The following is a 57,149-nucleotide window of genomic DNA, read 5'->3' on the forward strand; positions in this document are numbered from 1 at the left end:
AGCTCCTTGGCCCGGCGCAGCCGCGCGGGCGTGAGTGCGCCGGGGGGTTGCAGCGGCGCTTCGGGCGTCCCAGGGTACATGGCGACTCTCCTGTTCAATGCAGAAAGTCTCGCCCCCGGCACATGACGAAGTCCTGAGCCAAACCTGAATTGTTGTTAATTGTGCGCTGCTGGCCCTGGGCGTTTTGCCGATATCTTAAGATGCGTTTCGTATTCAGCTTCTGGCCGCTACCTGCGGCCGGCATTCAAGGCGACAGAGGCATGCAGGAAAAACCCGCCCACCGCACCGTGGCCATGGTGCTGTTCAACGATGTGCTACTGCTGGATGTCACCGGCCCCATGGATGCATTCGCCATCGCCAACCGGTTCTTGCCTGCAGCACGGCAATATCGGCTGCTGACCTTGGCCGAGGGGGGGCAAGCAGTGGTGCGCGGCTCATGCGGCCTGAAGGTGGTGGCAGACCAGCGCCTGGAAGACTTGCCGGAGGCCGTCGACCTGTTGCTGGTGCCGGGCGGCCCAGGGGCCTATGACACCGCCCTGCCAGGGATCGAGCGCTGGCTGCCCAAGGCCGCACGCCAGGCGAAGCGCTTCGGCGCCATCTGCACTGGGGTGTTCCTGCTGGGGCGGGCCGGGTTACTGAATGGCTATCGCTGTACCACCCACTGGAACTACGTGGAGCGCCTGGCACAGGCGTTCCCCGAGGCCAAGGTGGAGACCGAGCAGATCTACGTGATGGACCGCTGCCTGATCACCTCGGGCGGTATCACTGCTGGGATCGACCTGGCATTGGCGGTGGTCGCCGAGGACCATGGCAAGGCGCTGGCCCTGGAAGTGGCCAAGGTACTGCTGGTTGCCCGCCACCGTCAGGGCGGGCAGACACCCTACGGGCCGTTGCTGGCTGCGGTACCACGCGATGACTCGCCGATTGCCCGGGTACAGGCCTATATCGTCGACCACATCGAGCAGACGTTCACCGTGCAGAAAATGGCCGAACTGGTGGCCATGAGCGGGCGCAACTTTGCCCGGACGTTTCAGCGTGAGGTGGGCATTACGCCGCTGCAGTACCTGCAGAATGCGCGCATCGATCGCGCACGCAAGCTGCTCGAATGCGGTGACCTGCCGATGAAGGTGGTGGCGGCGCAGTGCGGGTTCGGCAGTGACCGACACATGCGCAAGGTATTCTTTGAGCGAATTGGCATGACGCCGGCGCAGTATCGGGCACAGTTTGGTGGCGGTGACCAGTCGGATTAGCGCTGCCTTCCTCGCGGGCGCGCCCGCTCCCACAGAGACAGCACAGGCCTTGAAGCCTGGGTAGGCGCCGTCATCGATTGTCACCCTGAACAGGACAATGTTTCTTCCCTTCAGATGATTGTCTGACCCCACCCCACCCCTCAGAATTGTCCGTCAAACTGTTCGAACGCTGCCCCGGCAGCTCATGGAGTACGAGCCAATGCCACACGAAGGCAGCCTTCTACAAACCGCGGTGATCTTCCTGCTTGCCGCCGTCCTCGCCGTCCCCCTGGCCAAGCGCCTGCAACTGGGTGCCGTGCTCGGCTACCTGCTCGCCGGTGTGGTCATCGGCCCGCAAGCACTTGGCCTGATCCGCGACACAGAAAGCGTGGCGCACATTTCCGAACTGGGCGTGGTCTTGCTGCTGTTCATCATCGGCCTGGAACTGTCGCCCAAACGCTTGTGGCTGATGCGCAAGTCGGTGTTTGGTGTCGGCACTGCCCAGGTGGTGCTGACCGGTGCAGTCATCGGCGCCATCGCCCTGTTCGGTTTCAGCCAGACGCTGCCAGCAGCCATCGTGCTCGGCCTGGGCCTGGCGCTTTCGTCCACTGCCCTTGGCCTGCAGAGCCTGGCCGAGAGCAAGCAGCTCAATGCACCGCACGGCCGTCTGGCGTTCGCCATCCTGTTGTTCCAGGACATCGCCGCGATCCCGCTGATCGCCTTGGTACCGCTGCTGGCCGCCAGTGGCCCGGACACCAGCCAAGGCGACAGCCTGCAACACGGCCTGAAGGTATTCGCCAGCATCGCCGTGGTGATCATCGGCGGTCGCTACCTGTTGCGCCCGGTGTTCCGCACCGTGGCTCGCACCGGCCTGCCGGAAGTGTCTACTGCCACCGCACTGCTGGTGGTGATCGGCACCGCCTGGCTGATGGAAGAAGCGGGTATCTCCATGGCCCTTGGCGCTTTCCTCGCCGGCCTGCTGCTGGCCGACTCGGAATACCGTCACGAGCTGGAATCGCAGATCGAACCCTTCAAGGGCCTGCTGCTGGGGCTGTTCTTCATCAGCGTGGGCATGGGCGCCAACCTGCGCCTGCTGCTGGAAATGCCACTGGTGGTGCTGGGCCTGACCCTGTTGCTGGTGGCCGTGAAGCTGCTGTTGCTGATAGGCGTCGGCCGCTGGGTCGGCGGCCTGAACAGCGCCAGCGCCCTGCGCCTGGGCATGGTGCTGGCGGCCGGTGGCGAGTTCGCCTTCGTGGTGTTCAAGCTGGGCAAGGACCAGGGCCTGTTCGACACCCAGACCTACGACCTGCTGCTGATGACCATTACCCTGTCGATGGCCATCACCCCGCTGCTGATGCTGGGTTGCGCCCGCGCCCTCAAACGCCCGCAACCGGCGCGTGAAGTGCCCGAGCAATACAAGCAGATCCAGACGGATACGCCGCGGGTGGTGATCGTCGGCATGGGCCGCATGGGCCAGATCGTCGCGCGCATCCTGCGGGCACAGAAGATCCCGTTCGTTGCCTTGGAAACCTCGGTGGACACCATCGAGATGACCCGTATGTTCGAACAGGTGCCGGTGTTCTACGGCGACCCGCTGCGCCCGGAGGTGTTGCATGCCGCCAAGGTGGGTGAAGCGGAGTACTTCATCATCACCATTGATGACCCTGAAGCCGCCATTCATACCGCCGCACGGGTGAAGCGTCTGTACCCTCACCTGAAGGTGCTGGCCCGGGCGCGCAACCGCCAGCATGTGCACAAACTGGCGGATGTGGGCGCCGAGCCGATTCGCGAGACGTTTTATTCCAGCCTGGAAATGACTCGCCGGGCACTGGTGGGGTTGGGCCTGAGCGATGAACAGGCGGCGGACCGCATTGCGCGGTTCACCCAGCATGACGAAGAGGTGCTGGAGGCCCAGGGGCAAGTGCGTGATGACCGGGCCAAGGTGATGCAGACGGCCAAGGAGGCGCGGGTGGAGTTGGAAAGGTTGTTTGATTCGGATGCGGATTGAGGCCTTTTGGCGCATGCCTTGAGGGTTGTAGTGCGTGTGAGATCGAGCGCCGCCCGCGCGGCGCTTCGCGGGTAAACCCGCGCCTACATTTGTTTCGGGCCAGTTATTCCTGTGGGATGCGCACGCGAGCCCCCAGGCGCACGCCTCGATATCGCGTCGTACAAACAAGGCGGTCGCGCGCGCCTGGCACAGGAGGGACTGGCCAGAAACAAACGTAGGAGCGGGTTTACCCGCGAAGCGCCGCGCGGGCGGCGCTCGATCTCATGGGCGCCCAAAAACTATCGCCAGGCACCTGGAAGCCATCCTGCAATGTCCTGACGATCACCTCGCCGCCATGACGCGAACACACAAAAACCATCACAAAATCGCCTAATTATCAGCTGGGTCCTACTTCCCCGCGAACCATTTCCTACGTTCACGCCAATCCCAAGGAATTATCCTACACACCGTGTCGACGCCCGTCTGATTGTCCGGGGAAAGCCAGCTCTCTAGGCTAACCAGGTCGCTGTCGGTTCAGCGATCGGGTGTGGAAACCCGGATGTGATGAAGGGCTGTCGTTATGGCAGTTGTGCGCGTGAGGCCGTTTGGCCTACCGGCTTGCCTTCTCCCCGGTTTTCCACCACGCGCACAACTGCCGCCTTCTGCGTGGAAACGGGTGGTTGCAGTTCAATCCTGGAGAAGGAATTGCCATGAAAAGAATCGTCCCCGATCCACCCCTCCCCAACACCACACAACGCTCTTTCAGCCGCTGCGATGCCGGCCATCCCCCATTGTTCACCGTAAACCCCGGCGTTTCCGCCCACGATGCCCTGGTGCATGTCGCCCAATACCTGCGCGGTGCCTACGACTGTGGCTACAAAGCCTTGGAGCATCTGGATGACACAGGCAAGAGCCTGTTCTGGAGCAACCTGAACGCACTCGAAATGGCAGAAGGGTTGGTTGAGGCATTGCTGGATGGGATTGAGTCACAGCCCATGAACTGAGTCGCCTGCACCGGCCCTTTCGCGGGCATGCCCGCTCCCACAGGTACTGCACTGGCGTTGAATCTTGCGCGATCCCTGTGGGAGCGGGCTTGCCCGCGAAGAGGCCGGTACAGCAAACAAAAAAAACCGGCTCCCTATAGAGAGAGCCGGCCTTTGTGCGCGTTGCTGATGGTTGATTACTTACCCGCAGTCAGCGCGTTATAGCTGGTCATCAGGTTGCGATAATCCGGAATGTGGTTGGAGCAAAGTGCAGCCAGCCCTTCGACATCGTTGCGCCAGTCGCGGTGCAGCTCGCAGGCCACGCCGAACCAGGTCATCAGTTGGGCACCCGCCTGGCTCATGCGGTCATGCGCGGCATCACGGGTCATCTCATTGAAGGTGCCGGAAGCATCGGTCACCACAAACACCTCAAATGCTTCCTCCAAGGCCGACAGCGCCGGGAACGCCACGCAAACCTCAGTCACAACACCTGCAATGATCAGCTGCTTCTTGCCGGTCGCCTTCACCGCCTTGACGAAGTCCTCGTTGTCCCAGGCGTTGATCTGGCCAGGGCGGGCAATGTACGGGGCATCTGGGAACAGGGCTTTCAGTTCCGGCACCAGCGGGCCGTTGGGGCCTTGCTCGAAGCTGGTGGTGAGGATGGTCGGCAGGTTGAAGAACTTGGCCAGGTCAGCCAGCGCCAGCACGTTGTTCTTGAACTTGTCCGGCTCGATATCGCGCACCAGCGACAGCAGGCCAGCCTGGTGGTCAACCAGCAGTACGGCAGCGTCGTCTTTGTTCAGGCGGTTGTAGGTGAATTTGCTCATGGTCTGTGCTCCCAAGGGTTATGAATTTTTCAGCAATCCGGGGTGTTTCGCGTTGATGGGCACAGATTAAAATCATCACCTTTGCGGCGGTAGTTAGCAGAATCTGGCTTTAGCGTTCTGATTTATGAACGATGGATTTGTAGGGGCTGTGCCGGCCTCTTCGCGGCTAAAGCCGCTCCTACAAGCGAAGAGGCCGGCACAGGCAACCAAATACCCGGAGACCGATCCTTGGAAGACCTCAACTCCCTCTACTACTTCACCCAGGTCGTCGAACATGGCGGCTTCGCCCCGGCCGGGCGGGCGCTGGACATGCCCAAGTCGAAGCTCAGCCGGCGAATCGCCGACCTTGAAGACCGCCTGGGTGTGCGGCTGTTGAACCGCACCAGCCGCCACTGCTCGCTGACCGAAATCGGCCAGGCCTATTACAACCGCTGCCTGGCCATGCGCGTGGAGGCCGAGGGCGCGGCGGAAATCATCGAGCGCAACCGCAGCGAACCGCGCGGCCTGGTGCGCATCAGTTGCCCGACCACCCTGCTCAACTCCTGGGTCGGGCCGATGCTGACCCGCTACATGCTCAAGTACCCGCAGGTGGAGCTGTTCATCGAAAGTACCAACCGCCGTGTCGACCTGTTGCACGAGGGCTTCGACATCGCCCTGCGGGTGCGCTTTCCGCCGCTGGAGAACACTGACATGGTGATGAAGGTGCTGAGCAACAGCACCCAGTGCCTGGTCGGTCAACCTCAATACCTGGCGCAACTGCCCAAAGGTTTTGATCCGCAGCTGCTGGGCACGCTACCCAGCGTGCATTGGGGCAGTGCCCAGCGCGAGTATCAGTGGGAACTGTTCCAGGGTGAGGACAACAGCCGCAGCATCGTCATCCCGCATACACCACGCATGGTGACTGATGACCTGTTTGCCTTGCGCCACTTCGTGGTAGCCGGAGTGGGGATTGCACACTTGCCGCGGGTGGCGGTGCGTGAGGACCTGGCGGCAGGACGCCTGGTTGAGCTGATCCCGGACTGGCACCCGCGTTGCGGCATCGTGCATGCGATCTTCCCATCGCGACGTGGGTTGCTGCCTTCGGTGCGAGCGCTGATCGATCATCTGGCTGAGGAGTTCGCCATCAGCGACATGGCTTGAGTGCCTGGCTGGCTGAGCCGGCCTCTTCGCGGGCCTGCCCGCGCCCACAGGTATTGCACAAGGCTCGGGGCCGGTGGTGGCCCTGTAGGAGCGGCCTTAGCCGCGAAAGGGCCGGTACAGGTAATGCAAATCCCCACCCAGCACACCCTTACAAGACCTTGGGTCTACGCTTCTTCCACACTCCCGGATCATCCCCCGGAGCCCCTCATGATCCGCGCCACTCACGGACCAGGCCGCGCCCTGCTCGCCACCCTCGCCCTCTGGCCGGCGCTGAGCCACGCCGAGGCGCCCGGCTGGTCGCTGCTCAGCCGCAACTATTTCCTGCACAGTGACTTCCGCTCGCCCTCCGGCAGCGGCCAGAACTACCGCCAGGAATGGGCCCAAGGCTTCATCGGCGAGGTCCGTTCCGGCTTCACCGAAGGCACTGTCGGCGTCGGCATCGATGCCCATGGCTTTCTTGGCCTCAAGCTCGACGGCGGCCGCGGCCATAGCGGCACCGGCCTGCTGCCACGCGACAGCGATGGCCGCGCCGAGTCCGAGTACTCCAGCGCCGGTGCCGCGCTCAAAATGCAGTTAGGCAACACCCAACTGCGCTATGGCGAGATGATGGTGGAAACCCCGGTGTTCGACACCGGTGACAAACGCCTGCACCCGGAATACGCCACCGGCTGGTGGGTGGAAAACACCGACCAGCCCGACTGGCGCCTGCAGGCCGGGCGTTTCACTGCCTTCAACAACCAGGACAACAGCTCCACCCACGACGACTTCAGCGGCTACGGCGCGACCACCCACAACCGGGCCATCAGCCTGGCCGGTGCCACCTTCGCACCCAACGGGCCGTTCGGCGCCGCAGTGTATGCCGGGCAGCTGGAAAACACCTGGCGCCAGGCCTACCTCAACCTGAACGTGGCCGAGGGCAACTGGCGCCTGGACGGCAACCTGTACAAAACCCGCGACACCGGCAACGCCAGCGCCGGGGCGATCGACACCCTCGCCTACAGCCTGCTGGCCAGGTACAGCTTCGGCGCCCAGGCGCTGAGCCTGGCCTACCAGAAGGTCGAGGGCGACACCCCGTTCGACTTCGTCGGCGGCGACGCCATCTACCTGGCCAACGCGATCAAGTACGCCGACTTCAACGGCCCTGGCGAGCACTCGTGGCAACTGCGCTATGACCTGAACTTCGCCACCCTCGGCGCACCTGGCCTGAGCCTGATGGGCCGCTATGTCAGCGGCCGCGGCATCGACGGCAGCCATGCGCCGGCGAGCGGCGCCTATGTGAACCAGTACGGCGACGGCGGCAAGCACTGGGAACGCGACATCGACCTGAAATACGTGGTGCAGTCGGGGGCTGCCAAGGACCTGAGCCTGTCGTTCTCCCACGTCAGCCACCGCGCCAACCAGGCCCAGGCGGGCAATGATATCGACCGCATCTACCTGATCATCGAATACCCACTCAAAGGCAGCTTCTGACATGAGTACATCCCCTTCAGGTGCCTGGAGCCCGTTGCGTAACACCACCTTCCGCATGCTGTGGATCGCCACCATCGCCTCCAACATCGGCACCTGGATGCACGAGGTGGGCGCCGGCTGGCTGATGACCACGCTGTCGGCCAGCCCGCTGCACGTGGCGTTGATCCAGGTAGCCGGCTCGTTGCCGATGTTCTTCCTGGCCCTGCCGGCGGGCGCAGCGGCGGACATCGTCGACAAACGCCGCTACCTGTTGCTGGTGCAACTGTGGATGTCTTGCGTAGCGGTTGTGCTGGCGGCCCTGACGTTGCTCGGGATGATGAACGTCACCTTGCTGCTGGTGCTGACCCTGGCACTGGGTATTGGTACAGCGCTGATGATGCCGGCGTGGAGCGCACTGACACCGGAACTGGTGGGCAAGGAGGACCTGGCCAACGCGGTGGCGCTCTCCAGTGTCGGCATCAACGTGTCACGGGCCATCGGCCCGGCACTGGCGGGGGTGGTGGTGAGCATGGTCGGCCCGTGGCTGACCTTTGCCCTGAATGCCATCTCGTTCGCGGGTGTGATCCTGGTGTTGTTCCTGTGGAAGCGCGAGGTGAAGGAACCACTGCTGCCGGCCGAACGCTTCGTTGGCGCCATGCGCACTGGGCTGCGCTTTGCCCGCAGCGCCAAGCCTTTGCAGGCCGTGATGCTACGCGCGTTGGCGTTCTTTTTCTGCGCCAGCGCCGGCACTTCGCTGCTGCCGCTGATCGTGCGTGGCGAGATGCGCGGCACCGCAGCGGACTTCGGCCTGCTGCTGGCGGCCATCGGTATTGGCGCAGTGGCGGGTGCCACCTTGCTGCCGCGCCTGCGTGAGCGCATCAGCCGTGACCGCCTGGTGTTACTGGCCAGCCTGCTGTATGCCCTGTTCCTGCTGGCCCTGGCGTTGGTGCGCAACTTCTATGCGCTGCTGCCCGCAATGCTGCTCAGCGGCGCGGCGTGGATCGCGGTGCTGTCCAACCTGCAAGTGGCTGCGCAGACTTCGGTGCCAGCCTGGGTACGGGCGCGGGCTTTGTCGGTATACATTCTGATCTTCTTCGGCGCCATGGCCTGTGGCGGCCTGCTGTGGGGCACGCTGGCCAGCCATGCAACGATCACCTTCAGCCTGCTGCTGGCCGCAGGCGGCCTGGCGCTGGGTACCTTGCTGACCTGCAAGGTGACGCTGCCGGAAACCGAGGCAGAGGAGCTGACGCCGTCGCTGCATTGGCCGGTGCCGGTGCTCAGCGATGACATGGACACGGAAGTCGGACCGGTGATGGTCACCGTCGAGTACCACATCGCCCCCACCAAGGCCGAGGCCTTCCAGCAGGCGGCGCGGGAGCTGGAAGCGATGCGCAAGCGCAATGGCGCATTGTCGTGGGGGTTGATGCGGGACAGTGCTGATCCGGCGTTGTGGCTGGAGTTCTTCTTCGAGGAATCGTGGCTGGAGCATCTGCGGCATCACCACCGGGTGACCCGTGGTGAACTGAAGATCGAGGCGCGGGTCAGGATGCTGCAGACCGATGGGGTTGAAGTGCGGATTCGGCACTTGTTGGCTGGCGGGGAGCATAAGGCTCACCATTGATGCTGGCCTTTGCGGCCCTTTCGCTACAAGGACCGCGCAGCCCCCGTATGCGCGGGTTTACCCGCGAAAGGACCACAAAGGCCCCGTAGGTGCGGGTTACCTGCGAAAAGGCAGCAAAGGCCCTGTAGGAGCGGGTTTACCCGCGAAAGGGCCGGCACTGAAGACACAAGAAAGGGGCCAGATATTGGCCCCCGTTCTTCAAATCAGCTCAGCTTAGAAAGCGAAGCACGAACAGCCCAGCGCCCCCCAGAATCCCTGGAAGTCATTGACCGGAACACTCGATTTGCGCGCCTTGTCATGGCTGTGTGCATGCACTCCGCACGGCCCCGAACACTGGTGCACCGCGGCTGCCAACGATGGCGTACCGACACGCCAGTGCCCAGGTACCTTGGTCACCGGCGACCACTCTGGCAGCACCGGCACCTGCGGCGGGCCAAGCTTGTCGAACTCGCCAGCACCGTACACCACCTTGCCATCAACGATGGTCAGCACCGACTCGATGCCCTTGATCGCCTCTTCATCGACACTGAAGAAGTCCAGCGACAATGCTGCCAGGTCAGCCAGCTGGCCCACCTTGATCTGGCCCTTCTTGCCTTGCTCGCTGGAGAACCAGGCGCTGCCCTGGGTGAACAGTTGCAGCGCGGTGTCACGGCTCAGGCCTTCCGGGTACAGCTCCATGCCACCGACCGTCTTGCCGCTGACCAGCCAGTACAATGAGGTCCATGGGTTGTAGCTAGACACCCGAGTGGCATCGGTACCCGCGCCCACCGGCACGCCCATCTCGAGCATGCGTTTGATCGGCGGGGTCTGCTCGGCGGCCTTGGCGCCGTAGCGGTCGACGAAGTACTCACCCTGGAAGGCCATGCGGTCCTGGATGGCAATACCACCGCCCAGCGCACGCACGCGCTCGATGTTCTGCGGGGTGATGGTTTCGGCGTGGTCGAAGAACCAGGGCAGGCCGTTGAATGGAATGTCGCGGTTGACCTTCTCGAACACGTCGAGCATGCGCGTGATCGATTCGTTGTAGGTGGCGTGCAGGCGGAATGGCCAGCGCTGCTCGACCAGGTGGCGCACCACCGGCTCCAGTTCTTCTTCCATGGTCTGCGGCAGGTCCGGGCGCGGCTCGAGGAAGTCCTCGAAGTCGGCGGCAGAGAACACCAGCATTTCGCCCGCGCCATTGTGGCGCAAGAAGTCGGTACCGCTGTGCAGCTTGACGCTGGAGGTCCACTTCTTGAAGTCGTCCAGTTCTTCCTTGGGCTTCTGGGTGAACAGGTTGTAGGCGATGCGTACGGTCAGCTGGTTGTTGTCGGCCAGCTCCTGGATCACCGAGTAGTCATCGGGGAAATTCTGGTAGCCACCGCCGGCATCAATGGCGCTGGTCAGGCCCAGGCGGTTGAGTTCGCGCATGAACTGGCGGGTGGAGTTGACCTGGTACTCCAGCGGCAGCTTCGGCCCCTTGGCCAGGGTGGCGTAGAGGATCATTGCGTTGGGGCGGGCGATCAGCATGCCGGTCGGGTTGCCGAACTTGTCACGCTGGATTTCGCCACCTGGCGGGTTCGGGGTGCTCTTGTCGTAGCCGACGGCCTTGAGCGCAGCGCGGTTGAGCAGCGCGCGGTCATACAGGTGCAACAGGAACACCGGGGTGTCGGGCGCAGCCTGGTTGATTTCTTCCAGGGTGGGCATGCGTTTTTCGGCGAACTGGAATTCGTTCCAGCCACCGACTACCCGCACCCACTGCGGGGTTGGCGTGCGCGCGGCCTGGTCCTTGAGCATGCGCAGGGCATCGGCCACCGACGGCACCCCTTCCCAGCGCAGTTCGAGGTTGTAGTTCAGGCCACCGCGGATCAGGTGCAGGTGCGAGTCATTGAGGCCCGGGATCACCGTGCGCTGCTTGAGGTCGACGATTTGCGTGGCGGCGCCCTTGTGGGCCATGGCCTCGGCGTCGCTGCCCACGGCGATGAAGCGGCCGTCCTTGATGGCGACGGCGGTCGCGGTGGGCTTTTCGCGGTCAACGGTGTGCAGTTTGCCGTTGAACAGAATCAGGTCGGCGGTCATGGAACCTCCTTGCGTGGATGCGTGAGCGGAACCGGCTTGGCCGGTGAAGGGCAATGCGGACCAGAGCGCGCCAGCGGCACCGAGCACAGTGCTGGTGGCGAGGAACTGGCGACGGGTCTTGTCGTTGCGATCCTGGGACATGGGCTTCTCCGACTAGGGGCCGGCAGGGGGACTGCGAAGCATGCCGGTTGATGCAAGGCCTGGGCTTGAATGGATGTGCGGTGGGTTGAAGAAGGTTAGTCCTGGTCAAGCTTTTTGCTGCCTGGGCCGGCCTCTTCGCGGGTAAACCCGCTCCTACAACGTCTGTAGGAGCGGGTTTACCCGCGAATGTTTCCCACCATTACCGCTGAAGGAACGCCAGCAAGTCCTCATTCAGCTGCTGCGCATGGGTCACTGCAAAACCGTGCGGGGCCCCGGCATACACCTTCAGCTCGGCACCGCGAATCAGCTCCGCCGCCTGCTTGCCGGTGGTCTCGAACGGCACGATCTGGTCGTCATCGCCATGGATCACCAACGTCGGCACATCGACCTTGGCCATGTCGGGACGGAAATCGGTCTCCGAGAAGGCCGTCACACAGTCCAGGGTGCCTTTGATTGACGCCATCAGCGCAATGTTCAGGGTCTGCGTCTGCACACCCTGGGACACCTGCTGCCCATGGTTCAGGCCGTAGAACGGCGTGGCGAAATCGGCGATGAACTGCGCGCGGTCGGCACGCAGGCCGGCCTGGATGCCCTCGAACACCGACAGGTCGACACCGTCAGGGTTGTCCTCACGCTTGCCGAATACTGGCGTCACCGCGCCCAGCAACACCAGCCCGGCCACCCGCTCGCTGCCGTGGCGGGCGATGTAGCGGCTGACATCACCGCCCCCCATCGAGAAGCCCACCAGGGTGACGTCGCGCAGGTCGAGGTGCTCGATCAGCTGGGCAATGTCATCGGCGAAGGTGTCGTAGTCGTAACCGTTCCACGGCTGGCTCGAGCGGCCGAAACCCCGGCGGTCGAAGGCGATGGCGCGGTAACCGCGGCTGGCCAGGAACTCCATCTGCGAATCCCACATGTCGGCATCCAGCGGCCAGCCGTGGCTGAACAGCACGGGCTTGCCGCTGCCCCAGTCCTTGAAATAGATCGAAGTGCCATCGCGGGTAACGAACGTGCTCATAGCGGTATCTCCTTGAACGTTTCGAGGTGAAGGCGTCGGCTCAGCCGCGCAGCCAGTTGGCGCAGCGGCGGGTTACCCAAGGCATGATGTAGAACACCACGGGCAGGATGACGAACAGGTTGACGATCAGGTTGCCGGTGATCACGCCGCCCAACTGCGGGAAGCGTGCAAACAGCGGCGCCAGCAGTTGCGGGACGACCATGGTCATCGGGCAGATCACCAGGTAGGTCAACAGCGCCTGTTTCCAGCGCGGCGGTTGCGCTGCCGGGGTGCCCGGCGAGCTATCAAGCACCTTGTGTTGCAGGCATACGGTCACCACTTCGCGGTTGTCATGGAGTGCGGTGTTCATCGGCGTTCCTTGGGATGAGCTTGCCCGCATCCACTGTGCAACGGCGGACGGGCGCTGGATTGGATAGGTGTGCTGCCCTGGGCGGGCACCGATTGGCGGCGCCCGCGGCGTTTGCGCTTACTTGTTGGCGTTGAAGGCGTTGTAGCTGGTCATCAGGTTGCGGTAGTCCGGGATGTGGTTGGAGCACAGCGCGGCCAGACCTTCGATGTCGTTGCGCCAGTCACGGTGCAGCTCGCAGGCCACGCCGAACCAGGTCATCAATTGCGCACCCGCCTGGCTCATGCGGTCGTGGGCGGCGTCGCGGGTCATGGCGTTGAAGGTGCCGGAAGCATCAGTGACCACGAACACGTCGAACTCTTCTTCCAAGGCAGACAGGGCCGGGAAAGCTACGCACACTTCAGTCACAACGCCGGCGATGATCAGTTGCTTCTTGCCAGTGGCCTTCACGGCCTTGACGAAGTCTTCGTTGTCCCAGGCGTTGATCTGGCCAGGGCGGGCAATGTACGGGGCGTCCGGGAACAGGGCTTTCAGCTCTGGCACCAATGGGCCGTTGGGGCCTTGCTCGAAGCTGGTGGTAAGAATGGTCGGCAGGTTGAAGAACTTGGCCAGGTCGGCCAGGGCCAGCACGTTGTTCTTGAACGCGTCCGGCTCGATGTCGCGGACCAGGGACAGCAGGCCAGCCTGGTGATCGACCAGCAGTACGGCGGCGTCGTCTTTGTTCAGGCGGTTGTATTTGAAGTGGGTCATGGGGGTAGCTCCTAAGGGTTTTGATGTTCAGTAAGTTGGGTGTTTCGCGTTGATGGGAGAAGATTAAAACCATCACCTTTGGAGCGGTAGATAGCGGTTTTTGGCTTTAGCGTTCTGTTTTGGGAACGATAGATTGGCGTTGGTTTTGCTGGCCTTTTCGCGGGCTCGCCCGCTCCCACAGGGATCGCACAAGGTTCAAAACCAGCGCTTTACCTGGACTGCCCCCAAGAAGTTGGACACCAATCCAACCCTTGGGGGATCTATGGGTAAGTACACCGAGCAATTCAAGCTCACAGCGATCACAGCCTACCTTGATGGCAACAACGGTTTCCGAAAGGTGGCTCAACACTTAGGTATCGATTTCAGCCTGCTTCGACGCTGGGTGGCCAGTTATCAGGCCAATAATGGCATTGGTACAGGCTCGCATGGGCGGCGCTATACCAGTGATTTCAAACAGCAGGTGCTTAGCTATATGCACGAGCATCGGCTTTCGCTGCGCCAGACCGCTGCCCACTTTGGTCTTGGGCAGTCCTCTCAGATAGGCATTTGGCAGCGGCAGTACTACAGTGGCAGTCCTGCACCCTCTACTGCCATCAAGCCAAGAAAGCCAATCGACGTGTCGAAGAAGATCAAGCCTGCCAAACCCACCGATACCAATGATGATCAGAAGTCTCGAGATCAGCTGATGGCTGAACTTGAGTACCTGCGCATGGAGAATGCTGTCCTAAAGGAGCTCAAGGCTCTGCGCGAGGAAAAGGAACGAACACGCGGGAAAAAGCCCTGATCGTTTCCAAACTCAAGCGCAGGTTTCCTTTGCCTGACCTCCTTCAGTTGGTCGAGCTGGCGCGCAGCACCTTCTACTACCAGCTCAAAGCTCAGCAGAAGCCAGACCGGCATGCTGAGCTCAAGGCATTGGTGCATCGCGTCTATCACGAGCAGAAACGGCTTTATGGTTATCGCCGTATCGCACTCGTAATCAGGAAGGAAAAGCGGGTGAACAAGAAGGTCATTGAACGGCTGATGGCTGAGCAGGGATTGAAATCAGTAGTGCGCCCCAAGAAATATCGCTCCTATCGAGGTACCGTCGGCAAAGTGGCAGCGAATGTACTGGAGCGAAATTTTATCGCTCAACGCCCAAACCAGAAGTGGGTGACTGACGTAACCGAGTTCAAAGTAGCTCAGCAGAAGCTCTATCTGTCGCCCGTGATGGATTTGTACAACGGCGAAATCGTGGCCTACGAAATGGCCAGCCGCCCGTGCTATAGCCTGGTTGGGAACATGCTTGGCAAAGCGCTCGATTGCCTGGGAGAGAAACCGAAGCTCGTGCTGCATTCGGATCAGGGATGGCATTACCAGCAGACGCAATACCGCCGTAAGCTAAGCGAATGTGGGGTAAAGCAGAGCATGTCTCGAAAAGGCAATTGCCTGGACAACGCGGCCATGGAAAGCTTCTTCGGCACGCTCAAATCTGAGTTTTTCTACCTGAAGCGTTTCGAGAGCATTGATGAGCTGAGAGCGGGTCTGGATGAGTACATTCACTACTACAACCATGATCGCATCAAGCTGAGGCTCAATGGCCTGAGCCCTGTGGAGTACAGGGCTCAGGCTGCAGCTTAAAACTGTCCAACTTTTGGGGGGCAGTCCAACCTGTGGGAGCGGGCAAACCCGCGAAGGGGCCAGCACAGGCTTGCATTGCCTGCCCGGCAAACCTGCTCTATTACTACCCACAGCCCTCCCCTCACCCCCGAGACCACCATGCTGGCGTTCATCCAGTCGTCCCCGTTGTTGCTCGGTTGCGCCCTGATCCTGCTCGACCTCGTGCTTTGGCAACTGATCCCCATTCAGCGCCATGCCTGGCGCATCAGCGCGCGCCTGGTGATCTTCCTGCTGTTCAGCGCGGTGCTGATGGCCGCCGGCATGAGCCCGCTGCAACCACCGCCGTGGCCCGACGATCTTTCGCGCAACCTGATGGCCACGGTATTGGCCATCGGCTGGTGGCTGTTCGGTGCGCGCACGGTGACCGTGGTGTTCGGCCTGTTGCTGGTGGCCCGTGGCAGCCATGGCGGGCGCTTGCTGCAGGATGTGCTGGGGGCGTTGATCTTCCTCGCCGCCGTGGTCGCGGCCGCAGGCTACGTGCTGCAACTGCCGGTGAAGGGCCTGCTGGCCACCTCCGGGGTAATGGCCATCGTCATCGGCCTGGCGCTGCAGAGCACACTGGCTGACGTCTTCAGCGGCATCGTGCTGAACACCACGCGGCCCTATCAGATTGGCGATTCAATCTCCATCGACGGCACCGAAGGCAAGGTCCTGGACATCGACTGGCGCGCCACGCGCCTGCTGACCGGTACCGGCAGCCTGGCGGTGATCCCCAACTCGGTGGCGGCCAAGGCGCGGCTGCTCAACCACAGTCGCCCGGCCGATGTGCACGGGGTATCGATCAGCGTGGTGGTCCCGGCCAAGGTGCGGCCCAAGCGCGTGTTCGATGCGCTGGAAAAAGCCTTGCAGGGCGTCAGTGCCATCCTTGCGACCCCGAAGCCGAAGGTGACGGTAAAGGCCTCGACTCTGGAGTCGGTGGAGTACGAGGCCAGCGGCTTCGTGGCCGATGCGGGCACCAAGGGCGATGCACGTAACCAGCTGTTCGACCTGGCACACCGGCATCTGGAGGCCAGCGGGGTGATGTGGAACGTCGACCTGGCTGTGCCGCCGCGCAGCCGCCAGCGCGAGGTGCTGGATGAGGTTCGAGTGTTCCGCTCGCTAAGTGATGAAGAGCGCGATGCGTTGAGCCAGCGCATGACTGCAGTCGAGTACCTGGCGGACCAGGTGATCCTGGAGGTGGGCGAGCATTCCGATCATCTGCTGGTGATTGGCAGCGGTGTGGTATCGGCCTCGGTGCGCGACGGAGACAAGCGGCTGGAGGCCGGGCGCATGGGGCCGGGAGAGGTGCTTGGGATCGAGGGGATCATCGACGACGAAGACTCGCTGGCCGAATTCCGCACGCTGACCAGTTGCGTGCTGTACCGGATCGACAAGGAACAGGTGAAGAGCTGTTTGCAGCAGCGTGGCGAAGTGCAGACGGCGTTGAGCAAGTTGCAGCGGTTCCGGCGGCAGAGCCGGGAGTCGTTGTTGCTGCAAAAGCCGGCCCTGATCAAGAAAGGTGGCTTCCTCAGCTGGCTGCACAAGTAAGCCTGTGCTGGCCTCTTCGCGGGTAAACCCGCTCCTACAGGTTCACCACAGCCCTCTCAGGCGGTGAACAATTTGTAGGAGCGGGTTTACCCGCGAATAGGCCAGTACTTACAACACAACCCTCAGGCACTGCCCCGCGTGGTACAGCGAGAAGCCGGACTCGTAGAACGCCGTCCGCAGCGAAGGCGCGCTCACACCGCTCATCGGCGAAAACGGAATCGGCAGGCTGTCCGCCTCGCCTTTGAGCAGGAACTCGGCAAACGCCCGGCCAATCACGGTGCCGGTGGTATTACCGCGCCCGTTGTACCCGGTCACCGCCACCAACCCAGGCGCCGGCTCGAACAGGCGCATCAGGTGGTCAGGCGTGAAGTCGATGCAGCCGGTCCAGTGCATTTCCCACTCGACCTTGCCCAGCTCCGGGTAGTAATGGCCCTGGATGCGGTCGGCCCAGCTGCGCACGAACCACGCCGGCTTGTTGTCGACCCGGCCCAGGCTGCCGAGCAGCAGGCGGCCCTGATCGTCGCGGCGGATGCTGCTGAGCACGGTGCGGGTGTCCCACGAACCTTGGCCATGTGGCAGCACCTTGTCGGCTGCGGTGCCCTGCAGCGGTTTGGAGGCTACCTGATAGTAATAACCGCGGAAGAACTGCTTCTGCAGGTTGCTCCAGTCACCTTCGGTGTAGGCGCCGGTGGAAATCACCACCTTTTCGGCGCGCACAGCGCCACGCGCAGTCTTCACCCGCCAGCCATCACCTTCACGCTCCAGGCCCTCGACCGAAGACTGCTGGAAAATCTTGCCGCCCAGGCGCGTTACAGCAGCCGCCAAACCCTGGGTGTAGCCCATGGGGTTGATGGTGCCAGCACGGCGATCAAGCAGCGCAGCGGAAATCTTGTCAGTACCGCAGTATTCCTGGCACTGGGCACCGGTCAGCAGCTCGACGTCGGCACCTCGGCGGCGCCATTGTTCGTGACGCGCTTCGAGGTCGGCGATACCGGTGGCGTTGTGCGCCATGTGCAGCGTGCCTTTGTGCTGGGCCTGGCAGTCGATGCCGAGGCGCTCGATCATGGCGAACACTTCAGCCGGGGCTTCGCCAAGCACCTTGTTCAGGCGGCTGCCCTGCTTCTGGCCAAGGGTGGCCTCGACGTCGTCGGGGCGGATCCAGGTACCGGCGTTGACCAAGCCGACGTTGCGCCCGGAGCCACCGTGGCCGATCTTCCAGGCCTCCAGCACGATCACCGACTTGCCCTGTTCGAGCAGGTGGATGGCCGCCGACAGGCCGGTAATACCGCCGCCGATCACACAGACATCGGCCTTGTGCTCACCGGCCAGGGCCTGGGCGGCGACGGTCGGTTTGCTGACGTGTTCCCACAAGCATTGTTGACGCAGTTCGGACATGGCCGGCTCCAGCAATTTGTTCTTGTTGGGGCCGCAGGGCGGCCCTTTCGCGGGTAAACCCGCTCCTACAGGGGTCGGTGTCGCTTGGACGAACCCTGTAGGAGCGGGTCTACCCGCGAACCGGGGGCCAGGCCCCCGGCCATGCAGCATCAATCCATCAGTCGAACACGATACCCTGCGCCAGCGGCAGCTCGCGCGAGTAGTTCACGGTATTGGTCTGGCGACGCATGTAGCCTTTCCAGGCATCCGAGCCCGACTCACGGCCACCGCCGGTTTCCTTCTCGCCACCAAACGCACCGCCAATCTCGGCGCCGCTGGTACCGATGTTGACGTTGGCGATGCCGCAGTCGCTGCCCGAGGCGCTCTGGAAGCGCTCGGCTTCACGGATGTCGGTGGTGAAAATGCACGACGACAGGCCTTGTGGCACTTCGTTGTTCAGGCGCAGGGCCTCCTCGAAGTCGTCGTAGGCCAGCACGTACAGGATCGGTGCGAAGGTTTCGTGGCGCACCACGTCACTTTGCGCCGGCATTTCAGCAATGGCTGGCGAAACGTAGTAGGCGTTCGGGTACTGGTCGGCCAGCTGACGCTCGCCACCAAATACCTGGCCACCTTCGTCACGGGCCTTGGCCAGTGCACCCTGCATGGCGTCGAACGACTGCTTGTCGATCAGCGGGCCGACCAGGTTGTCTTTACGTGGGTCGCCGATACGCACTTTGCCGTAGGCGGCTTTGACGCGGGCAACCACTTCGTCCTTGATCGAGCGGTGCACGATCAGGCGGCGCAGGGTGGTGCAACGCTGGCCGGCAGTGCCGACAGCCGAGAACAGGATGCCGCGCACGGCCAGGTCCAGGTCGGCGCTCGGGGCCAGGATCATGGCGTTGTTGCCGCCCAGTTCCAGGATGCTGCGGCCGAAGCGGGCAGCAACGCGTGGGCCGACTTCGCGACCCATGCGGGTGCTGCCGGTGGCGCTGACCAGCGGTACACGTGGGTCGTCGACCATGGCTTCGCCAGCTTCACGGCCGCCGATCACCAGTTGTGCCAAGCCAGCCGGAGCATCGCCGAAGGCTTTCAGGGCTTTTTCGAACAACGCCTGGCAGGCCAGGGCGGTCAGCGGAGTCTTCTCGGACGGTTTCCATACCACCGAGTTGCCGGCCACCAGGGCCAGGGCGGTGTTCCAGGCCCACACGGCAACCGGGAAGTTGAAGGCGCTGATCACGCCGACCACACCCAGCGGGTGCCAGGTTTCACGCATGTGGTGGCCCGGGCGCTCGGAAGCGATGGTCAGGCCGTACAGCTGGCGCGACAGGCCAACGGCGAAGTCGCAGATGTCGATCATTTCCTGCACTTCGCCCAGGCCTTCCTGGGTGATCTTGCCGGCTTCGATCGAGACCAGCTCGCCGAGGTCGGCCTTGTGCTCACGCAGCACTTCGCCGAACAGGCGCACCAGTTCGCCACGGCGCGGAGCAGGCACACTGCGCCAGGCTTCGAAAGCGCTCTGGGCCTGATCGATGCGGGCGATGGTCTCGGCCTTGCCGAGCAGTTTCACCGAGGCGATCTGGCTGCCGTCGATCGGCGTGTGAACAGGGTAGTCGCCCTGGGTGTAAGCCTCGGCGGCAACGCCAAGGCGCTCGAGCAATCCAGCAACCATTTGTGCATCTCCTACATCGGTGATGGGGTGGAAAAATGATGTGGATCAGTATTAATCCGATCACATAGGTACAACAAACGACCTTTATTCCGCATATCATTCCGTCAGGTAATGATTTGAGCCGCAGAGACCGCTATGTCAAAACGCCTGGTACCCTCCATGACCGCCCTGCAGTGCTTTGAAGCTGCAGCCCGCCATCTGAGTTTTACCCGTGCCGCCGAAGAACTGCACCTGACCCAGAGCGCGGTCAGCAAGCAGGTGGCGCAGCTGGAAGACATGCTGCGCCACCACCTGTTCCTGCGCATCCGCCGGCGCTTGCAGCTGACCCCGGCCGGCAGCCTGTACCTGGCCGAGGTCAACAAAATCCTGACCCAGGTGGACATGTCCAGCCGCTACGTACTCACCTACGGCGAGCAGACCGAGATATTGAAGGTAGCCACTCAACCGAGTTTTGGCGTGCGCTGGTTGATCCCGCACCTCAAGGGGTTTGGCAAACGGCACAGCAATATCCACCTGGACATTCGCAACGAAATGGAGCCGTTCGCCCTGCTGCAAGGCTCGGCTGACGTGGTGTTCTTCTATGGCCAGGGGACCTGGCCGGGGGCCACTTGCGTGGAGTTGTTTCGCGAAGAAGTGGTGCCGGTGTGTGCGCCAGAGCTGCTGGCCGGGCGCAAGCTGGCCGGTGCCGAGGAGCTGGCCGAGCTGGTGCTGCTGCAAAGCACCTCGCGCCCGGAGGCCTGGCATGAGTGGTTCCTGGAGCAGGACCTGCAGAGCGTCAGCGCCTACCACGGGCCGCGCTTCGATACGTTCTATATGGCGTTGAGCGCAGCACAGGCCGGGTGCGGGGTAGCGCTGGTGCCGCGCTACCTGGCGGCGAAGGAACTGGCCGACGGTAGCCTGGTGGTGCCGTGGAACCATGCGATGCGCAGTGCCGGGGCGCACTATCTGGCGTACGCTGAACATGCGGCGGAGGTGCCCAAGGTGCGGGCGCTGGTGGAGTGGATCCACGAACAGCTCCAGGCTTGAGGGCCTCTTCGCGGCTAAAGCCGCTCCTACGGGGCCCTGCGCAAGACCCCAACCTTGCACGGTCCCTGTAGGAGCGGCTTTAGCCGTGAAACGGCCGTCGAGGTCGATCAAAAAAGGAATGACACACTCACTTTTTTTCGCTTGTGAGCAAAGTGCATTCCCAGCTTTCATGTAAGCGTCCGAACCCAACCAGGAAGCTAGCGATGCCCGCCAACGATTTCGTCAGCCCAGACAGCATCCGCGCGCAGTTCTCTGCCGCCATGTCGCTCATGTACAAACAGGAAGTGCCGCTGTACGGCACGCTGCTGGAGCTGGTGAGCGAAATCAACCAGCAGGTCATGGCCCAGCAACCCGAAGTGGCCGAGGCCCTGCGCTGGACCGGCGAAATCGAGCGCCTGGACCAGGAACGTCACGGCGCCATCCGCGTCGGCACCGCCGAAGAACTGGCCACCATCGCCCGCCTGTTCGCCGTCATGGGCATGCAGCCGGTCGGCTACTATGACCTCAGCTCCGCTGGCGTACCGGTGCATTCCACTGCCTTCCGCGCGGTGCACGAGCAATCGCTGCATGTCAGCCCGTTCCGTGTGTTCACCTCGCTGCTGCGCCTGGAGCTGATCGACAACCCGCAGTTGCGCGAGCTGGCACAGAGCATCCTGGCCAAGCGCCAGATCTTCACCTCCCGCGCCCTCGAACTGATCGCCCAGTGTGAGCGCGAGGGTGGCCTTGACGCCGCGGATGCAGAGACGTTCGTGCAGGAGGCGCTGCACACCTTCCGCTGGCACCAGGACGCTACCGTTACGGCCGAGCAGTACCAGCAGCTGCACGACCAACACCGCCTGATCGCAGATGTGGTGGCCTTCAAGGGCCCGCACATCAACCACCTGACCCCGCGTACCCTGGATATCGATGCAATCCAGCTCGGCATGCCTGCCAAGGGCATCCCGCCGAAGGCCGTGGTTGAAGGCCCGCCCACCCGCCGCCACCCGATCCTGCTGCGCCAGACCAGTTTCAAGGCCCTGCAGGAAACGGTCGCCTTCCGCGACCAGCAAGGCCGCGAAGGCAGCCACACCGCGCGCTTTGGCGAAATCGAGCAACGCGGCGCGGCGCTGACGCCGAAAGGTCGCCAGCTTTACGACAAGTTGCTCGACGCTACCCGCGCTGCGCTGGGTGGCGCTCCGGCCGAAGCCAATGCCGAGCGTTACATGGCGCTGCTGCAGGCAAACTTTGCCGAATTCCCGGATGACCTGGCGCAGATGCGTGAACAGGGCTTGGCGTACTTCCGCTACTTCGCCACCGAGAAGGGCCTGGCCGCACGCGACCAGGAAGGCCGCCCGACCACCCTGCAAGGCTTGATCGACGCGGGCCACGTGCACTTCGAGGCGCTGGTGTACGAGGACTTCCTGCCGGTGAGTGCGGCGGGGATCTTCCAGTCCAACCTGGGTGACGATGCGCAGGCCGAATACGGCAGCAACGCCAACCGCGAAGCGTTCGAAGCGGCGCTGGGGTTGCAGGTACAGGATGAGCTGGCGCTGTATGCGCAAAGCGAGCGCCGGTCGCTGCAGGCCTGCGCACAGGCGTTGAACCTGGGCTCGATGTAAATCTGTACCGGCCTCTTCGCGGGCTCGCCCGCTCCCACAAGACCTGTAGGAGCGGGCGAGCCCGCGAAGAAGCCGGTGCAGGTGATCAAAGAGGCGGCAGGATTTCCACATCCGGCAAATCCATTGCCGCCACCTCGCCTTCCAGGAACGCACTCAACCGCCGCAACCGCTCGCCGCCTCGCCGGGTGCGCGGCCACACCAGGTAGTAATCCATGCCGCTGGGCACCGCCGTCGGCCATGGCAGGCTCAAGCGCTTCTGCGCCACATCTTCGGCCACCATCAGCAAATCGCCCATGGATATTCCATAGCCACGCGCCGCGGCAATCATGCCCAGCTCAAGGGTATCGAACACCTGGCCGCCCTTGAGCGACACCTCGTCGCCAAGCCCCATACGCTCCAGCCATTCCCGCCAGTCACGCTTGTCCACCGTAGGGTGCAGCAGCTCGATAGAGGCCAGCCTACGTACATCCCAAGGTTCCTCGTCGAGCAGGTCCGGCGCACCGACCGGGATCAGTAACTCAGGGAACAGCTTGCGCACCTCCCACTCCGCCGGGAACACCCCATCACTGAGCAACACCGCGCAATCGAACGGCTCCTGGTTGAAGTCCACATGGTCGACATCCATCCAGGCACTGGTCAGTTGCACCTCATTGCCCGGCTGCAGGTGGCGAAAGCGGCTGAGGCACGCCAGCAACCAGCGCATGGTCAGGGTCGAGGGGGCTTTCATGCGCAATATCTCGTCTTCACCGCACAAGGTTTCACAGGCCCGCTCAAACGCCGCGAAGCCCTCGCGCACGCCCGGCAGCAGTACCCGCCCCGCTTCGGTAAGTTGCAGGCTGCGGCCACTGCGCACGAACAGGCGGCAGGCAAAATGCTCCTCCAGCGTACGGATATGCCGGCTGATGGCGCTTTGGGTGATAGAAAGCTCTTCGCCCGCACGGGTGAAGGAGCTTAGCCGCGCGGCAGCTTCGAATGCGCGCAGGGCATACAGCGGTGGTAGCTGGCGTGGCATGAGGCACCTGCAATATGGGCGTGTGAGGCAAATCACCGAGAAGCCTATATACATGAGTTCAACTCATGCCAACTATCGCTTTTATCCTTTTGTGCAAAGTTGACCGAAGCCTCAGAATCGCCCTTCGTTGATCACCTCAGAATGAAGGACTGCCCCCATGCACGTCGCGCCCACCACAGAACTCAAGGCTTTGCTGCGCCTGGCCGGGCCGCTGATTGCCTCGCAGTTGGCGCACATGCTGATGGTGCTGACCGACACCCTGATGATGGCCCGCATCAGCCCCCAGGCCTTGGCGGGGGGTGGCCTGGGGGCAGCCAGCTATTCGTTCGTATCGATCTTCTGCCTGGGCGTGATCGCCGCAGTCGGCACGCTGGTGGCCATTCGCAAGGGTGCCAACGACATCGAGGGCGCCACCCGGCTGGCGCAGAACGGCCTGTGGCTGGCCTGGGCCTTGGCGCTGTTCGCCGCGCTGGTGCTGTGGAACCTTGAACCTGTGCTGCTGCTGTTCGGGCAGAAGCCCGAGAACGTGGCATCGGCCGCCGAATTTCTCACCCTGCTGCCACTGGCCCTGCCCGGCTATCTGACCTTCATGGCCTTGCGTGGCTTCACCAGCGCGCTGGGCCGCTCGACCCCGGTGATGGTCATCAGTTTGTTCGGCACAGTGCTCAACTACCTGTTCAACGTGGCACTGATCGAAGGCATGTTCGGCCTGCCCAAGCTGGGCCTGATGGGTATCGGCCTGGTCACTGCAGTGGTGTCGATGGGCATGGCCGCTGCCTTGGCGTTGTATATCCGCTGGCATTCGGCCTATGCCGCCTACCCGCTGCGCAAAGGCCTGTCACGCCCATCACTGGCGGCCCTGCGCGAGCTGTGGCGGCTGGGCCTGCCGATTGGCGGTACCTACATGGTGGAAGTGGGCCTGTTCGCCTTCGCCGCGCTGTGCATGGGCGTGCTGGGTAGCACCGAGTTGGCGGCGCACCAGATTGCCCTGCAGATCGTGTCCACGGCATTCATGGTGCCGACGGGCTTGTCCTATGCGGTGACCATGCGCGTCGGCCTGTACTACGGCGCTGGCAACCTGCTGGCGGCGCGCAGCGCCGGGCGGGTGGGCATCGGGTTCGGGGCCATGATCATGTTTGCCTTCGCCGCGCTGTTCCTGCTGCTGCCCGAAGCACTGGTAGGGCTGTTCATCGACCGTAATGACCCGGCCTTTACCGCGATCTTCCAGGTGGCCGTGCAGTTGTTGATGGTGGCGGCGTGGTTCGAACTGTTCGACGGCATGCAGACGATTGCCATGGGCTCGATCCGTGGGCTGAAAGATGCCAAGACCACCTTCCTGATCGGGCTGGTGTGCTATTGGCTGGTGGGGGCGCCGAGTGCCTGGCTGTTCACCTTTACGCTGGGCGGTGGTGCAGTAGGGATCTGGTGGGGGCTGGCGCTGGGGCTGGCATGTGCGGCGGTGGCGCTGACCTTTGGCTTTGAGTGGCGGATGAAGCGGTTGTTGGGGAAGGCTTGGGCTACCGGAAAGGCGACGGCTTCGGCCTGACGTGGGGGCCTCTTCGCGGGTAAACCCGCTCCTACAACGGCCTGTGTCCAACCCCGGTGTGTGTGTCCACCGCAGATCAGTGTGTAGGAGCGGGTTTACCCGCGAATACGGTGGTGGCGGCAACGGTGAACGTCTGGTGGAGATTGGCCAGCAGGCCCGGCCCATTCGCGGGTAAACCCGCTCCTACAGGACAGCCTCCAACTGGCGTCCGGGCGCCTGCAGCAAATACGCCATCAATTCCCCTATCGGTAGCGGCTTGCTGACCAGGAACCCCTGCACCTGGTCGCAACCAAACCCACGCAGCAACGCCAGTTGCTCTTCACTCTCCACTCCCTCGGCCACCACCTCGAGGTTGAGGTTGTGCGCCAGGTTGATCATGGCGTGTACCAGCTTGCGGTTCTCTTCACGCATTTCCATTTCCGCAACAAAGCTGCGGTCCACCTTGAGCAAGGTGATCGGCAGGCTGTTGAGGTGCACGAACGAAGAAAACCCGGTGCCGAAATCATCGAGCGAGAAGCGCACGCCCAGGCGACCCAGCGCGTCCATGGTCTGGCGCACCACCTCGTTGCGGCGCATCACCGCCGTCTCGGTCAGCTCGAACTCAAGCCAGCGGGCATCCACACCGTGCTCGAGGATCAGGCGACTCAACGTGGCCAGTAGCTGGCTGTCCTGGAATTGGCGAAAACTCAGGTTGACCGCCATGTGCAGCGGTTCCAGGCCGCGCTCGCACAATGCCTGCATGTCACGCAGGGCACGGGAAATAACCCAATAACCCAAGGGCACGATCAGGCCGCTCTGCTCAGCCAGTGGCACGAACTCACTGGGTGGCAGCAGCCCGCGCTCGGCATGGCGCCAGCGCACCAGCGCCTCCAGGCCAACAATGCGCCCGTCAGCCAGGTTCAGGCGGGGCTGATAGTGCAGCTCCAGTTCATCGCGGCGCAGGGCGCGGCGCAACTCGCTTTCCAGGTCGGCAAGGCTGCGGGCGTTGCGGTTGATGCGTTCGTTGAACACATGGAAGGTGCAGCCCTGGCTGCCCTTGGCCTGACGCATGGCGATGTGCGCGTGCCACATCAGCGGATCGGCGCCACTTTGCGCGCGAGCATGTGCAAGGCCCAGGCTGCAGCCCAGCAGCAGGCTCTCACCGTCGATCCAGTAGGGCTCTGCCAAGGCCTCGACGATGCGTTCGGCAATCCATTCAGCGCGGTTGGCATCACGACGGGTATCGATCAGCAGAGCGAACTCGTCGCTACCCAGACGTGCCAGTTGGTCGCCCGCCTCCAGCTGATGCTTCAGCCGTGCCACCACCTGCAGGATCAACCGGTCACCGCTCTGGTGGCCCAGGGCGTCGTTGACGTGGCGGAAGTTGTCCAGGTCCAGGTGGCCAAGCGCGACACCACGGCCTTCGTTTTCGGCCAGGCGTGCATTGAGCAAAGCCTGGAAGCCCTGGCGGTTGGCGATGCCGGTCAGCGGGTCCTGCTCGGCAAGGCGCTGCAAGGTGGCGACCAGCACCCCTCGCTCTCGCACATGGCGCAGTGAGCGGCGCAGGGTATCGGCGTTGAGCTGGTCGCGCACCAGCCAGTCACTGACAGCGCTGGGCGCTGCCTCAGGCTCGTGCTCAAGCAGCAGAATAGTCGGCAGCTCGCAACGCCCGGGGGCGGGCTGCAAGGCGGGTGTTGCCAGCACGACGGCCTGACGATCATGGCTGAACAGGCTGTCGACCGCCTCCCAGTTTGGCGCAGTCAGTAACACGGCGCTGCCACCCAGTGCGGGCATGCACGCGTGCAACGAGGCAGCCCATTCCGGCTCATCGGCCAACAGCAGCAAACGCAAAGGTTCGACAGGCGTGGACAAGCGGGCTCCTTAGGGCTTGACGGTGCAACGAGATCTGGAGGGGATGCTACTGCATTCAATGAAAATGATTTTCACTTTTATACATGGTTTTTTCGAGCGTAGCATTCCGACGTATTTTGTCGTGCATCCTGCGCGAAACGAGTCAAACCGGCAAATATGATTTTTTCAGCTACTAGCATTAGTGACACTAATAATTAGGCGGACAAAAGTCTGACTCAGACGTCAGACGGTCGCGCCACAACGGCCCCATGCCTGTTAGAATGCGCGGCTATTTTCTGGCGACCCCCGGTTTCTAGCATGTCCCGACTCAATCCCCGGCAGCAGGAAGCCCGTGACTATGTCGGCGGCCCTCTTTTGGTGCTCGCCGGTGCAGGTTCGGGCAAGACCAGCGTGATCACGCGCAAGATTGCCCACCTCATCCAGAACTGCGGCATCCGCGCCCAGTACATCGTGGCGATGACCTTCACCAACAAGGCCGCGCGCGAGATGAAGGAGCGGGTCGCCACCTTGCTGCGCCCGGGGGAAGGCCGTGGCCTGACCGTGTGTACGTTCCACAACCTAGGCCTGAACATCATCCGCAAGGAACACGAGCGCCTGGGCTACAAGCCGGGTTTCTCGATCTTCGACGAGTCCGACATCAAGGCGTTGCTGTCGGACATCATGCAGAAGGAATACTCCGGCGACGACGGCATCGACGAGATCAAGAACATGATCGGTGCCTGGAAGAACGACCTGGTCCTGCCGCCAGAAGCCCTGGAAAAGGCGCGCAACCCGCGCGAGCAGACCGCCGCCATCGTCTACACCCACTATCAGCGCACGCTCAAGGCGTTCAACGCGGTGGACTTCGACGACCTGATCCTGCAGCCGGTCAAGCTGTTCCAGGAGCACCCCGAGGTGCTGGAGCGCTGGCAGAACCGCGTGCGCTACCTGCTGGTGGACGAATACCAGGACACCAACGCCAGCCAGTACCTGCTGGTGAAAATGCTGATCGGCATGCGCAACCAGTTCACCGTGGTGGGCGACGACGACCAGTCGATCTACGCCTGGCGGGGTGCACGCCCCGAGAACCTGATGCTGCTCAAGGAGGACTACCCCTCCCTGAAGATCGTCATGCTCGAACAGAACTACCGCTCCACCAGCCGCATCCTGCGCTGCGCCAACGTGTTGATCGCCAACAATCCGCATGCGTTCGAAAAGCAGCTGTGGAGCGAAATGGGCGTGGGCGACGAGATCCGCGTGATCCGCTGCAAGAACGAGGAAGCCGAGGCCGAACGCGTGGCCATGGAAATCCTCACCTTGCACCTGCGCACCAACCGCCCGTACAGCGACTTTGCCATCCTTTACCGCGGCAACTACCAGGCCAAGCTGATCGAACTGAAGCTGCAGCACCACCAGGTGCCGTATCGCCTGTCGGGCGGTAACAGCTTCTTCGGCCGCCAGGAGGTCAAGGACCTGATGGCCTACCTGCGCCTGCTGGTGAACCCGGACGATGACAACGCCTACCTGCGGGTAATCAACGTGCCGCGCCGCGAGATCGGCTCCACCACCCTGGAAAAGCTCGGCAACTACGCCACCGAGCGCGGCATTTCGATGTACGCCGCCAGCGAAGAGCTGGGCCTGGGCGAGCACCTGGACGCGCGCTACACCGAGCGTTTGCAGCGTTTCAAGCACTGGCTGGACGGGGTGCGCCACAAGGTTGCCCTGGAAGACCCGATTGCCGCGCTGCACGAGATGATCCGCGACATCGACTACGAAAACTGGATCCGCCAGCAGACCGCCAGCGACAAAGCTGCCGAGTTCCGCATCAGCAACGTCTGGTTCCTGGTCGAAGCGCTGAAGAACACCCTCGAGAAGGACGAAGAGGGTGACATGACCATCGAGGACGCCATCGGCAAGCTGGTGCTGCGCGACATGCTCGAGCGCCAGCAGGAAGAAGAAGAGAACGCCGAAGGTGTGCAGATGATGACCCTGCATGCCTCCAAGGGCCTGGAATTCCCCTACGTGTTCATCATGGGCATGGAAGAGGAAATCCTCCCGCACCGCTCCAGCATCGAGGCCGACACCATCGAAGAGGAACGCCGCCTGGCCTACGTGGGTATCACCCGCGCGCGCCAGACCCTGGCCTTCACCTTCGCCGCCAAGCGCAAGCAGTACGGTGAAATCATCGACTGCACGCCCAGCCGGTTCCTCGACGAACTGCCACCGGACGACCTGGCCTGGGAGGGCCTGGACGATGCGCCGGTCGAGGTGAAGGCCGCTCGCGGCAACAACGCCCTGGCCGATATCCGGGCAATGCTCAAACGCTGATCAACCATTACTCTTTAACTTTGCCGCCTCCAGCGGCAACCTTTGTTACATCGAGGAAATCACAGTGGAAGCACTGCATCAGAAGATTCGCGAAGAAGGCATCGTGCTTTCCGATCAGGTTCTCAAAGTCGACGCGTTTCTCAACCACCAGATCGATCCGGCGCTGATGCAGCTGATCGGTGACGAGTTTGCCCGCCTGTTCGCCGATGCCGGCGTGACCAAGATCGTCACCATCGAAGCCTCGGGCATTGCCCCGGCGGTGATGACCGGCCTGAAACTGGGTGTGCCGGTCATCTTCGCTCGCAAGCACCAGTCGCTGACCCTGACCGAAAACCTGCTGACCGCCTCGGTGTATTCCTTCACCAAGCAGACCGAGAACACCGTGGCCATTTCGCCGCGTCACCTCAACAGCAGCGACCGCGTGCTGGTAATCGATGACTTCCTGGCCAACGGCAAAGCCTCGCAGGCGCTGATCTCGATCATCAAGCAGGCAGGTGCCACCGTGGCGGGCCTGGGTATCGTGATCGAGAAGTCGTTCCAGGGCGGCCGTGCCGAACTGGACAGCCAGGGCTACCGCGTTGAATCGCTGGCCCGGGTGAAGTCGCTGGAAGGTGGTGTGGTCAGCTTCATCGAATAAGGCCTCACCGCCCCGGCGTAGGAACGGGTTTACCTGCGAATGCGATGGCAGATTCAATATCGCATTCGCGGGTAAACCCGCTCCTACACGGGGCCAGTGTGCGCAAGCGATTAACTTGTAGCCTGTAACCCTGCCAGCAGTAGCCGCTGATAAAGCTCCTCTTTCAACCCTTGCGGAACCTCCAGCCCCATCCGCGCCAGATGCCGCTCATACCCTTCCGGCCCCGGTGCATCCAACGCTGCCTTGCCCAGCTCCAGCACCTCGCTCAGCTTGAACTTGCTCTTCAACCAGTTCAGCGCTCGCAACAGATCCCGCTCCTCGGCCGTAAAGTCCGTGCCCATCGGATACTCCGGGAACAGCCGCGCATGCTGTGCCCTGATCGCCTCCAGGCGTTGCGGGGTATTGTCGGTAAAGCGCGCCTCCAGCTGAAAGTCGTCGGCAAGCTTGCCAGCGTCTTTGGCCTGCTTGATCAGGCCCGGCTGGAACCGCGAATCGCTCACCGCCAACAACCGCGCAATCACTTCGCTGTCAGTCTGCCCACGCAAGTCAGCAATGCCGTACTCGGTCACCACGATATCGCGCAGGTGCCGGGGAATGGTGCAGTGGCCATAGGTCCAGAACAGGTTCGAGGTCACCTCCCCGCCTGCCTCGCGCCAGCTGCGCAAGAGCAGGATCGAACGCCCGCCCTCCAGCGCATGGCCCTGGGCAACGAAGTTGTACTGCCCGCCCACGCCACTGAGCACGCGGCCGTCTTCCAGCTGGTCGGCCACCCCGGCGCCGAGCAGGGTCATGCCAAACGCGGTGTTGATGAAGCGCGCATCACGACGTTGTCGGCGCTTGAGTGCCTCCTGCCCATAGAGCTCGTTGATGAAGCTGATACGGGTCATGACAAACTGCGCGCGCTGCTCCAGCGGCATCTCGCGCAAGCGCTGGTAGAACGCTTGCGGGCCGAGGAAAAAGCCGCCATGCAGTATTGCGCCCTGCTCGTCCGCCGGGCGTCGTAGCAGCCCTGCTTCGGCCAGCACCAGCAGGCCGTTGACGAACATCTCGCTGCAGCCGTACAAGCCGTGGGTAAGGGTGTCCAGGCCCCCTTCTCGCTCGATCAACGCCTGCCACGGTCCGACATCCAGCGCCTTGAGCACCGCACGGTAACCGGCGTTGTCGCCCTGACGTGCCAGCAATGCCGCGGCAACCGCGTCGCCCATGGCACCAATGCCGATCTGCAGCGTACCGCCATCGCGTACCAGGCTGCTGGCGTGCAGGCCGATGCAGTGGTCCTGAATGCCAACCGGCATGTTTGGTGTGGAAAACAGCCGGCGTTGCTCGACTTCATCGAGCAGCAGGTCGAAGGCATCGATGGGCAGCTCGGCATCGCCTGGCATGTAGGGCAGTTCGGCATGCACCTGGCCCAGCATGAGGATGGTTTCGCCTGCAGCGCGGCGCTTGGTGATCATCGGCAGCAGGTCGAGGGTGATGTCTGGGTTGCAGGCCAGGCTCAGGTGCACGGGCTTTTCAGGGGTGGCGGCCACCAACTGGGCGATCAGGTTCAGGCCTTTGGCGTTGATATCCCGTGCGGCATGGCTGTAGTTGCTGCTGACGTAGTCCTGCTGCGCCGATTCGCTGTGCAGCAGGCTGCCAGGCTGCATGAAGAACTGTTCGACCCGAATATTGGGTGGCAACGTGTCGTTGCGCAGGTCTGCAAGGTAACTGAGCTCTTCGTAGTCAGCGAAGACACGCTCGACGAAGGGTTCGAGAAAGCGCCGCTGCAGGCCATCGCCCAGTGGCGGGCGGCCGAGGGAAAGTGCGGTATAGATGGTCAGGCGCCGTTCGGGCAGCTCGCGTACGCGGGCGTAAAGCGCGTTGACGAAGGCATTGGGTTTGCCCAGGCCCAAAGGCAGCCCCATGTGGATATGGGTTGGCAGCCGGGACAAAACCTGCTCGACAGCCTGGTCGATGGCGCAGAGGTGCATCTGGGCCTCCTGAAACATCCATGGGTTCAGGGGTTGGACATAGGGCTGAAGTAATTGGTTGCCTGTACCGGCCCTTTCGCGGGCAAGCCCGCTCCCACAGGATTAACACAACCTTCAGGTCCTGTGGGGTACCTGTGAGAGCGGGCTTGCCCGCGAAGAGGCCGGCCCAGGCAACAAAAAAACAAAGCCCGCCATCAACGGCGGGCCTCATGCAATTCAGCTGTAAATCACAACCCGGACATTTTCTTGATCGCCCCTTTCAGGTCTTCATCCGAGCAGTCTGCACAGGTGCCCTTTGGCGGCATGGCGTTGATGCCAGTAATGGCCTTGGCCAGGATGCCATCCAGGCCGCCCTGGTGGTCGGCGCGTTCTTTCCACGCGGCGGTGTCACCAATTTTAGGCGCGCCGAGCAAGCCGCTGCCATGGCAGGCATTGCAGTGCTTGGCGATGATTTCATCCGGCGTCTTGGCTCCCCCGCCACCCGCTGCAGCGGCCACTTCCATGCCTTTGCACTCCTGGCCCTGGACGCACACCTGGCCAACCGGCTCCAGGCGTTTGGCGATGTCGTCATTGGTCGCAGCGGTTGCGCTCATTGCCCAGAGGGCGAATACGGCTGCTGGTACGGCCAGCATCTTCTTGATTTGATTCACGCGAACACCCTCATGGTGGCTAATCACGCTCGCGGCCACGGATCGGCGAGCGTTGAAAAGTATAGCGGGAACCCAGAGGCCGTGAAACGACCCCACACAGGAAAGGGGTATTGCCGAATCAATGCACTGCGCTGGATCAAAAGTTTGAAGGCGTCGCCGCACTGATCAGCCGCGCCGGCTGGTCGAATGGGTTGCGGAAGCGGTGCGGGCGGGTGCTTTCGAAGTAGTAGCTGTCGCCTTCTTCGAGAACGAAAATCTCGTTGCCGACCACCAGTTCCAGGCGGCCTTCAAGCAGGATACCGGTCTCCTCGCCGTCGTGGGTCAGCATCTCGGCACCGGTGTCCGCACCTGGCGGGTACACCTCGGTCAGAAAAGCGATGGCACGGTTGGGGTGCGACTTGCCCACCAGCTTCATGGTCACCGCACCGTCCGAGATATCGATCAGCTCGTGGGCCTTGTAGACGATCTGAGTCGGGCTTTGCGGCTCCAGCTCGACCGAAAAGAATTCGACCATGGACATGGGAATGCCGCTCAGCACTTTGCGCAGCGAGCTGATAGAGGGGCTTACGCTGTTCTTCTCGATCATCGAGATGGTGCTGTTGGTCACGCCAGCACGCTTGGCGAGTTCGCGCTGCGACAGGCCCTTGAGCTTGCGGATGGCTTGCAGTCGTTCGCCGACGTCCAAAGCTGGAGCCTCCTGAAACGGTGAAAGGGGGGTGGATGTGAACGATATCATGGCAATGCCGTTCAGTATTTACAACACACCGCCCCCAACCTGTCCGCTTCAGCGTCTCATTCGCCGACGTAGTCCCGTGGTACTCGCTTCAGGTTGCAGAAGATCTGGTACGGAATGGTGCCCGCCTGTGCGGCCACTTCACTGGCCAGCACCTGCTTGCCCCAGAGTTCGACCGGGCTGCCGACAGTGGCTTGCGGTACGTCGGTGAGGTCGATGCTGAGCATGTCCATCGACACCCGGCCGATCAGGTGGGTACGCTTGCCGGCGACCAGCACTGGGGTGCCGTTGGGCGCCTGGCGCGGGTAGCCATCGGCATAGCCCATGGCGACCACACCCACGCGGGTCGGCCGAGGGCTGACGAACTTGGCACCATAGCCCACCGGCTCGCCGGCAGGCAGCTCGCGCACGCTGATCACCCGCGATTGCAGGGTCATCACCGGTTGCAGGCGTGCGGCCTCGGCCTGCGCCACTTCGAACGGCGTGGCGCCGTACAGCATCAGGCCTGGGCGTACCCAGTCGCTGGGCGCTTGCGGCCAGCCCAGCACGCCGGGTGAGTTACGCAGGCTGCATTCGGCGGCCAGGCCCTGTCGGGCAGCTTCGAACACGGCAATTTGCTGGGCGGTAGCGTCAGCGTCCAGTTCGTCGGCGCGAGCGAAGTGGCTCATCAACACGATGCGCGAAACCTTGCCACTGGCCAGCAGTCGCTGGTAGGCATCGTGGTAGTCCTTGGGGTGCAGGCCAACGCGGTGCATGCCACTGTCCAGCTTCAGCCAGACGGTGAGCGGCTTGTGCAGCGGGGTTTTCTCGATGGCTTCCAGCTGCCACAGCGAGTGCACCACGCACCACAGGTCGTGCTCGGCGATCAGTGCCAGTTCGCTGGCTTCGAAAAAACCTTCCAGCAGCAGCACCGGGGCATTGATACCGGCGGCGCGCAGTTCCAGTGCCTCCTCGATGCAGGCCACCGCAAAGCCGTCGGCCTCGGCCTCCAAGGCCAGGGCGCAGCGCACGGCGCCGTGGCCATAGGCGTCGGCCTTGATCACGGCGAGGGCTTTGGCACCGGTCAGTTCACGGGCCAGACGGTAGTTGTGGCGCAGGGCCTGGAGGTCGATCAGGGCGCGGGCGGGACGCATGGCGGCTGCCTTATGGTGGTTCGGGTTGAAATCGGTGGTGGATTCTTCGCGGGCTTGCCCGCTCCCACAGGTCGTGCACAGCTTTCAAAAGCGGTGGTGTTCCTGCGGGAGCGGGCAAGCCCGCCAATGGGCCGGCACAGGCTATTACTGCTGGTGAGCCGGCGCGCTTTGCCCGTGCTTGGCCACTTCCCGGCTGTTGCCATACCGGGAGATATCCAGGCCTTCGGCACTGATCTGCGGCTTCTTGCGCGCAATCAGGTCGGCCAGCAAGCGACCGGAACCGCACGCCATGGTCCAGCCCAAGGTACCGTGACCGGTGTTCAGGAACAGGTTGCGGAACGCCGTGGCGCCCACGATCGGCGTGCCGTCCGGGGTCGCCGGGCGCAGGCCGGTCCAGAAGCTGGCCTGGCTCAAGTCACCGCCGCGAGGATAAAGGTCGTTGACGATCATCTCCAGTGTTTCGCGCCGGCGCGGGTTCAGCGACAGGTCAAAGCCGGCGATTTCAGCCATCCCGCCAACGCGGATGCGGTTATCGAAACGGGTGATCGCAACCTTGTAGGTCTCGTCGAGAATGGTCGAGGTCGGAGCCATGTCGGCGTTGGTGATCGGCACGGTCAGCGAATAACCTTTCAGCGGGTACACCGGAGCCTTGATGCCCAACGGCTTGAGCATCTGTGGCGAGTAGCTGCCCAGCGCCAGCACGTAGCGGTCTGCCGTCTCCAGCTTGCCGTCGATCCACACGCCATTGATGCGGTCACCGGCGAAGTCCAGGCGCTGGATGTCCTGGCCGAAGCGGAACTCCACGCCCAGCTTCAACGCCATGTCGGCGAGCTTGGTGGTAAACAGCTGGCAGTCGCCAGTCTGGTCGTTCGGCAGGCGCAGGGCGCCGGCCAGGATATCTTTCACGCCGGCCAGGGCGGGTTCGACGCGGGCAATGCCGTCGCGGTCGAGCAACTCGTAGGGCACACCGGACTGTTCGAGTACGGCAATGTCCTTGGCCGCAGCATCGACCTGGGCCTGGGTGCGGAACAGCTGGGTGGTACCCAGGCTGCGGTTTTCGTAGTTGATGCCGGTTTCGGCGCGCAGTTCGTCGAGGCAGTCACGGCTGTACTCGGACAGGCGCACCATACGCTCCTTGTTCACCGCGTAGCGGCTGGCGGTGCAGTTGCGCAGCATCTGTGCCATCCACAGGTACTGGTCGACATCGCCCGTGAGCTTGATGGCCAGGGGAGCGTGACGCTCCAGCAGCCATTTGATGGCTTTGAGCGGTACACCAGGGGCAGCCCAGGGCGAGGCATAGCCGGGCGAGATCTGGCCGGCGTTGGCAAAGCTGGTTTCCATGGCCACCGCTGGCTGGCGGTCGACCACCGTCACTTCGAAACCTTGCCGGGCCAGGTAGTAGGCACTGGCGGTTCCGATTACACCGCTACCAAGTACCAGAACTCGCATCGTTTTATCCCTCACACGCGGCGCGCCGCACACTTTTATTGAAATGGCATGAATGGGCGCAGTATAGGAATTTGAGACCAGTGCAATTCACTATATAAAAGCCTATTATTGGCGAGAATTCTCGGCAAAATCGCCTTTCACGGAGGGGCATCCCCTATGAGAACCCAGCACCAGACCAAGCGTGAACTGGACAAGATCGACCGCAACATCCTGCGTATCCTGCAGAATGACGGGCGTATTTCCTTCACCGAACTGGGCGAGAAAGTTGGGCTGTCCACCACCCCTTGTACCGAGCGGGTTCGCCGCCTCGAGCGCGAGGGCATCATCATGGGCTACAACGCCCGCCTGAACCCGCAGCACCTCAAGGGCAGCCTGCTGGTGTTCGTGGAAATCAGCCTGGACTACAAGTCAGGCGATACCTTCGAGGAGTTCCGCCGCGCGGTCTTGAAGCTGCCCCACGTGCTGGAATGCCACCTGGTGTCGGGCGACTTCGACTACCTGGTGAAAGCGCGTATTTCGGAAATGGCCTCGTACCGCAAGCTGCTCGGGGACATCCTGCTGAAACTGCCGCACGTGCGCGAATCGAAGAGCTACATCGTAATGGAAGAGGTGAAGGAGAGCCTCTGCCTGCCGATCCCGGACTGAGGCTAGACCAGCACCTGGCGGGTGGTGGCAATGAACTGGTGGACCAACTGTTCAGCGGCGGGGTCGATCATCGGTTCAGGGCCACGACCCCGCGGGCAGGCCATGCGCGGGGTGGTACCGAACAGCCGGCAGATCATCGGCCGCTCTTCATACACCGTGCAGCCGTTGGGGCCCAGGTGCACGCAGTCCAGACGCTCCAGAGCAGCGTCCTGCTCGGCCTGGGACTTGCGCGGCAGCCGGGCCATTTCTTCCGCCGAGGTGGTGACCGGGCCGCAGCAGTCGTGGCAGCCGGGCTCGCACTCGAAAGAGGGGATGAGTTCGCGCAGGAAGTGGATCTTGTGGCGGTTACAGGACATGACGGGATACAAGCTGACAAAAGTGATTGGATTATAGGCTTATTCGCGGGCTCACCCGCGAACGAGCATGAAGCCCTCGCTGGTTGCCCGGCCGCGATGGCACAGCTTATCCTCGTCCCCCCTCCATTTTTCAGGGCCGCCCCAATGATCCACAGCGCGCAGCACGCCGCCTCCTATTACGCCGCCAGCAGCGCGCCACACCCCGACCACGCCTACCTGCAAGGCGAACACAACGCCGACGTGTGCATCATCGGCGGCGGCTACTCCGGCCTGAACACCGCCATCGAGCTGGCCGAGCGTGGTTTCTCGGTCATCCTGCTGGAAGCGCGCAAACTTGGCTGGGGCGCCAGTGGGCGCAATGGCGGGCAACTGATCCGAGGGGTCGGCCATGGTCTGGAGCAGTTCCTCCCGGTCATCGGCGAAGAAGGCGTGCGCACCATGAAACTGATGGGCCTGGAGGCCGTACAGATCGTGCGCGAGCGGGTTGAAAAGCATGCCATCGCCTGCGACCTGGCCTGGGGCTACTGCGACCTGGCCAACAAACCCGCCGAGCTGCTGGGCTTTGCCCAAGACGCCGAGGACCTGCGCAGTCTGGGCTATGCACATGAGCTGCGGCTGGTCGGCAAGGACGATATCCACAGCGTGGTCGGTGCCGATTGCTACGTGGGCGGGTTGGTCGACATGGGCTCCGGGCATCTGCATCCGCTCAATCTGGCACTGGGTGAAGCCGCCGCAGCCGCCCGCCTGGGCGTGAAGTTGTTCGAGCAATCCGAAGTCACCCGCATCGACTACGGCACAGAAGTGCAGGTGCATACTGCCCAAGGCCGGGTACGCGCCAAGACCCTGGTACTGTGCTGCAACGCCTACCACAACGACCTCAACCGCGAGCTGGGCGGCAAGGTGCTGCCGGCCGGCAGCTACATCATCGCCACCGAGCCGCTGGGCGAAGAACGCGCACGCGCATTGCTGCCGCAGAATATGGCGGTGTGTGACCAGCGCGTGGCGCTGGACTACTACCGCCTGTCCGCCGACCACCGCCTGCTGTTTGGCGGTGCCTGCCACTATTCAGGCCGCGACCCGAAGGACATCGCCGCCTACATGCGGCCAAAGATGCTCAAGGTGTTCCCACAGCTTGCCGACGTGCGCATCGACTACCAGTGGGGTGGCATGATCGGCATTGGTGCCAATCGCCTGCCGCAGGTTGGCCGCCTGGCCAGCCAGCCGAACGTGTATTACGCCCAGGCCTACTCGGGCCATGGGCTCAACGCCACCCACCTGGCCGCACGCCTGCTGGGTGAAGCCATCAGTGGCCAGGAAAGCGGGCGCTTCGACCTTTTCAACAAAGTGCCGCACATCACCTTCCCTGGCGGCAAGCACCTGCGCTCGCCACTGCTGGCGCTGGGGATGCTGTGGCATCGCCTCAAAGAGCTGACTTGAGAGCTGTGCGGCCCCTGTAGGAGCGGGTTCACCCGCGAACACCGGCGAGGCCGGTGCCATGCTCCGAGCTGCCTGCCTCGCGGGTAGACCTCCTCCCACATGGGCCGCACAATCGTCCAGGCTTGAGCAAACCCTGGGTAACCGTGTCAGTCCTTCCAGAAGGGTTTCCGCCCTTCTATCCGGGCCTGCTCCCAGCTCAGCCCGACATCGCGCAACTCGTCATCGGTCAGCTGCAGCAACGCCCTGCGGGTATGCCAGCGATGCAGCATCAGCCCCCAACGCCCCAAACCCTCTGGCGCGTTGAACACCTTGGCCTGCTGCCCGGCTTCCAGTTCCTTGGCCAACAGTTGCAAGCGCACATCGCTCATGCCACCCATCACCGCATCCTCCCGTTCAGTGGTTACCATGGAGAAAGCATGCGCGTCGGCACCCTCGACAATACAGATCCAATACAGCCTTATTATTCCCATACAGAATTGGCCGCTGGCCGACTGAATGCTGTATTTTCGGGCCAACTGTACCGGTCGCTATGCCAATGCAGCGCAGGAGTATGCCGTGACCCTCTACCTGAATCTCGCCGAAATACTCGGCGCCCGCATCGAGCAGGGCCTCTATCGCCCTGGCCAGCGCCTGCCGTCTGTACGCGCACTGAGTGAGGAGCATGGGGTCAGCCTGAGCACCGTGCAGCAGGCCTATCGCATGCTCGAAGACAGCGGCATGGTCTCGCCGCGGCCCAAGTCCGGCTACTTCGTCAGCGACCAACGGCAGTTGCCGGCACTGCCCGCAGTCAGCCGCCCAGCCCAGCGCCCGGTGGACATCTCGCAGTGGGAACAGGTGCTGGAGCTGGTGCGCAGTACGCCGCGCCAGGATGTGGTGCAACTCGGCCGCGGCATGCCCGACATCGACAGCCCTACCCTGAAGCCGCTGCTGCGCAGCCTTGCCCAGTTGAGCCGGCGCCAGGACATGCCTGGCCTGTACTACGACAACATCCACGGTAACCTGGCCCTGCGCGAACAGGTGGCCCGGCTGATGCTCGACTCCGGCTGCCGCCTGGGGCCGGCCGACCTGGTGATCACCACCGGCTGCCATGAGGCGCTGTCATGCAGCATCCGCGCGGTCTGCGAGCCAGGCGACATCGTCGCGGTCGACTCGCCCAGCTTCCACGGCGCCATGCAAACCCTCAAAGGCTTGGGCATGAAAGCGCTGGAAATCCCCACGGACCCGGTCACCGGCATCAGCCTGGAGGCGCTGGAGCTGGCCCTGGAGCAGTGGCCGATCAAGCTCATCCAGATCACCCCCAACTGCAACAACCCGCTGGGCTACATCATGCCCGAGGCACGCAAGAAGGCCCTGTTGAGCCTCGCCCAACGCTATGACGTGGCAATTCTGGAAGACGATGTGTACGGCGACCTGGCCTATACCTACCCACGCCCACGCACCCTGAAGTCGTTCGACGACGATGGCCGCGTGCTGCTCTGCAGTTCGTTCTCCAAAACCCTCGCGCCCGGCCTGCGGATCGGCTGGGTGGCGCCCGGGCGCTACCTGGAGCGCGTGCTGCACATGAAATACATCAGCACCGGCAGCACCGCCAGCCAGCCTCAGCTGGCCATCGCCGATTTCATCGCCGCCGGGCACTACCAGCCCCATGTACGGCGCATGCGCAGCCAGTACCAGCGTGGCCGCGACCTGATGAGCGACTGGGTGACCCGCTACTTCCCGGCGGGCACCCGGGTCAGCCGGCCCCAGGGCGGCTTCATGCTGTGGGTGGAATTACCCGAACATCTCGATACGCTTCGGCTGAACCGCGCTTTACTGGAGCAGGGCGTGCAGGTTGCCGTGGGCAGCATTTTTTCGGCCTCGGGCAAGTTCCGCCACTGCCTGCGCATGAATTTCGCCGCCAGGCCAACGCCGCAAATCGAAGCCTCCGTGCGTAAGGTAGGTGAAACCGCCCTTCGTCTACTGGATGACGAAAGCGCCGACGCGTAACTTTGCGCCGCCCGTCACGGTCAAACCCCTAAAGCCCTTGCTGCACAGGACGGTCCACCCTTGAGACTCCAGCGAGCCTTGCCTCTGCTGCTGGTGTTGTTGCTCGGCCTTGCCGGTTGCACAAGCATCAGCGCGCCCCGCGAAACCAGCCAGGCGTTGCCGGCCCACGAATCGGCCTTTGGCCGCTCGGTGCTGCGCCAGGCCGCGCCCTATGGCGGCCGCTCGGGCTTTCGCCTGCTGCCCAACAGCAACGAGGCATTTCGCGCCCGCGCCGAACTGATACGCAACGCCCAGGCGAGCATCGACCTGCAGTACTACATCGTCCACGACGGCCTCAGTACCCGCGCCCTTGTGCATGAACTGCTGCGCGCTGCCGACCGTGGCGTGCGCGTGCGCATCCTGCTCGACGACACCACCAGCGACGGCCTGGACACCGTCATGGGCACCCTTAATGCCCACCCGAACATCCAGATTCGAGTGTTCAACCCACTGCATCTGGGGCGCAGTACCGGCGTTACGCGCGCCGTGGGCCGGCTGTTCAACTTGTCGCGCCAGCACCGGCGCATGCACAACAAGCTGTTCCTGGTGGACAACAGCATGGCCATCGTCGGCGGGCGCAACCTGGGCGACGAGTATTTCGATGCCGAGCCCAACCTCAACTTCACCGACATCGACCTGCTGGGCGTGGGCCCGGTAGCCGAGCAGTTGGGGCACAGCTTCGACCAGTACTGGAACAGCGCCCTCAGCCGGCCGATCACCGACTTCCTCTGGCATGACCCGGATGCCAACGACCTGCGGGCCAGCCGCCAGCGCCTGGAAGTGTCGCTGGCCAAAGCCAGGACCCAGCGCAAGGCCCTGTACGACCGCTTGATGGCCTACCAGTCGCAGCCGCGCCTGGATGTGTGGCGCAACGAGCTGATCTGGGCTCACGCCCAGGCGCTATGGGATGCGCCCAGCAAGGTGTTGGCCGAAGACGAACCGGACCCGCAATTACTGCTGAGCCAGCAACTGGCACCGGACCTGGCTAACGTGCACCGCGAGTTGGTCCTGGCATCGGCCTACTTTGTACCGGGCGAACCGGGGCTGCTGTACCTGACCGGCCGCGCCGACGCTGGCGTTTCGGTGAAGCTGCTGACCAACTCGCTGGAAGCCACCGACGTGCCGGCAGTGCATGGAGGCTATGCACCCTATCGTCGTGCCTTGCTTGAGCACGGGGTGCAGCTTTACGAGCTTCGCCGCCAGCCAGGCGACCCCAGCGCGGGGCGACTGGGTTTCCGTGGCAGCTCGGATTCGAGCCTGCACACCAAGGCGATCGTGTTCGACCGGCGCAAGACCTTCATCGGCTCGTTCAACTTCGACCCGCGCTCAGTATTGTGGAACACCGAGGTCGGGGTACTGGTGGACAGCCCGGAGCTGGCCGAATACACCCGCGAGCTGGCCCAGCAGGGTATGGCGCCTGCGCTGAGCTATCAGGTGAAACTGATAGGTAACAAGCTGGTGTGGGCGACCGAGGACAATGGCCGCCGGCACGTGCTGACGTCTGAGCCGGGTGGGGTCTGGCGGCGGCTCAATGCCTGGATCAGCAAGGCGGTTGGCTTGGAGAAGATGCTGTAGCTGCGATTCCGGGGGCCTTGCGGCCCCCAACAATCATCAGGCAGAAACCGGCTCAAAGGCTCCGCGCCGCCGGGTCAATACCACCAACCCCGCAGCCCCGGCCGCCATCAGGAACAGCAACGCATGCCCGCTGATCCACTGGCTCCCCGCCCCCGCCAACAACGGCCCGAGCAAACAGCCAATACCCCACAGCTGAGCCACGTGGGCATTGGCCCGTACCAACTCATCATCGCGGTAGCGCTCACCGATCAGCACCAGCGACAAGGTGAACAGGCCGCCGGCACTGGCGCCGAACAACACCCACAATGGCCAGATAACCGGTGTGTGCAACAGCAGCGGGATCGCCAGGCTGGACACCAGCAGGGTCACCGCACAGCCAGTGAACAAGGTACGTCGCGACATATGGTCGGCCAGCGCGCCGATGGGCAACTGCAGCACCGCATCACCCACCACCACGGTACTCACCATGAACAAGGCGATTTCGGTACTGAAGCCCTGCTGCAGGCAATACACCGGCAGCAACGTGAGGATCATCGCCTCGAACGAGGCGAACAGGGCAATGGCCCAGGCAATTACCGGCAAGCGTCGGCAGAAGGCGAACAGGTCGCCAAAGGTGACACTGCAAGCTTCCGTGCTCGGCGCCCCACCACGCCCCAGCAGAACCAGCGGCGCGGCCAGCAGCAGACCGGTCGCCGCCCAGAAGCCGAAGTCGTCATCAGAGCCAAGGAAACCCAGCACCAACGGCCCGGCCAACTGGCTCAAGGCGTAGCTGCTGCCATACAGCGCCACCAACCGGCCACGCCACTGTTCGACCACCAGTTGGTTGATCCAGCTTTCGCCGAGGATGAACACCACGGTCAGGGACATGCCGATCATCAGCCGCAGCAGCAGCCATAACGGGTAACTAGGCAGCAACGCGAGCAGGCCAATCGACAGCGCCCCGCCCCACAGGCACAGGCGCATCGCCGAAGGTACGCCAACCCAACCTGCCAGGCGGCTGGCCAGGCTGGCGCCGGCCAGTACGCCCAACGCCGGCATTGCCGCCATCACGCCGATGGCGAAGCTGCCGTAGCCCCAGGCCTCCAGGCGCAGGGACACCAGCGGCATGCTCACGCCGAGCGCCAGCCCGACACTGAGCACCGATGCCAGTACGGCGAAGTAGGTACCCCAACGCATTGCAGCCTCCCAGCCAATATTTCCAGGGGCCCATTTGCGGGCAAGCCCGCTCCTGCATCGGTCGCGAAGACCTGCAGGAGCGGGCTTGCCCGCGAAAAGGACCTACCGGGTTACAGCTTGATCCAGGTCGCCTTCAGCTCGGTGTACTTCTCCAGTGCGTGCAGCGACTTGTCACGGCCGTTGCCCGACTGTTTGAAGCCACCGAACGGCGCGGTCATGTCGCCACCATCGTACTGGTTGACCCAGACGCTGCCCGCACGCACGGCACGGGCGGTTTTGTGGGCCTTGGAAATGTCCGAGGTCCAGATACCCGCTGCCAGGCCATACGGGGTGTCGTTGGCAATGGCCACGGCTTCTTCGGCGGTGTCGAAGGCAATCACCGACAGCACCGGGCCGAAGATTTCTTCCTGGGCAATGCGCATGGCGTTAGTCACGCCGTCGAAGATGGTCGGCTCGACGTAGGTGCCACCGGTCTCTTCCAGGGTGCGCTTGCCGCCGGCCAGCAGCTTGGCGCCGTCCTTGTGGCCAGCCTCGATGTACGACAGTACGGTGTTCATCTGCTGGGTATCGACCAAGGCACCGACAGTGGTCTGCGGGTCCAGCGGGTTGCCTGGCTTCCAGCCTTTCAGGGCTTCTACCACCATCGGCAGGAATTTGTCCTTGATCGAACGCTCGACCAGCAGTCGGGAACCTGCAGTGCACACTTCGCCCTGGTTGAAGGCGATGGCGCTGGCGGCGGCTTCGGCGGCAGCTTGCAGGTCCGGGGCATCGGCAAAGACGATGTTCGGGCTCTTGCCACCGGCTTCCAGCCAGATGCGCTTCATGTTCGACTCGCCCGCGTAAACCATCAGCTGCTTGGCGATCTTGGTCGAACCGGTGAACACCAGGGTATCGACGTCCATGTGCAGGGCCAGTGCCTTGCCCACGGTGTGGCCATAGCCTGGCAGCACGTTCAGCACGCCAGCCGGGATACCGGCTTCGATCGCCAGTTGGGCGATGCGGATGGCAGTCAGCGGCGATTTTTCGGACGGCTTGAGCACGACCGAGTTACCGGTGGCCAACGCCGGGCCGAGCTTCCAGCAGGCCATCAGCAGCGGGAAGTTCCAAGGTACGATGGCACCGACCACACCTACCGGCTCGCGAGTAACCAGGCCAAGCTGATCATGCGGGGTCGGGGCAACTTCGTCGTAGACCTTGTCGATGGCTTCGGCAGTCCAGTGGATGGCTTGGGCCGCACCTGGGATGTCGATACTGGAGGAGTCGCCAATCGGCTTGCCCATGTCCAGCGTTTCCAGCAGCGCCAGCTCTTCGACGTTCTTGCGCAGCAGGTCGGCGAAACGGATCAGCTTGGCCTTGCGCTTGGCCGGGGCCAGCTGCGACCACACGCCGGAGTTGAAGGTGGCACGGGCGTTTTCTACAGCGCGGTTGGCATCGGCCAGGTCGCAGCTGGCAACCTTGGCCAGGAAGCGTCCGTCGACCGGGCTCAGGCACTCGAAGGTTTCACCGGATACGGCATCGGTGTATTCGCCGTTGATGAAGGCACGGCCTTCGATCTTCAGTTGCTGGGCACGTTGTTCCCAGTCCGCACGGGTCAGGGTGGTCATACGAAACTCCTCCTCTTGTTTAGGTGCAACGCCGCACTGAGGACTCACAGGCGTTGTCAGAATTCTGGCCGGGCGCCACGCGCACACTGGCAAGCGATACCCTAAACCAGCCGGGGTAAACTATCAATATATTTGACACGAGAGGCTCAAAAGCCTACTGATGTTCATTTTATTAAACAACAACAGGAGCCGAACCATGAGTATTGATAGCATCATCGACTTCGCGCAGGTCATCACCGAGGCCGAACGCTACCGCCCGGCTGCAGAGAAAATTCTCAAGGGCGAACCGGACCAGGCGGTCTACAACCATTATTCCAGCCCGTGTGGGCAGTTTGCCGCTGGCGTATGGGAAGGTGAGGTGGGCCAGTGGACAGTGAACTACACGGAGCACGAATACTGCGAGATCGTCCAGGGCGTTTCGGTGCTGCGCGACCAGGACGGTGGGGCTAAAACCCTGCGTGCCGGCGATCGGTTTGTCATCCCCGCCGGCTTCAAAGGCACTTGGGAGGTGCTGGAGCCGTGCCGCAAGATCTATGTGATGTTCGAGCAGAAATAATTATGTAGCGCAGGGATTTTGCAGGCATGCGTGAGGATGACCCTGCCCGTTTCGGGCCATTCAGCCTCACAAGGAAAATCAGCATGACCAACGAAGAAGTTCTGCAAACCCTCGCTCACCTGGTCGGCACCCGCTATGTGCCGGAACTGAAAGGCACCATCTGCGCCCTCACCGGGCGCACTCGCGTGGTTGGCCCCAACGAGATGTCCACCCGCGACTACGACGCCGAGCGCATCCAGATCAAGGCCGACGCCGACCTGATGATCCAGAGCTTCGCCTTCAACTGACCCTGCTGCAGCCCAAAAAAAACCCGCGTCCTTTCGGATGCGGGTTTTTTTTCAGGTCGCCGATCAATTACTTGATCTTGGCTTCCTTGTACACCACGTGCTTGCGAACAACCGGATCATATTTCTTGATCTCGATTTTGTCCGGGGTGGTGCGCTTGTTCTTGTCGGTGGTGTAGAAGTGGCCGGTACCGGCACTCGAAACCAGACGGATCAATTCACGCATGATGCTCTCCCTTAAACCTTGGCGCCAGCTTTACGGATGTCAACCAGAACGGCGTCGATGCCGCGCTTGTCGATGATACGCATGCCTTTGGCGGAAACGCGCAGACGCACGAAACGCTTCTCGGATTCAACCCAGAAACGGTGGTGCTGCAGGTTCGGCAGGAAACGACGACGGGTTTTGTTGTTTGCGTGGGAAATGTTGTTCCCGGTTACTGGACCCTTACCAGTAACTTGACAGACTCTCGACATGACTCAGCCCTCTAAAACCACATGCCCAACCCGGCATGGGTTGGCCGCTTAATCTCTCAGTCTTTGGCGCCTGGGCGCCGTGATTCTGGAGGCCTTATCGACCGGATCCGCTGATGCGACAGGCCGAGCCCCTAGAAAAGAGCGCTGCTTTATACCAGAAAGACTTGGCTGCAACAACAGTAGATGCACATTACCGCTAGCCAGAACGCGCCGGGCCAGCATAGCGGCAGGCCCCGCCAGTCGTCGACCGCTCGTCGCAAGATTTGCAAAAAAGGGTGTGGTCATTTGCCGGCGGGCGCACTAGGGTAAGCCTTTTCCAGACTGCACTGGCAGATGGGCCACTGACAGCCAAGGAGCCACCATGCGTGTCGCCGCACTTTCCTTATTGTTCACCACCCTGTTCGCCACTGGCGCTGCCCAGGCCGCTCCGCTGAGCGTTTGCAGCGAGGCCAGCCCCGAAGGTTTCGACGTGGTGCAGTACAACTCGCTCACCACCACCAACGCCACCGCCGACGTGCTGATGAACCGCCTGGTGGAGTTCGATGCGGCGCAAGGCAAGGTGGTGCCGAGCCTGGCGACCAGCTGGACGGTATCGGCCGACGGCCTGGTGTATGACTTCACCCTGCGCGATGACGTCAAGTTTCACAGCACCCCCTACTTCAAGCCAAGCCGCAAGCTGAATGCCGACGACGTGCTGTTCAGCTTCCAGCGCATGCTCTACCCGGCCCATGCCTGGCACAAGACTGCGCCGGGCGGCTACCCGCATGCCCAATCGCTGCAGCTGGGCAGCCTGATCAAGGCGATCGAGGCACCGTCGCCGAACACCGTGCGCTTCACCCTCAGCCACCCGGACGCCACCTTCCTGGCCACCCTGAGCATGGGCTTCGCCTCGATCTACTCCGCCGAATACGCCGACAAGCTGCTCAAGGCCGGCACACCGGAAAATCTCAACAACCAACCGATCGGCACCGGGCCGTTCGTGTTCCAGCGTTTCCAGAAAGACGCCGTGGTGCGCTACCGCGCCAACCCGGACTACTTCGCCGGCAAGCCGGCGGTCGACCCGCTGATCTTCGCCATCACCACCGATGCCAACGTGCGCCTGCAGAAGCTCAAGCGTGGCGAGTGCCAGGTTGCCCTGTCGCCCAAGCCGTTGGACATTGCCGAAGCGGGCAAGGACGGTAACCTCAAGGTGGCCACCACCCCGGCATTCATGACTGCCTTCGTCGCCATCAACAGCCAGCACCCGCCGCTGGACAAGCCGGAAGTGCGCCAGGCGATCAACCTGGCCTTCGACAGGCAGGCCTACCTCAAGGCCGTGTTCGAAGACTCTGCGGTGGCTGCCAACGGCCCCTACCCGCCTAACACCTGGAGCTACGCCAAGGACCTGCCCGGCTACCCGCTGGACCTGAAGAAAGCCAAAGCCCTGCTGGCCAAGGCCGGGCTGGCCAAAGGCTTCAGTACCACCATCTGGACCCGGCCCTCGGGTAGCCTGCTCAACCCCAACCCCAGCCTTGGCGCGCAGATGCTGCAAGCCGACCTGGCGAAGATTGGCGTGAAAGCGGAGATCCGCGTGATCGAGTGGGGCGAACTGATACGCCGCGCCAAGGCCGGCGAGCATGACTTGCTGTTCATGGGCTGGGCGGGCGACAACGGCGACCCGGACAACTTCCTCAGCCCGCAGTTTTCCTGTGCGGCGGTCGAGTCAGGGACCAACTTCGCACGCTTCTGCGACAGCCGCCTCGACCAGTTGATCAGCGCCGGGCGCACCACCAACGACCAGAGCGTGCGCAGCCGGCTGTACCAGCAGGCGCAGACACTGATCCAGCAGCAGGCGCTGTGGGTGCCACTGGCGCACCCGACGGCGGCGACCCTGCTGCGCCAAGGCGTCGAGGGGTACCAGGTGAGCCCGTTCGGACGGCTGGATTTCAGCAAGGTGACGGTGACCAAATAAGCCTGTACCGGCCTCTTCGCGGGTAAACCCGCTCCTACAGGACAGCGCCAGCCTGGCAGTTGACGCTACCCCTGTAGGAGCGGGTTTACCCGCGAAAGGGCCCGTACTGACCCTATAAGGCTCTCAGTAGTCCCTCAGGCCACAATCCACCCATGCTCGACCATCGACAACGGCTCCCCATCACCAATGATGATGTGATCCAGCACCCGCACATCAATCAACGCCAGCCCCCGCTTCAACGACAGGGTCAAATGCACATCGTCCTGACTCGGTTCACTGATCCCTGAAGGATGGTTGTGGCACAGGATCAATGCCGCAGCGTTGTGCACCAACGCCCGTCGCACCACCTCTCGCGGATAGACACTCGCCCGATCTATCGTGCCCCTGAACAGGATCTCAAATGCCAGTGGCCGGTGCTTGGTATCGAGAAACAGACACCCGAACACCTCGCTGGCCTCATGCCTGAGCATGGCTTTCAGGTAGCGTCGCACCGCTGCCGGGCTGTCCATGGCAGACTCGCGCTCAATCGACGTTGCAAGGTGCCTGCGGCCGATCTCAAGCAGTGCCTGCAGCTGGCTGTACCTCACCGGGCCCAACCCAAGCTCGCCGACGAAGGCCTCGCGGTCGGCCTCCAGCAACCGGCGCAAGCTGCCGAACTTCACCAACAAGCCTCGCGAAAGCTCCACGACATTACGCCCACGTACGCCTGAGCCAAGAAAAACGGCCAGCAGCTCCGTATCTGTCAGGCTCCCTGCCCCTCGCTGCAACAACTTCTCCCTAGGCCGTTCTTCCGCCGGCCACTCCCTGATGTTCATTCCACCCCTGCCTTTGCTGCGGCCCATTTCGGCCCTGTGTTAATCTATTTCGCCTCGTACATGCGACGTTCCGCCGCAGGCATTTTCAAACGTCGCCGCCCGCTCTCACTGGAAAAAGGCAAGCCTATGCAGCGGCTGTATCGCAAGCGCATCGTTCTCGGCGTGGGTGGCGGCATTGCCGCCTACAAAAGCGCCGAGCTGATTCGCCGTCTCCTCGAGCACGGCGCGCAGGTGCGCGTCGTCATGACACGGGGTGGTGCCGAATTCATCACCCCGCTGACCCTGCAGGCGCTGTCGGGCCACCCCGTGCACATGGACCTGCTCGACCCGGCCGCCGAAGCAGCCATGGGCCATATCGAACTGGCCAAGTGGGCGGACCTGGTGTTGATCGCCCCTGCCACCGCCGACCTCATGGCACGCATGGCCCAAGGCATGGCAGACGACCTGCTGACCACGCTGGTGCTGGCCACTGACGCCACCGTCGCCGTGGCGCCGGCGATGAACCAGGCCATGTGGCGCGACCCGGCCACCCAGGCCAACCTCGAGCTGCTCAAGAGCCGTGGCATTCAGGTGTTCGGCCCGGCATCCGGCAGCCAGGCCTGTGGCGACGTTGGCCTGGGGCGCATGCTAGAAGCCACCGACCTGGCCTGGTGCGCCGCGGAAAGCTTCAAGCGCCAGGCACTGACCGGCAAGCACGTGCTGATCACCGCCGGGCCGACCCAGGAAAACATCGACCCGGTGCGCTACATCACCAATCATAGCTCCGGCAAGATGGGCTTCGCCCTGGCCGAAGCGGCCGCCGAAGCAGGGGCTCGGGTGACCCTCGTCACGGGCCCTGTGCACTTGCCAACCCCTGACCGGGTCAGCCGCATCGACGTCGTCAGCGCGCGAGACATGCTCGCGGCCTGTGAAGCGGCCATGCCGTGCGACCTGTTCATTGCCTCGGCAGCGGTTGCGGACTACCGCCCCGAAGTGGTTGCCACACAAAAACTGAAGAAAGATCCTACGACCGGCGACGGCATGCTGCTGCAGATGGTGCGTAATCCCGATATCCTTGCCACCATTGCTGGCCGCGCCGACCGCCCGTTCAGCGTCGGCTTTGCCGCCGAAACCGAGCACCTGCTCGATTACGCCACGCGCAAGCTCAAGGACAAGAACCTCGACCTGATCGTCGCCAATGATGTGGCCAACCCCAGCATCGGCTTCAACAGCGAAGAAAATGCCTTGACCGTGATCGACCGCCAGCAGCACCAGACCCTCTTCGCGCAGACCAGCAAGGGCAAGATTGCCCGGCAACTGGTCGCCTTCATCGCCGAACGGCTTAACCAGGTTCAATAAGTTACATGCACGCTCTTCAAGCCAAGATCCTCGACCCACGCCTGGGCAGCGAATTCCCGCTACCCGCGTACGCCACCCCCGGCTCCGCCGGCCTCGACCTGCGCGCCCTGCTCAAGGAAGACACCCTCCTCGAGCCGGGCCAGACCATCCTGATTCCTACCGGTCTGTCGATCTACATCGGCGACCCGGGCCTGGCGGCAGTCATCCTGCCGCGTTCGGGCCTGGGCCATAAGCATGGCATCGTGCTGGGCAACCTGGTCGGCCTGATCGATTCGGACTACCAGGGCGAGCTGATGGTGTCGTGCTGGAACCGCGGCAACACGCCGTTCACCATCGCGGTGGGCGAGCGCATCGCCCAGCTGGTGCTGGTACCGGTGGTGCAGGCTCACTTCGACATCGTCGAAGCATTCGACGAAAGCCAGCGTGGCGCTGGCGGCTTCGGTCACTCCGGCAGCCACTGAGCCGGCAAATGACCGTTCAGGCCAAGGATGGCGAACTCTCTGGCGAAACCACCGTCCAAGCGTTCAGTTTGCGCCTGCCCAGAAAGCCTTTGACTAATGGAGCTTCCAGAGATGAACGACATGGCCCACCTGGTCCCCGCCGCATTGCCCGACAGCATTTTCCGCGCATATGACATACGCGGCGTGGTCGGCAAGACCCTTCACGCCGAAACTGCCTACTGGATCGGCCGCGCCATCGGCGCGCAAAGCCTGGCCCAGGGCGAACCGCAGGTTTCGGTAGGGCGCGATGGCCGCCTGTCGGGCCCGATGCTGGTGGAACAGCTGATCAAAGGCCTGGTCGATGCGGGCTGCCACGTCAGCGACGTCGGCCTGGTGCCTACCCCGGCGCTGTACTACGCAGCCAACGTGCTGGCCGGCAAGTCCGGTGTGATGCTGACTGGCAGCCACAACCCTTCGGACTACAACGGTTTCAAGATCGTCATCGCCGGTGACACCTTGGCCAACGAACAGATCCAGGCCCTGCTGACCCGCCTGAAAACCAACGACCTGACCCTGGCCCAAGGCCGCGTGGAAAAGGTCGAGATCCTCGACCGCTACTTCCAGCAGATCGTCGGCGACGTAAAGCTGGCGAAAAAGCTCAAGGTGGTGGTGGACTGCGGCAACGGCGCCGCTGGCGTGGTTGCACCGCAATTGATCGAAGCCCTGGGCTGCGAAGTGATCCCGCTGTTCTGCGAGGTCGACGGCAACTTCCCCAACCACCACCCGGACCCGGGCAAGCCGGAGAACCTCGAAGACCTGATCGCCAAGGTCAAGGAAACCGGTGCCGATATCGGCCTGGCCTTCGACGGTGACGGCGACCGCGTCGGCGTGGTGACCAACACCGGCAGCATCGTCTACCCCGACCGCCTGCTGATGCTGTTTGCCCAGGACGTGCTGTCGCGCAACCCGGGCGCCGAGATCATCTTCGATGTCAAATGCACCCGCCGCCTGACCCCGCTGATCGAACAGCACGGTGGCAGCGCCTTGATGTGGAAAACCGGCCATTCGCTGATCAAGAAGAAGATGAAGCAGACCGGTTCGCTGCTGGCAGGCGAGATGAGCGGTCACATCTTCATCAAGGAACGTTGGTACGGTTTTGACGACGGTATCTACAGCGCCGCGCGCCTGTTGGAGATCCTCAGCAAGACCCAGCAGAGCGCCGAAGACCTGTTTGCCGCCTTCCCGAATGATATTTCCACGCCGGAAATCAATATTGATGTGACCGACGAGGGTAAATTCAGCATCATTGATGCACTGCAACGCGACGCCGACTGGGGCGAAGCCCACCTGACCACCATTGACGGTGTGCGGGTCGACTACGCCAATGGCTGGGGCCTGGTTCGCGCCTCCAACACCACCCCGGTGCTGGTGCTGCGTTTCGAGGCCGACAGCGACGCCGAATTGCAACGTATCAAGGATGTTTTCCGCACCCAGTTGCTGCGGGTAGAGCCTGAGCTGCAACTGCCGTTCTGACCGACTATCTGTTCCTTACAGGAGCCCTGCATGACCCTCGATCGCGATGCCGCTTCCCATGTAGCCGAGGTTTTGTCCGAAGCACTGCCTTACATCCGCCGCTTTGTCGGCAAGACCCTGGTGATCAAGTACGGCGGCAACGCGATGGAGAGCGAGGAGCTCAAGACGGGCTTCGCCCGTGACATCGTGCTGATGAAGGCTGTGGGCATCAACCCGGTGGTGGTCCACGGCGGTGGCCCACAGATCGGCGACCTGCTCAAGCGCTTGTCGATCGAGAGCCACTTCATCGACGGCATGCGCGTCACCGACTCGGCGACCATGGACGTGGTGGAGATGGTGCTGGGTGGCCAGGTCAACAAGGACATCGTCAACCTGATCAACCGCCACGGCGGCAGCGCCATCGGCCTGACCGGCAAGGACGCGGAGCTGATCCGCGCCCGCAAGCTGACCGTCAGCCGCCAGACGCCAGAGATGACCACCCCGGAAATCATCGACATCGGCCACGTCGGTGAAGTGGTGAGTGTGAACACCGACCTGCTGAACATGCTGGTGAAGGGCGACTTCATCCCGGTCATCGCGCCAATCGGCGTGGGTGCCAACGGTGAGTCGTACAACATCAACGCCGACCTGGTGGCGGGCAAGGTGGCCGAGGCGCTGAAGGCCGAGAAGCTGATGCTGCTGACCAACATCGCCGGCCTGATGGACAAGCAGGGCCAGGTGTTGACAGGCCTGACCACCGAGCAGGTCAACGAACTGATCGCTGACGGCACCATTTATGGCGGCATGCTGCCGAAGATCAAGTGCGCGCTGGATGCGGTACAGGGCGGCGTGAACAGCTCGCACATCATTGATGGCCGCGTGCCGAATGCAGTGCTGCTGGAGATTTTCACCGACAGCGGCGTGGGCACCCTGATTACCAACCGCAAGCCGCGCTGATTGATCGGTTAGCCTGCACTGGCCTCTTCGCGGGTAAACCCGCTCCTACAAAGGAAATCCCCGTGTAGGAGCGGGATTACCCGCGAAAGGGCCAGATCAGGCGGCACAAAAAAAGGCGACCCTCTGAAGAAGGTCGCCTTTTTCATTCCTAGGCCAGGATCAGATCCCGTACTGCGCCCGATAGGCCTCCACAGCCGGCAGGTGCTGCTTCAACTGTGGATCGTCAGCCAGGAACTCCAGCACCTGGGTCAGCGAAACAATGCTGACCACCGGGATACCGAAGTCGCGTTCCACTTCCTGGATCGCCGACAGTTCGCCATTGCCGCGCTCTTCACGGTTCAGCGCGATCAGTACACCAGCGGCCTTGGCCTGCTGGGCATTGATGATCTGCATGACCTCACGAATGGCGGTACCGGCAGTAATCACGTCGTCAATGATCAGCACTTCACCGGCCAGCGGCGCGCCGACCAGGCTGCCACCTTCGCCGTGGTCCTTGGCTTCCTTGCGGTTGAAGCACCATGGCACGTCGAGCTGATGCTGGTCGGCAAGGGCCACGGCGGTAGTCGCCGCCAAAGGGATACCCTTGTAGGCCGGGCCGAACAGCACATCGAAGGGGATTTTGCTGTCGACGATGGCGGCGGCGTAGCAACGGCCCAGTTCAGCCAGGGCGGAACCGGTGTTGAACAGGCCGGCATTGAAGAAATACGGGCTGGTACGCCCCGATTTCAGGGTGAATTCACCGAAACGCAGTACCCCGCGATCGATGGCAAAACGGATAAAGTCGCGCTGATACGGCTGCATGAATAGTCCCGGACACCACGGATTTAGCTAAATGGGTTGAGCTCGGGTATCATACACGCACGAGATTTATGGGGCCATTTATGCGGATCATCAGTGTGAACGTAAATGGCATTCAGGCTGCGGCCGAGCGTGGTTTGCTCAGCTGGCTGCAAGCCCAGAATGCCGACGTCATCTGCCTTCAGGATACCCGCGCCTCGGCCTTTGAACTCGACGACCCAGCTTTCCAGCTCGATGGCTATTTCCTTTATGCCTGCGACGCGGAGGTGCCAGCCCAAGGTGGTGTGGCCCTTTACTCGCGCATGCAGCCCAAGGCAGTCATCACCGGCCTGGGCTTCGAGACAGCCGACCGCTACGGGCGTTACCTGCAAGCAGATTTCGACAAAGTCAGTATTGCCAGCCTGCTGCTGCCTTCGGGCATGAACGGCGACGAAGACTTGAACCAGAAGTTCAAGTTGATGGACGACTTCGCCAAGTACCTGGACAAGCAGCGTCGCAAGCGTCGCGAATACATCTATTGCGGCTCGTTCTACGTGGCGCAGCAGAAGCTCGACATCAAAAACTGGCGTGACAGCCAGCAGTCGCCAGGCTTCCTGGCGCCAGAACGCGCCTGGATGGATGCAATCACTGGCGAGATGGGGTATGTCGATGCCTTGCGCGAAGTCAGCCGTGAAGGCGACCAGTACAGCTGGTGGCCAGACAACGAGCAGGCCGAGATGCTTAACCTGGGCTACCGGTTCGACTACCAGATTCTCACCCCGGGCCTGCGCCGCTTCGTACGCAACGCTCGCCTGCCGCGTCAGCCACGCTTCTCCCAGCATGCGCCGCTGATCGTCGACTATGACTGGACGCTGACCATCTAAAAGGCCATTGGGGCTGCGTTGCAGCCCCAATGGCTATTTGATCGGCCGCCAGATCATCGGGTAGCGATAAGGCTTGCCCTCATTCGCCCGCACCGCCGCAATGATGATCAATATCATCACTGCCACCGTGAGCATGGCAAACAGCACCAGCCCGATAAACACGAACATCAGCAGAAAGCAGATGAACCCGGCAATGGTCACGCTGATTTGAAAGTTCAGCGCCTCTTTGCCCTGGGCATCGATAAAAGGGTCTTGCTCGCGCTTGAGGTGCCATAGCACCAGCGGGCCCAGCAGGTGCCCGAGCGGCACTACCAGGCCCAACAGCGCGGAGAGGTGGCAGAACATCGCCCATTGCCGGATTTCGGCATTGGGCGGGGTGATCGACAGGTTCGAATCGCTCATGCCCCGCACCTCCGTGGCTGGCTTCAGTCAGCCAGTGCTGCCTGCTGCAGCTCGAAAATCTCGTTCATGCCCTTCTGCGCCAGAGCGAGCATGGCGTTGAAATCTTCCGGCTGGAACGGTGCGCCTTCGGCAGTACCCTGCACTTCGATGAAACCACCAGCGCTGGTCATGACCACATTCAGGTCGGTTTCGGCTGCGGAGTCTTCCAAGTAGTCCAGGTCGAGCACCGCTTCGCCTTGGTACATGCCGACAGATACCGCTGCGATCATGTGCTTGAGCGGGTTGCCGCCCTTGAGGCCGCCGCGCTTCTTGATGACTGCCAAAGCGTCGCACAAGGCAACCATGGCGCCGGTGATGGACGCGGTACGGGTACCGCCATCGGCCTGGATCACGTCGCAATCGACGTACAGGGTGATGTCACCGAGCTTGCTCATGTCCAGCGCGGCGCGCAGCGAACGGCCGATCAGGCGCTGGATTTCCAGGGTGCGGCCACCCTGCTTGCCACGGCTGGCTTCACGCTGGTTACGTTCGCCGGTGGAGCGCGGCAGCATGCCATACTCGGCGGTCAGCCAGCCTTGGCCCTGGCCTTTGAGGAAGCGCGGTACACCGTTTTCAACGCTGACCGTGCAGATGACTTTGGTGTCACCGAACTCGACCAGTACCGACCCTTCGGCGTGCTTGGTGTAGTTGCGGGTGATGCGGATCGAGCGGAGCTGATCGGCAACGCGACCACTTGGACGTTTCATCTGGGATACCTGTACTGGGACTTTGAATCTGCCGAGCATTATAGAGCCCGCAGCCCGGGGAAGACATGCCTATTGTCGCGCCCGGCACAGCCCGTCGCCTTTTCCTACCGCAGTAGCCACCCGTCGGTAACATAGGCGGATTGGGCGCCACGGCGACACTGCGCTACAATCCTGCGCCTTGCAGCCGAGAGGCTCCCACCGTTCATTCATCTACGCGAGGTACTCCCCATGGTGCACAGCATGACCGCTTTTGCTCGTGTCGAGCGCGCCGGCAGCCAAGGCACCCTGGTCTGGGAGCTGCGTTCGGTCAACCACCGTTACCTGGAGCCGCACCTGCGCCTGCCCGAGGCCCTGCGCGACCTCGAAGGCGGTGTACGTGAAGGCCTGCGCCAGGGCCTGTCACGCGGCAAGGTGGAATGCACCTTGCGCCTCAACGAAGACAGTAATGGCAAACCGCTGAAAGTGGACCATGAGCGCGCCAAGCAACTGGTTGCCGCCGCCGAAGAAGTGGCGGGCCTGATCAAGCAGCCTGCCCCCCTGAACCCGCTGGAAGTGCTGTCATGGCCAGGCGTGCTGGTGGCCGACACCAGCGACCCACAGGCACTGAACGCCGAAGCCATGGCGCTGTTCGACGAAGCGTTGGCCGAACTCAAGGCCGGGCGCCAGCGCGAAGGCCAGGAACTGGCGCGGCTGATCAACGAACGCCTGGACAACATGGCCAGCGAAGTCACGACCCTGCGCGCCCTGGTGCCGCAGATGCTGGCGGCGCAGCGGCAGAAGATTCTCGACCGCTTCGGCGACATGCAAGCCGAGCTGGACCCACAGCGCCTGGAGCAAGAGATGGTACTGCTGGCCCAGAAAAGCGACGTGGCAGAGGAGCTCGACCGCCTCAGCACCCACGTCACCGAAGTGCGCCGCGTGCTCAAGGGTGGCGGCGCCGCTGGCCGGCGCCTGGACTTCCTGATGCAGGAGCTCAACCGCGAGGCCAACACCCTTGGCTCCAAGGCCTTCGACCCACGCAGCACGCAAGCGGCGGTCAACCTGAAGGTACTGATCGAACAGATGCGTGAACAAGTACAGAACATCGAGTAAGGCCACCCCTACCATGAACCACAGCAGCGGCACCCTCTACATCGTTTCGGCCCCCTCGGGTGCCGGCAAGACCAGCCTGGTCACCGCCCTGACCAAAGACGACCAGCAGATTCGCGTCTCGGTCTCGCACACTACCCGCGCCATGCGCCCGGGCGAGCAGCACGGGGTGAACTATCACTTCGTCGTCCACGAGGAGTTCAAGACGCTGATCGCGCAAGGAGACTTTCTGGAGCATGCCGAAGTGTTCGGCAACTTCTACGGTACTTCGCGCAGCGCGCTGCAGCACACCTTGGACCAAGGCTACGACCTGATCCTGGAAATCGACTGGCAAGGTGCCCAGCAAGTGCGCAAGCTGATGCCAGAGGCGCTGTCGGTGTTCATCCTGCCTCCAAGCCAGGAGGCGCTTCGCCACCGCCTGG

At 62.8% G+C, this 57,149-nt stretch carries 51 protein-coding genes and 1 pseudogene (2 of these 52 only partly in view); 27 read left to right on the plus strand and 25 right to left on the minus strand.

Features of this window, described 5'->3' with window-relative positions; all coding sequences use genetic code 11:
- Positions 1–80, minus strand: the 5' end (the start) of a protein-coding gene (locus LMH93_RS26300) for a helix-turn-helix domain-containing protein (protein ID WP_033726508.1). It extends 283 nt beyond the left edge of the window; the window shows 80 of its 363 coding nt (coding positions 1–80); its start codon is at positions 78–80; its stop codon lies beyond the left edge, outside the window.
- Positions 81–260: 180 nt separating this feature from the next.
- On the opposite strand from LMH93_RS26300, the gene LMH93_RS26305 reads away from it, so the two are divergent.
- The 3 genes from LMH93_RS26305 to LMH93_RS26315 all read left to right on the plus strand — a co-directional run bounded on the left by LMH93_RS26305 (position 261) and on the right by LMH93_RS26315 (position 4,220).
- Positions 261–1,250, plus strand: a complete 990-nt coding sequence (locus LMH93_RS26305; RefSeq protein ID WP_230065387.1) for a GlxA family transcriptional regulator — start codon at positions 261–263, stop codon at positions 1,248–1,250.
- 199 nt (positions 1,251–1,449) lie between these two features.
- Positions 1,450–3,237 (plus strand): monovalent cation:proton antiporter-2 (CPA2) family protein, encoded by a 1,788-nt coding sequence (locus LMH93_RS26310; protein WP_003253568.1) that lies wholly within the window; start codon positions 1,450–1,452, stop codon positions 3,235–3,237.
- A 689-nt stretch (positions 3,238–3,926) separates the two neighbouring features.
- Complete coding sequence (locus LMH93_RS26315; protein ID WP_012054079.1) at positions 3,927–4,220, plus strand: hypothetical protein; 294 nt, start codon at positions 3,927–3,929, stop codon at positions 4,218–4,220.
- A 176-nt stretch (positions 4,221–4,396) separates the two neighbouring features.
- Here the strand turns inward: LMH93_RS26315 and ycaC (LMH93_RS26320) are convergent, their stop codons facing one another.
- Positions 4,397–5,026, minus strand: coding sequence for an isochorismate family cysteine hydrolase YcaC (gene ycaC, locus LMH93_RS26320; protein ID WP_230064744.1), 630 nt, complete (start codon positions 5,024–5,026; stop codon positions 4,397–4,399).
- A 228-nt stretch (positions 5,027–5,254) separates the two neighbouring features.
- Between ycaC (LMH93_RS26320) and LMH93_RS26325 the strand changes: the two genes are divergently transcribed.
- From LMH93_RS26325 to LMH93_RS26335, 3 genes are all read left to right on the plus strand, one after another.
- Positions 5,255–6,166: a LysR substrate-binding domain-containing protein gene (locus tag LMH93_RS26325; protein WP_010955764.1), complete on the plus strand. Its 912-nt coding sequence runs from the start codon at positions 5,255–5,257 to the stop codon at positions 6,164–6,166.
- 207 nt (positions 6,167–6,373) lie between these two features.
- The gene (locus LMH93_RS26330; protein WP_230064745.1) at positions 6,374–7,636 is read left to right on the plus strand and encodes an OprD family porin; all 1,263 of its coding nucleotides are present in this window, start codon (positions 6,374–6,376) and stop codon (positions 7,634–7,636) included.
- 1 nt (position 7,637) lies between these two features.
- The gene (locus LMH93_RS26335; protein WP_014860495.1) at positions 7,638–9,236 is read left to right on the plus strand and encodes an MFS transporter; all 1,599 of its coding nucleotides are present in this window, start codon (positions 7,638–7,640) and stop codon (positions 9,234–9,236) included.
- Positions 9,237–9,449: 213 nt separating this feature from the next.
- Here the strand turns inward: LMH93_RS26335 and LMH93_RS26340 are convergent, their stop codons facing one another.
- The 4 genes from LMH93_RS26340 to ycaC (LMH93_RS26355) all read right to left on the minus strand — a co-directional run bounded on the left by LMH93_RS26340 (position 9,450) and on the right by ycaC (LMH93_RS26355) (position 13,546).
- Positions 9,450–11,432, minus strand: coding sequence for an amidohydrolase (locus LMH93_RS26340; protein ID WP_230064746.1), 1,983 nt, complete (start codon positions 11,430–11,432; stop codon positions 9,450–9,452).
- Between the two features lie 199 nt (positions 11,433–11,631).
- Positions 11,632–12,450 (minus strand): alpha/beta fold hydrolase, encoded by an 819-nt coding sequence (locus LMH93_RS26345; RefSeq protein ID WP_003253555.1) that lies wholly within the window; start codon positions 12,448–12,450, stop codon positions 11,632–11,634.
- Between the two features lie 40 nt (positions 12,451–12,490).
- Positions 12,491–12,799 carry a hypothetical protein gene (locus LMH93_RS26350; RefSeq protein ID WP_108191097.1) on the minus strand — a complete coding sequence of 103 codons (309 nt, stop codon included), beginning with the start codon at positions 12,797–12,799 and terminating at the stop codon, positions 12,491–12,493.
- 117 nt (positions 12,800–12,916) lie between these two features.
- A complete protein-coding gene (gene ycaC, locus LMH93_RS26355) occupies positions 12,917–13,546 on the minus strand; it encodes an isochorismate family cysteine hydrolase YcaC (protein WP_003253552.1) in 630 nt (209 codons plus the stop codon).
- A 262-nt stretch (positions 13,547–13,808) separates the two neighbouring features.
- On the opposite strand from ycaC (LMH93_RS26355), the gene LMH93_RS26360 reads away from it, so the two are divergent.
- A protein-coding gene (locus tag LMH93_RS26360; RefSeq protein WP_230064747.1) for an IS3 family transposase occupies positions 13,809–15,163 on the plus strand; the annotation gives its coding sequence in 2 pieces (ribosomal slippage) (positions 13,809–14,282 and positions 14,285–15,163; 1,353 coding nt in all).
- Positions 15,164–15,301: 138 nt separating this feature from the next.
- Positions 15,302–16,729 carry a mechanosensitive ion channel domain-containing protein gene (locus LMH93_RS26365; RefSeq protein WP_003253551.1) on the plus strand — a complete coding sequence of 476 codons (1,428 nt, stop codon included), beginning with the start codon at positions 15,302–15,304 and terminating at the stop codon, positions 16,727–16,729.
- 108 nt (positions 16,730–16,837) lie between these two features.
- Here LMH93_RS26365 and amaA read toward each other — a convergent pair whose 3' ends face one another.
- Positions 16,838–18,124: an L-pipecolate oxidase gene (gene amaA / locus LMH93_RS26370; RefSeq protein ID WP_003253548.1), complete on the minus strand. Its 1,287-nt coding sequence runs from the start codon at positions 18,122–18,124 to the stop codon at positions 16,838–16,840.
- 157 nt (positions 18,125–18,281) lie between these two features.
- Positions 18,282–19,772 carry an L-piperidine-6-carboxylate dehydrogenase gene (gene amaB / locus LMH93_RS26375; RefSeq protein WP_003253547.1) on the minus strand — a complete coding sequence of 497 codons (1,491 nt, stop codon included), beginning with the start codon at positions 19,770–19,772 and terminating at the stop codon, positions 18,282–18,284.
- Positions 19,773–19,907: 135 nt separating this feature from the next.
- Here amaB and LMH93_RS26380 point away from each other — a divergent pair, with 135 nt between their 5' ends.
- On the plus strand, positions 19,908–20,798 hold the full coding sequence (locus LMH93_RS26380; protein ID WP_003253545.1) for a LysR family transcriptional regulator: 891 nt from the start codon (positions 19,908–19,910) through the stop codon (positions 20,796–20,798).
- A 203-nt stretch (positions 20,799–21,001) separates the two neighbouring features.
- Positions 21,002–22,396 (plus strand): 2-oxoadipate dioxygenase/decarboxylase HglS, encoded by a 1,395-nt coding sequence (hglS, locus tag LMH93_RS26385; RefSeq protein WP_004575228.1) that lies wholly within the window; start codon positions 21,002–21,004, stop codon positions 22,394–22,396.
- An 85-nt stretch (positions 22,397–22,481) separates the two neighbouring features.
- Here hglS and LMH93_RS26390 read toward each other — a convergent pair whose 3' ends face one another.
- Positions 22,482–23,408, minus strand: coding sequence for a LysR substrate-binding domain-containing protein (locus tag LMH93_RS26390; protein ID WP_047603706.1), 927 nt, complete (start codon positions 23,406–23,408; stop codon positions 22,482–22,484).
- Positions 23,409–23,565: 157 nt separating this feature from the next.
- Between LMH93_RS26390 and LMH93_RS26395 the strand changes: the two genes are divergently transcribed.
- Entirely contained in the window at positions 23,566–24,954 is a 1,389-nt protein-coding gene (locus LMH93_RS26395; protein WP_060538446.1) for a NorM family multidrug efflux MATE transporter, read from the plus strand.
- A gap of 183 nt (positions 24,955–25,137) precedes the next feature.
- Here LMH93_RS26395 and LMH93_RS26400 read toward each other — a convergent pair whose 3' ends face one another.
- Positions 25,138–26,805, minus strand: coding sequence for a putative bifunctional diguanylate cyclase/phosphodiesterase (locus LMH93_RS26400; protein WP_003253539.1), 1,668 nt, complete (start codon positions 26,803–26,805; stop codon positions 25,138–25,140).
- Between the two features lie 297 nt (positions 26,806–27,102).
- On the opposite strand from LMH93_RS26400, the gene rep reads away from it, so the two are divergent.
- Both rep and LMH93_RS26410 read left to right on the plus strand, forming a co-directional pair.
- The gene (gene rep, locus LMH93_RS26405) at positions 27,103–29,112 is read left to right on the plus strand and encodes a DNA helicase Rep (RefSeq protein WP_003253537.1); all 2,010 of its coding nucleotides are present in this window, start codon (positions 27,103–27,105) and stop codon (positions 29,110–29,112) included.
- Positions 29,113–29,176: 64 nt separating this feature from the next.
- Positions 29,177–29,749, plus strand: coding sequence for a xanthine phosphoribosyltransferase (locus LMH93_RS26410; protein ID WP_003253535.1), 573 nt, complete (start codon positions 29,177–29,179; stop codon positions 29,747–29,749).
- 110 nt (positions 29,750–29,859) lie between these two features.
- Here LMH93_RS26410 and LMH93_RS26415 read toward each other — a convergent pair whose 3' ends face one another.
- The 5 genes from LMH93_RS26415 to dadA all read right to left on the minus strand — a co-directional run bounded on the left by LMH93_RS26415 (position 29,860) and on the right by dadA (position 35,684).
- On the minus strand, positions 29,860–31,719 hold the full coding sequence (locus tag LMH93_RS26415) for an acetyl-CoA hydrolase/transferase C-terminal domain-containing protein (protein ID WP_230064748.1): 1,860 nt from the start codon (positions 31,717–31,719) through the stop codon (positions 29,860–29,862).
- A 227-nt stretch (positions 31,720–31,946) separates the two neighbouring features.
- Complete coding sequence (locus LMH93_RS26420; RefSeq protein WP_033723760.1) at positions 31,947–32,351, minus strand: c-type cytochrome; 405 nt, start codon at positions 32,349–32,351, stop codon at positions 31,947–31,949.
- Positions 32,352–32,505: 154 nt separating this feature from the next.
- Positions 32,506–33,054 carry a cupin domain-containing protein gene (locus LMH93_RS26425; RefSeq protein ID WP_003253526.1) on the minus strand — a complete coding sequence of 183 codons (549 nt, stop codon included), beginning with the start codon at positions 33,052–33,054 and terminating at the stop codon, positions 32,506–32,508.
- Between the two features lie 107 nt (positions 33,055–33,161).
- Positions 33,162–34,235 carry an alanine racemase gene (gene alr / locus LMH93_RS26430; protein ID WP_003253524.1) on the minus strand — a complete coding sequence of 358 codons (1,074 nt, stop codon included), beginning with the start codon at positions 34,233–34,235 and terminating at the stop codon, positions 33,162–33,164.
- A gap of 144 nt (positions 34,236–34,379) precedes the next feature.
- Positions 34,380–35,684 (minus strand): D-amino acid dehydrogenase, encoded by a 1,305-nt coding sequence (gene dadA, locus LMH93_RS26435; RefSeq protein ID WP_003253522.1) that lies wholly within the window; start codon positions 35,682–35,684, stop codon positions 34,380–34,382.
- Between the two features lie 156 nt (positions 35,685–35,840).
- Here dadA and LMH93_RS26440 point away from each other — a divergent pair, with 156 nt between their 5' ends.
- Positions 35,841–36,329, plus strand: coding sequence for an Lrp/AsnC ligand binding domain-containing protein (locus tag LMH93_RS26440; protein ID WP_003253520.1), 489 nt, complete (start codon positions 35,841–35,843; stop codon positions 36,327–36,329).
- Positions 36,330–36,331: 2 nt separating this feature from the next.
- Here LMH93_RS26440 and LMH93_RS26445 read toward each other — a convergent pair whose 3' ends face one another.
- Positions 36,332–36,685, minus strand: a complete 354-nt coding sequence (locus LMH93_RS26445) for a YkgJ family cysteine cluster protein (RefSeq protein WP_003253518.1) — start codon at positions 36,683–36,685, stop codon at positions 36,332–36,334.
- Between the two features lie 144 nt (positions 36,686–36,829).
- On the opposite strand from LMH93_RS26445, the gene LMH93_RS26450 reads away from it, so the two are divergent.
- Positions 36,830–38,122, plus strand: coding sequence for an NAD(P)/FAD-dependent oxidoreductase (locus LMH93_RS26450; protein WP_100773688.1), 1,293 nt, complete (start codon positions 36,830–36,832; stop codon positions 38,120–38,122).
- A 146-nt stretch (positions 38,123–38,268) separates the two neighbouring features.
- On the opposite strand, the gene LMH93_RS26455 is transcribed toward LMH93_RS26450, so the two are convergent.
- The gene (locus tag LMH93_RS26455; RefSeq protein WP_003253515.1) at positions 38,269–38,499 is read right to left on the minus strand and encodes a DUF1127 domain-containing protein; all 231 of its coding nucleotides are present in this window, start codon (positions 38,497–38,499) and stop codon (positions 38,269–38,271) included.
- Positions 38,500–38,677: 178 nt separating this feature from the next.
- Between LMH93_RS26455 and LMH93_RS26460 the strand changes: the two genes are divergently transcribed.
- Complete coding sequence (locus LMH93_RS26460; protein ID WP_230064749.1) at positions 38,678–40,108, plus strand: aminotransferase-like domain-containing protein; 1,431 nt, start codon at positions 38,678–38,680, stop codon at positions 40,106–40,108.
- A gap of 60 nt (positions 40,109–40,168) precedes the next feature.
- Positions 40,169–41,722 carry a phospholipase D family protein gene (locus tag LMH93_RS26465; RefSeq protein WP_230064750.1) on the plus strand — a complete coding sequence of 518 codons (1,554 nt, stop codon included), beginning with the start codon at positions 40,169–40,171 and terminating at the stop codon, positions 41,720–41,722.
- A gap of 36 nt (positions 41,723–41,758) precedes the next feature.
- Here LMH93_RS26465 and LMH93_RS26470 read toward each other — a convergent pair whose 3' ends face one another.
- Together LMH93_RS26470 and LMH93_RS26475 are read right to left on the minus strand one after the other, a co-directional pair.
- On the minus strand, positions 41,759–42,898 hold the full coding sequence (locus tag LMH93_RS26470) for an MFS transporter (protein ID WP_003253511.1): 1,140 nt from the start codon (positions 42,896–42,898) through the stop codon (positions 41,759–41,761).
- Between the two features lie 110 nt (positions 42,899–43,008).
- Positions 43,009–44,502: an aldehyde dehydrogenase gene (locus LMH93_RS26475; RefSeq protein WP_010955785.1), complete on the minus strand. Its 1,494-nt coding sequence runs from the start codon at positions 44,500–44,502 to the stop codon at positions 43,009–43,011.
- Between the two features lie 196 nt (positions 44,503–44,698).
- Between LMH93_RS26475 and LMH93_RS26480 the strand changes: the two genes are divergently transcribed.
- Positions 44,699–45,058 (plus strand): cupin domain-containing protein, encoded by a 360-nt coding sequence (locus tag LMH93_RS26480; RefSeq protein WP_003258971.1) that lies wholly within the window; start codon positions 44,699–44,701, stop codon positions 45,056–45,058.
- Positions 45,059–45,141: 83 nt separating this feature from the next.
- Complete coding sequence (locus LMH93_RS26485) at positions 45,142–45,345, plus strand: hypothetical protein (RefSeq protein WP_003253508.1); 204 nt, start codon at positions 45,142–45,144, stop codon at positions 45,343–45,345.
- A gap of 67 nt (positions 45,346–45,412) precedes the next feature.
- Here the strand turns inward: LMH93_RS26485 and rpmG are convergent, their stop codons facing one another.
- Positions 45,413–45,568, minus strand: a complete 156-nt coding sequence (gene rpmG / locus LMH93_RS26490) for a 50S ribosomal protein L33 (protein WP_003253507.1) — start codon at positions 45,566–45,568, stop codon at positions 45,413–45,415.
- Between the two features lie 11 nt (positions 45,569–45,579).
- The gene (gene rpmB / locus LMH93_RS26495) at positions 45,580–45,816 is read right to left on the minus strand and encodes a 50S ribosomal protein L28 (protein WP_003253504.1); all 237 of its coding nucleotides are present in this window, start codon (positions 45,814–45,816) and stop codon (positions 45,580–45,582) included.
- Between the two features lie 361 nt (positions 45,817–46,177).
- On the opposite strand from rpmB, the gene LMH93_RS26500 reads away from it, so the two are divergent.
- Positions 46,178–47,767 (plus strand): ABC transporter substrate-binding protein, encoded by a 1,590-nt coding sequence (locus LMH93_RS26500; RefSeq protein ID WP_230064751.1) that lies wholly within the window; start codon positions 46,178–46,180, stop codon positions 47,765–47,767.
- 134 nt (positions 47,768–47,901) lie between these two features.
- Here the strand turns inward: LMH93_RS26500 and radC are convergent, their stop codons facing one another.
- Complete coding sequence (gene radC, locus LMH93_RS26505; RefSeq protein ID WP_020190327.1) at positions 47,902–48,582, minus strand: RadC family protein; 681 nt, start codon at positions 48,580–48,582, stop codon at positions 47,902–47,904.
- Positions 48,583–48,708: 126 nt separating this feature from the next.
- On the opposite strand from radC, the gene coaBC reads away from it, so the two are divergent.
- From coaBC to argB, 4 genes and pseudogenes are all read left to right on the plus strand, one after another.
- A complete protein-coding gene (gene coaBC, locus LMH93_RS26510) occupies positions 48,709–49,920 on the plus strand; it encodes a bifunctional phosphopantothenoylcysteine decarboxylase/phosphopantothenate--cysteine ligase CoaBC (protein WP_003253409.1) in 1,212 nt (403 codons plus the stop codon).
- 5 nt (positions 49,921–49,925) lie between these two features.
- Positions 49,926–50,381, plus strand: coding sequence for a dUTP diphosphatase (gene dut / locus LMH93_RS26515; protein ID WP_003253408.1), 456 nt, complete (start codon positions 49,926–49,928; stop codon positions 50,379–50,381).
- 144 nt (positions 50,382–50,525) lie between these two features.
- Positions 50,526–51,893, plus strand: a pseudogene (locus tag LMH93_RS26520) (phosphomannomutase/phosphoglucomutase); the annotation flags it as partial.
- Positions 51,894–51,923: 30 nt separating this feature from the next.
- A complete protein-coding gene (gene argB / locus LMH93_RS26525) occupies positions 51,924–52,829 on the plus strand; it encodes an acetylglutamate kinase (protein ID WP_004575216.1) in 906 nt (301 codons plus the stop codon).
- A gap of 159 nt (positions 52,830–52,988) precedes the next feature.
- Here the strand turns inward: argB and pyrE are convergent, their stop codons facing one another.
- The gene (gene pyrE / locus LMH93_RS26530; RefSeq protein WP_014861506.1) at positions 52,989–53,630 is read right to left on the minus strand and encodes an orotate phosphoribosyltransferase; all 642 of its coding nucleotides are present in this window, start codon (positions 53,628–53,630) and stop codon (positions 52,989–52,991) included.
- Between the two features lie 80 nt (positions 53,631–53,710).
- Here pyrE and LMH93_RS26535 point away from each other — a divergent pair, with 80 nt between their 5' ends.
- Positions 53,711–54,490 (plus strand): exodeoxyribonuclease III, encoded by a 780-nt coding sequence (locus LMH93_RS26535; protein WP_003253401.1) that lies wholly within the window; start codon positions 53,711–53,713, stop codon positions 54,488–54,490.
- Between the two features lie 33 nt (positions 54,491–54,523).
- Here the strand turns inward: LMH93_RS26535 and LMH93_RS26540 are convergent, their stop codons facing one another.
- Complete coding sequence (locus LMH93_RS26540; protein ID WP_003253399.1) at positions 54,524–54,892, minus strand: DUF4870 domain-containing protein; 369 nt, start codon at positions 54,890–54,892, stop codon at positions 54,524–54,526.
- A 23-nt stretch (positions 54,893–54,915) separates the two neighbouring features.
- Positions 54,916–55,638: a ribonuclease PH gene (gene rph / locus LMH93_RS26545; RefSeq protein ID WP_003253397.1), complete on the minus strand. Its 723-nt coding sequence runs from the start codon at positions 55,636–55,638 to the stop codon at positions 54,916–54,918.
- 228 nt (positions 55,639–55,866) lie between these two features.
- Here rph and LMH93_RS26550 point away from each other — a divergent pair, with 228 nt between their 5' ends.
- The gene (locus tag LMH93_RS26550; protein WP_003253395.1) at positions 55,867–56,730 is read left to right on the plus strand and encodes a YicC/YloC family endoribonuclease; all 864 of its coding nucleotides are present in this window, start codon (positions 55,867–55,869) and stop codon (positions 56,728–56,730) included.
- Positions 56,731–56,743: 13 nt separating this feature from the next.
- On the plus strand, positions 56,744–57,149 hold the 5' portion of the coding sequence (gene gmk, locus LMH93_RS26555; protein ID WP_004575215.1) for a guanylate kinase. 215 nt of this gene lie beyond the right edge of the window; 406 of the gene's 621 nt are visible here — the first part of the coding sequence; the start codon lies at positions 56,744–56,746; its stop codon lies beyond the right edge, outside the window.

Origin of the sequence: Pseudomonas sp. CIP-10 (assembly GCF_020911845.1) — a bacterium.
Taxonomy (GTDB): Bacteria; Pseudomonadota; Gammaproteobacteria; order Pseudomonadales; family Pseudomonadaceae; genus Aquipseudomonas; species Aquipseudomonas alloputida.

Coding starts and splice junctions, on each gene's coding strand:
- LMH93_RS26540 (WP_003253399.1), bottom strand. CDS start 54,892: ATGAGCGATTCGAACCTGTCGATCACCCCGCCCAATGCCGAAATCCGG.
- LMH93_RS26450 (WP_100773688.1), top strand. CDS start 36,830: ATGATCCACAGCGCGCAGCACGCCGCCTCCTATTACGCCGCCAGCAGC.
- LMH93_RS26550 (WP_003253395.1), top strand. CDS start 55,867: ATGGTGCACAGCATGACCGCTTTTGCTCGTGTCGAGCGCGCCGGCAGC.
- dadA (WP_003253522.1), bottom strand. CDS start 35,684: ATGCGAGTTCTGGTACTTGGTAGCGGTGTAATCGGAACCGCCAGTGCC.
- LMH93_RS26345 (WP_003253555.1), bottom strand. CDS start 12,450: ATGAGCACGTTCGTTACCCGCGATGGCACTTCGATCTATTTCAAGGAC.
- LMH93_RS26380 (WP_003253545.1), top strand. CDS start 19,908: ATGTCAAAACGCCTGGTACCCTCCATGACCGCCCTGCAGTGCTTTGAA.
- LMH93_RS26485 (WP_003253508.1), top strand. CDS start 45,142: ATGACCAACGAAGAAGTTCTGCAAACCCTCGCTCACCTGGTCGGCACC.
- LMH93_RS26310 (WP_003253568.1), top strand. CDS start 1,450: ATGCCACACGAAGGCAGCCTTCTACAAACCGCGGTGATCTTCCTGCTT.
- ycaC (WP_003253552.1), bottom strand. CDS start 13,546: ATGACCCACTTCAAATACAACCGCCTGAACAAAGACGACGCCGCCGTA.
- LMH93_RS26535 (WP_003253401.1), top strand. CDS start 53,711: ATGCGGATCATCAGTGTGAACGTAAATGGCATTCAGGCTGCGGCCGAG.
- LMH93_RS26475 (WP_010955785.1), bottom strand. CDS start 44,502: ATGACCACCCTGACCCGTGCGGACTGGGAACAACGTGCCCAGCAACTG.
- LMH93_RS26440 (WP_003253520.1), top strand. CDS start 35,841: ATGAGAACCCAGCACCAGACCAAGCGTGAACTGGACAAGATCGACCGC.
- pyrE (WP_014861506.1), bottom strand. CDS start 53,630: ATGCAGCCGTATCAGCGCGACTTTATCCGTTTTGCCATCGATCGCGGG.
- coaBC (WP_003253409.1), top strand. CDS start 48,709: ATGCAGCGGCTGTATCGCAAGCGCATCGTTCTCGGCGTGGGTGGCGGC.
- LMH93_RS26445 (WP_003253518.1), bottom strand. CDS start 36,685: ATGTCCTGTAACCGCCACAAGATCCACTTCCTGCGCGAACTCATCCCC.
- amaB (WP_003253547.1), bottom strand. CDS start 19,772: ATGGTTGCTGGATTGCTCGAGCGCCTTGGCGTTGCCGCCGAGGCTTAC.
- rpmB (WP_003253504.1), bottom strand. CDS start 45,816: ATGTCGAGAGTCTGTCAAGTTACTGGTAAGGGTCCAGTAACCGGGAAC.
- rph (WP_003253397.1), bottom strand. CDS start 55,638: ATGAAACGTCCAAGTGGTCGCGTTGCCGATCAGCTCCGCTCGATCCGC.
- LMH93_RS26455 (WP_003253515.1), bottom strand. CDS start 38,499: ATGGGTGGCATGAGCGATGTGCGCTTGCAACTGTTGGCCAAGGAACTG.
- LMH93_RS26315 (WP_012054079.1), top strand. CDS start 3,927: ATGAAAAGAATCGTCCCCGATCCACCCCTCCCCAACACCACACAACGC.
- LMH93_RS26470 (WP_003253511.1), bottom strand. CDS start 42,898: ATGCGTTGGGGTACCTACTTCGCCGTACTGGCATCGGTGCTCAGTGTC.
- LMH93_RS26350 (WP_108191097.1), bottom strand. CDS start 12,799: ATGAACACCGCACTCCATGACAACCGCGAAGTGGTGACCGTATGCCTG.
- LMH93_RS26365 (WP_003253551.1), top strand. CDS start 15,302: ATGCTGGCGTTCATCCAGTCGTCCCCGTTGTTGCTCGGTTGCGCCCTG.
- alr (WP_003253524.1), bottom strand. CDS start 34,235: ATGCGTCCCGCCCGCGCCCTGATCGACCTCCAGGCCCTGCGCCACAAC.
- argB (WP_004575216.1), top strand. CDS start 51,924: ATGACCCTCGATCGCGATGCCGCTTCCCATGTAGCCGAGGTTTTGTCC.
- LMH93_RS26330 (WP_230064745.1), top strand. CDS start 6,374: ATGATCCGCGCCACTCACGGACCAGGCCGCGCCCTGCTCGCCACCCTC.
- dut (WP_003253408.1), top strand. CDS start 49,926: ATGCACGCTCTTCAAGCCAAGATCCTCGACCCACGCCTGGGCAGCGAA.
- LMH93_RS26390 (WP_047603706.1), bottom strand. CDS start 23,408: ATGCCACGCCAGCTACCACCGCTGTATGCCCTGCGCGCATTCGAAGCT.
- LMH93_RS26500 (WP_230064751.1), top strand. CDS start 46,178: ATGCGTGTCGCCGCACTTTCCTTATTGTTCACCACCCTGTTCGCCACT.
- hglS (WP_004575228.1), top strand. CDS start 21,002: ATGCCCGCCAACGATTTCGTCAGCCCAGACAGCATCCGCGCGCAGTTC.
- radC (WP_020190327.1), bottom strand. CDS start 48,582: ATGAACATCAGGGAGTGGCCGGCGGAAGAACGGCCTAGGGAGAAGTTG.
- ycaC (WP_230064744.1), bottom strand. CDS start 5,026: ATGAGCAAATTCACCTACAACCGCCTGAACAAAGACGACGCTGCCGTA.
- rpmG (WP_003253507.1), bottom strand. CDS start 45,568: ATGCGTGAATTGATCCGTCTGGTTTCGAGTGCCGGTACCGGCCACTTC.
- LMH93_RS26340 (WP_230064746.1), bottom strand. CDS start 11,432: ATGTCCCAGGATCGCAACGACAAGACCCGTCGCCAGTTCCTCGCCACC.
- LMH93_RS26480 (WP_003258971.1), top strand. CDS start 44,699: ATGAGTATTGATAGCATCATCGACTTCGCGCAGGTCATCACCGAGGCC.
- LMH93_RS26420 (WP_033723760.1), bottom strand. CDS start 32,351: ATGCTGGCCGTACCAGCAGCCGTATTCGCCCTCTGGGCAATGAGCGCA.
- LMH93_RS26335 (WP_014860495.1), top strand. CDS start 7,638: ATGAGTACATCCCCTTCAGGTGCCTGGAGCCCGTTGCGTAACACCACC.
- amaA (WP_003253548.1), bottom strand. CDS start 18,124: ATGTCCGAACTGCGTCAACAATGCTTGTGGGAACACGTCAGCAAACCG.
- LMH93_RS26415 (WP_230064748.1), bottom strand. CDS start 31,719: ATGCACCTCTGCGCCATCGACCAGGCTGTCGAGCAGGTTTTGTCCCGG.
- rep (WP_003253537.1), top strand. CDS start 27,103: ATGTCCCGACTCAATCCCCGGCAGCAGGAAGCCCGTGACTATGTCGGC.
- LMH93_RS26305 (WP_230065387.1), top strand. CDS start 261: ATGCAGGAAAAACCCGCCCACCGCACCGTGGCCATGGTGCTGTTCAAC.
- LMH93_RS26395 (WP_060538446.1), top strand. CDS start 23,566: ATGCACGTCGCGCCCACCACAGAACTCAAGGCTTTGCTGCGCCTGGCC.